Source organism: Agrobacterium sp. NPDC089420 (genome assembly GCF_044900305.1).
Lineage (GTDB): Bacteria > Pseudomonadota > Alphaproteobacteria > Rhizobiales > Rhizobiaceae > Agrobacterium.
In genome coordinates, this window is sequence record NZ_JBJDMY010000001.1 from 336,792 (window position 1) to 394,462 (window position 57,671).

Sequence of the window (57,671 nt, forward strand, 5' to 3'; positions counted from 1 at the left end):
CACTGCGTGATAAGAAAATAGTCTTTTATTTTCAGTTATTTAAAGAAAATGCTTTTTTAAGCCATCATAAAGCGTGCTGCACCGCATCACAGAAACCGCTTTTCAACCGCCACAAAACGGTCATATTATCGACCCTGTCAAGAACAGGAGGCACCCATGGGACTTACAAAATCTCTCAATGCCTTGGCAGTCGGTTTGGCGTTTTTGTTCGTAGCGATGATGCTGTTCATCTAACGAGACGTGAAGACCAAACGCAGTGAAGAACCGTAGATGACACGATTTTAAAAAGCGCAGGCCCTAAGGGACCTGCGCTTTTTTCATGTCGGCAATGACCTGCCTCGATCAGGCGGCGCTGCGGCGCAGACGCTCCAGCCCGAGATTTTCCAGCACGGCGTCAACCAGCGGTGCACGGTTCATGGTATAGAGGTGGAACTCGTTGAAACCACGCCGTTGCAGATCGGCGATCTGCTCGGCTGCAACGTCAGCGGCCACACGGGCGCGCCCTTCCAGATCCTCGTCATAACCTGCGAAACGCTCATCCAGAAAACCGGGAACGCTGGTGCCGCAGCGGCCGGCGAAACGCTTGAGCTGAGTGAGATTCTGGATCGGCATGATACCGGGAACCACCGGAATGGTAATGCCCGCCGCGATCACCCGCTCCATGTAACGCTCGAAAACGTCGTTATCGAAGAAGAACTGCGTCAGCGCCCGCGTCGCACCATTATCCGCCTTGCGTTTCAGCATGTCGATATCGACCGCCTCGCTTGCGCTTTCGGGATGCTTCTCAGGATAGGCCGATACGGAAATTTCGAAATCGCCGATTTCGCGCAGCCCCTTTACCAGTGCTGCGGCGTTTTCGTAACCTTCGGGATGCGGCTGATAGGCCGTGCCGATACCGGTGGAAGGATCGCCGCGCAGCGCCACGAAATGGCGAACGCCGGCATTGCGAAACTCTTCGATGACCTGATGCACGTCGTCACGGCTGGCATCCACGCAGGTCAGATGCGCGGCGGTCGGCAGATGACTGTCGCCGATCATGCGGCGCACCGCATCCAGCGTCGGCGCCTTGGTGGAGCCGCCCGCGCCATAGGTGACGGATACGAAATCCGGATCCCACTTCTTCAGCTCGGCCACCGTTTCCCAGAGCTGGTTTTCCATCTCGGGATTCTTGGGCGGGAAAAACTCGAAAGACAACCGGATATCGCCCCGGATATCGCCATTGTGGCGCGCGGTTTCCGACCTCAACATATCATGCCCTCCCGGCAGCAAATAAAACGGCCTCTTGCACCACATCGTCTGCCATCAGCAGCCGCTGGTCGCGGGCAACCCATATCGTCACGTCCAGAGCTTCGTCGGACGCTTTTTCGGAATGAAGATCGACGGCGCGCTCCGGAGACAGCCCGGCCTTTTTCAGCCATTCTTCCATCAGCGGATGCGAAAAGCCGAGCCGGACATGCGCATGCTCGTCGCGCAGATATTCGAAGGTATGCGGCGCGAGATCGATGACGATCAACCGCCCACCCGGGCGCAACATGCGCGCGGCCTCGGACAGCGCGATTTCCGGCTGGTCGAGGAAATGCAGTACCTGGTGGATGACGATCAGATCGAAATCCTGTCCCTCGAGCGGCAGGTTGAGAATATCGCCATGGCGAACCGAGGCATTGACCACGCCCGCCTTGTCGAGATTGGCGCGCGCCACCGACAGCATGTCGCGGCTGGCGTCGACACCGATCGCGCGGCGATAAATGCCGCTCAGAAGCTGCAGGATGCGGCCAGTGCCCGTGCCGAGATCGAGAAGAGAATCGATCGGAGTGGTCCCCACCAGCTTCAGCAACGCGCCTTCCACGGCCTCGTCGCTGACATGCAGGCGGCGCAGCTCGTCCCAGGCGGAAGCGTTGCGGCTGAAATAATCCTGCGCCCGCTCCGCCCGCACCCGCTTGACGGTGGCAAGCCGCTCGCTGTCGCGTAGGAGAACGGCATCGGAGGACGATGCGGCGGCCAGCAGCTGCCGGACAACGATGGCGGGCTCACCATCCTGCCGCAGGCGGAAATAGGCCCATGCACCTTCCTGATAACGCTCGATCAGCCCCTCTTCCGTCAAAAGCTTGAGGTGACGGGAGATGCGCGGCTGCGACTGGCCAAGGATTTCGGTAAGATCGGTAACCGTCAGATCGCCGGCCGAAAGAAGCGCCAGCAAACGAAAGCGCGTCGGCTCACCCGCCGCCTTCAGAAGATCCACCAATTTGTCCAGACCGAACGCCACTCTGCCGCGCCTCGCAAGCTAATCAAGATATAAAGATATCTTTATGTCGATGTGACGTTTGATGCAAGCGCAAAGTGTTCCGCACCACCGTGATGTCCGTTTCTTGCACAAGAAAAGGCCCGCTTTGCGGCGGGCCTTTCTGAAGCAATGCGGAAAAGGATCAGCGCGTCAGGCGCTTGTAGCTCACCCGGCCGGGCTTGATGCTTTCCGGGCCGAGGCGGCGGACCTTGTCCTTTTCGTAGTCTTCGAAGTTGCCTTCGAACCATTCCACATGGCTGTCACCCTCGAAAGCGAGGATGTGGGTGGCCAGGCGGTCAAGGAACATACGGTCGTGGCTGATGATAACGGCGCAGCCGGCGAAGGCTTCCAACGCTTCTTCGAGCGCTGCCAGCGTTTCCGTATCAAGGTCGTTGGTCGGTTCGTCGAGCAGCAGCACGTTGCCGCCGGCCTTCAGCATCTTGGCGAGGTGCACGCGGTTACGCTGACCACCCGAGAGGTTGCCGACCTTCTGCTGCTGATCGCCGCCCTTGAAGTTGAAGGCGCCGCAATAGGCGCGCGAGTTCACTTCGAACTTGCCGAGCTTGATGATGTCGTTGCCGCCGGAGATTTCCTCCCAGACGGTCTTGTCGCCCGCCAGCGTATCGCGGCTCTGATCGACATAACCGAGCTGAACCGTCTCGCCGACAGTCACCGAACCGCTATCCGGCTGTTCCTGACCGGTGATCATCTTGAATAGCGTCGACTTACCCGCACCGTTCGGACCGATGACGCCGACAATACCGCCGGGCGGCAGCTTGAAGGAGAGGTTTTCGATCAGCACGCGGTCGCCATAGGACTTCGTCAGATTGTCGGCTTCGATGACGACGCGGCCGAGACGCTCAGCAACCGGAATGACGATCTGCGCATCGCCGGGACGGCGGTTTTCCGCGGCTTCCACCAGCTCGTCATAGGCCTTGATACGCGCCTTGGACTTGGTCTGGCGTGCCTTGGGGCTGGAGGCGATCCACTCGCTTTCGCGGCTGATGGCCTTCTGGCGCGACGCATCTTCACGCGCTTCCTGCTGCATGCGCTTGGCTTTCGCCTGCAGGTAAGCGGAGTAATTGCCTTCGTAAGGAATGCCGCGGCCACGGTCGAGCTCGAGAATCCAGCCCGTCACGTTGTCGAGGAAGTAGCGATCGTGGGTGATCATCATCACGGCGCCAGGGTAATCGCGAAGGTGCTTTTCCAGCCAGGCAATGGTTTCGGCGTCAAGGTGGTTGGTCGGTTCGTCGAGCAGCAGCAGGTCCGGCTGCGAAAGCAGCAGACGGCAGAGCGCCACCCGGCGGCGCTCACCACCCGAAAGACCTGTCACGGCCGAGTCGCCGGGCGGGCAACGCAGGGCGTCCATGGCCATTTCGACCTGATTTTCCAGATCCCACAGGTTCTGGCTGTCGATCATGTCCTGAAGCTTTGCGCCCTCATCCGCCGTTTCGTCGGAATAGTTCATCATCAGTTCGTTATAGCGGTCGACGATGGCGGTCTTGTGCGCCACGCCTTCCATCACGTTTTCCATCACGGTCTTGTTTTCGTCGAGCTTCGGCTCCTGCTCGAGATAACCGAGCGTCGCGCCTTCGGCGAGCCAGGCTTCACCGGTATATTCCTTGTCGAGGCCGGCCATGATTTTCAGAACGGTCGACTTACCGGCGCCGTTCGGGCCGAGGATACCGATCTTGGCATCGGGGTAGAAGGAGAGATGGACGTTCTCCAGAACCTTCTTCGCGCCATAGGACTTGTTCAGCCCAGCCATGTGATAGATGAATTGACGTGCCATTGTAGCGAATGCTCCACATCGGATTTTTAAGAGTACGTATCGGGAAATTTGCCGCTATGTAGGGTAAATAGGACCTTGGGGCAACCTCTGGCACGATTATGACCCCATGATTATGACAAGCTGCGTGATGAGGCGATGGGCGCGATGATGAATGAGACGACCGATAACTTCGCCTTCAGCCAGATCCAGAGGCTGGAAGCCCCTTCCGGCGCATCCATCGCCTTCCGGCATCAGCCTTCCGCCCTTGTCCCCACCCGTGGCGTGTTGATGATCTGCCACGGCCTTGTCGAACATGCCGGCCGCTACCGCCGTTTTGCCGATGTCATGGCGAAACAGGGTTTCGAGGTCTATGCCCACGACCACCGCGGCCATGGCCGCACCAAAGCGGCGGATGCGCCGCTCGGCCGCTTCGCCTGGAAGGACGGCGCGGAAAAGGTCGTCGCCGATGTCATGGCGATGCGCGTGATGGTCGGAGAAAGACATCCCGGCCTTCCGGTCATCCTGTTCGGCCATTCCATGGGCGGCCTCGTGGCGCTGAATACCGCCGTCAGCCATCCGGATGCCTTCGACGGCCTGTCGATCTGGAATTCCAATCTCAATCCCGGCGTCATGGGCCGCATCGCCCAGGTGGTGTTGCGGCTTGAAAAAATGCTGAAGGGCTCGGACGTGCCGAGCGCCATCCTGCCGAAAGCGACCTTCCGCGCCTGGAACGCGAAAATGCCGGAAAAGCGCACCCATGCCGACTGGCTGAGCCACGACAGGGCGGCGGTGGACGCCTATGTGGAAGACCCGCTCTGCCAGTTCGAGGCCAGTGTTTCGCTCTGGCAGGATGTCTTCGAACTCTCCTATCGCGCGCCGAAACTCATCGAGCGCCTGCCGAAGACCTTGCCGCTTTTGCTGGTCAGCGGCGATCAGGACGCCGCCACCAATGATGGCAGGGAGATCGTCTGGCTGGCCGAGCGTTTCCGCCAGGCGGGCTTCAGCCATGTCGAACACACGATCTACAAGGGAATGCGGCACGAGACGCTGAACGAGATCGGCTGGCAGGCGGTAGCGGCGGATTTCGCTGCCTGGTGCGGCCGCGTCGTGGGTGGCAGCCAAACCCCCTCCCCGTCATTCCGGCCTTGAGCCGGAATCCAGCCGACGCGCGTCTGCGCGGCGAGAAGAGTCTTTTCAGCCCAATGACTTGGGCTGGCTGGATTCCGGCTCAAGGCCGGAATGACGGAATTAGGAAACACCAAGAACGCAACGAATGTCGAAGCTGCCGTGTCAGCCCCAATTCAGCGCCGTTCCAAAACGGAATAAGTCCATGAGATAAAATCACATGCGACGGGGCAAGCAGCGGTCTATAAACCGGCAAGGGAAAAACACCGGGGGACAGATGACTGACATGCCGAACAGGAAACCGCCGCTATCAGGCATTCGCGTCATCGAGCTGGCGCGTGTTCTGGCCGGCCCCTGGGCGGGGCAGATGCTGGCCGATATGGGCGCTGACGTCATCAAGGTGGAAAGTCCCGAAGGCGGCGACGACACCCGCACATGGGGGCCGCCCTTCGTCGAAGGTGCGGATGGAGAAAACCTCTCCGCCGCCTATTACCACGCCACCAATCGCGGCAAACGCTCCATCGTCGCCGATTTGAAGACGCCGGAAGGCTGCGAGCTGGTGCGCCGGCTGGTGCGCACCGCCGATGTCGTCATCGAGAACTTCAAGCGCGGCGGGCTTGCCAAATACGGCCTCGATTACGAGAGCCTGAGGGCGCTCAATCCGAAGCTGATCTATTGCTCGATCACCGGCTTCGGCCAGACCGGGCCTTATGCCGATTTCGCCGGTTACGATTACATCGTGCAGGGCATGTCCGGTTTCATGTCGATCACGGGCGAACCGGATGGCCAGCCGATGAAGGCCGGCGTGGCGGTGGCCGATATCTTCACCGGCATCTATTCCGTCAGCGCCATTCAGGCCGCGCTGATCCACGCCATCCGCACCGGTGAGGGCCAGCATATCGACATGGCGCTTCTCGATGTGCAATCGGCCGTGCTGGCCAACCAGAACATGAATTACCTGATTTCCGGCAGGCCGCCCGTCCGGCTCGGCAATGCCCATCCGAACATTTCCCCCTATGAGGTGGTGCCGACGGCCGATGGCTTCCTGATCCTCGCTGTCGGCAATGACGGCCAGTTCCGCCGCCTCTGCACGATCCTCGGCATTGGTGCGATTGCCGACGACGAACGTTACGCGACGAACAAGGCCCGCGTGGCCCACAAGGCGGACGTGCGGCGGATCGTCTCCACCGAAACGCTGAAATGGAACAAGCGCGATCTCCTGACAGCCTGCGAAAACAACGCCGTGCCGGCCGGGCCGATCAATTCCATCGAGGAAATGTTCGCCGATCCGCAGGTGAAGGCGCGCGGCCTCCGCGTCGATCTGGAGGCGGAAGACGGCACCGTCATCCCCGGTGTGCGGACACCCATTATCATGTCACAGACGCCGCTGCGTTATGAGCGCCCGAGCCCGAAGCTCGGCGAACATCAGGCGCAGGTGCTGGCCGAACTGGAAAACATCGAAAGGACCACCACGCCATGACTGCAGCCGGAATGAAAAGAACAGGCGGACAGTTGATCGTCGAAGCGCTGAAGGCCAATGGCGTCTCCCGCGTTTCCTGCGTTCCCGGCGAAAGCTATCTGGCCGTTTTGGATTCGCTATATGAAAGCGGCATCGAAACGGTCGTCTGCCGCCAGGAAGGCGGCGCCGCCATGATGGCCGATACCTGGGGCCGTCTGACGGGCGAACCCGGCATCTGCATGGTGACCCGTGGCCCGGGTGCCACCAATGCCTCGGCCGGCCTGCACATCGCAAGGCAGGATTCCATTCCGATGATCCTGTTCATCGGCCAGGTACAGCGCGAGGCCCGCGAGCGCGAGGCCTTTCAGGAGGTGGAATACCGCCGCGCCTTCACCGAATTCGCCAAATGGGTGGGCGAGATCGACGACGCACGCCGCATCCCCGAATTCGTCACCCGCGCCTTCGCTGTTGCCACCTCCGGCCGCCCCGGCCCGGTGGTGCTGACGCTGCCCGAAGACATGCTGGTGGAAGAGGTGGAAGCACCTGCGGCAAAGCCCTACACGCCCGTCGAAGCGCATCCCGGCCCGTCACAGGTCGCCGCCTTCGCCAAAATGCTGGGTGAAGCGAAACGGCCGATCTTCATTCTCGGCGGCACGCGCTGGTCCGGGACAAGCGTCGCGAGCTTCCGGGCATTTGCCGAAAACCACAAACTGCCTGTCGGCTGTTCCTTCCGCCGCCAGATGCTGTTCGATCACTTAAGCCCCTCCTATGCGGGCGATGTCGGCATCGGCATCAACCCGGCGCTGGCCAATGAGATCAAGGAAGCCGATCTCGTGGTGCTGCTCGGCGGTCGCCTTTCCGAAATGCCGTCTTCCGGTTATACGCTGCTCGACATCCCCTATCCGTCGCAGAAACTCGTCCATATCTATCCCGAAGCAGAAGAGCTTGGCCGCGTTTACCGTCCCGATCTGGCGATCTGCGCCGCCCCTGAGGATTTCGTCGCCGCCCTCTCCTCCATCTCGCTTCCGGCAAACGCCGCATGGGCGGAGCGCACCGCCGCCATGCATGCGGCTTACCTCACCTGGTCGACGCCGCCGCAGACCGGCCCCGGTGCGGTGCAGATGGGTCCGATCATGGACTGGATCGAGGCCAATGTGCCTGAGGATGCGATCTTCACCAATGGCGCGGGCAACTATGCCACCTGGCTGCACCGCTTCCACCGCTTCCGCCGTTACAACACGCAATCGGCCCCGACATCGGGCTCGATGGGTTACGGCCTGCCGGCGGCAGTTGCCGCCAAGCACCTTTTCCCGGAGCGCGAAGTGATCTGCTTTGCCGGCGACGGCTGTTTCATGATGCACGGACAGGAATTCATCACCGCGGTGCGTTACGGCTTGGCCGTCATCACGGTCCTGGTCAATAACGGCACCTATGGCACCATCCGCATGCATCAGGAACGGGAATATCCCGGCCGCGTCAGCGGCACCGACCTCGTCAATCCGGATTTCAACGCTTTTGCAAAGGCCTATGGCGGCCATGGCGAAACGGTGGAAAGAACGCAAGACTTCGCCGCCGCCTTCGAGCGGGCGCGTGCAAGCGGCAAGCCGGCCATCATCGAGGTGAAGCTGGATGCGGAAGCGATCACGCCAACGCGAACGCTGACGCAGATCAGGACCCGGGCCTGATATTGCCCGCCGATATTGGTGATGGACATGGCTCCGGCATGGTGTAAATCCTGACTGAAACTTACAGCTCAGGATGAGACATGCCGGACGTTGCCCCTCCCGTCATCACCCCACGCGGCGCAAAGATCGAGCCCTCGGCCGGCGCCCCTTTCGAGGCGGTGCGCGTGGCCCGCGACGTCCTGCACACATCACGCACCGCAGCGCTCGCCACGCTCGATCCGGTCAGCGGCTATCCCTATACGACCGCCACCAATATCGGCATCGAGCCGGACGGCACGCCGTTCTTCTTCGCGGCCGGGCTGACGCTGCATGCCCGCAACATGGAAGCCGACCCGCGCATCTCGCTGACGCTCGCACCCTTCGGCAAGGGCGATGCGCTGACATTGCCGCGGCTGACACTGGTGGGCAGGGCGGAACAGATCGGCGCGGATGAGACGCCACGCGCCATCGGGCGCTACATTGCCCGTTACCCCAAGGCCAAACTTTACCTCTCCCTTCCCGACACCAGGCTTTACCGCCTGCGGACGGAAGGCCTGCAGATCAATGGCGGCCCGGCCCGCAATGCCAGCAACATCACGCCCGCCGATCTGAGCACCGATCTGTCGGGCGCAGAGGAACTGATGGCGGCGGCGGAAAGCGAAGCGGCCCGCCTCAACGCCATCAGGGGCGAAGCGGCCCGGCTCGCCGTTCTGGCCGGCGCAAAGGCCGGCCGCTGGACGATCACCTCCATCGACCCGGATGGTATCGATCTCGCCTCGGCAAATGATCTGGCGCGGCTATGGTTTGCGGAGCGGGTGGAGACGTTGAAACAGTTCGAGAAGGCGCTTGCTCAAATTTCGAAATGAAGCTGGCAAGCAATTTGGGCAAGGCAATCCGACATACTGAACTCTCTTGCGTCGCCCTTACTGTCCATCTTTACCCTAGCACGCCTCCGTCATCCTTGCCCTTGAGGCGAGGATCCATCGCCGGGCCGTGTCGTGGATCCTCGCCTCAAGCCCGAAGAGGACGTCGGTTGAAACGAAAGCTCGAATTTACCAGCAGAATTTCCCATCAAAAAAGGCCGGGGCGCATTCCGCGACCCGGCCTTTCGCATAAATCAGTCCATTGCTCAGAGAGCAGCGGTCACGATGAATTCGACCTTGTAGTCCGGCGTTGCCAGCGCTGCTTCGCTGGTGGCGCGGGCCGGCGGGTTTGCCGGGTCGATCCAGCCTTCCCAGACGGCGTTCATTTCGCCGAAGGTGGACATGTCGGAAAGATAGATGATGGTCTGCAGGATCTTCGACTTGTCGGAACCGGCAGCGGCCAGCAGGCGGTCGACTTCAGCGAGAGCCGACTTGCTCTGTTCCGTCACGCTCGTGCCCTCGCCGACCTGGCCGGCCAGATAAACGGTGTTGCCGTGAACGACGGCGCCGCTCATGCGCTTGCCGGGCTCGATACGCTTGATGGTCATGGAAAACTCCTGTTGATTGGCATTAAAAATCGAAGATGCGCGGACAATCAGCCGCGCAGGTGATGGGTCTTTTCGTAGATCGCCGTGGAGCGCGCGCCGGAGCGGCAATAACCGAGCATCGGGCGCTGCAATTCGTCCAGCGCATCCACCATGCCGGCGACGGCGTCGGCATCGACGCCATAACGGCCGACCGGCACATGCATGATGGTGAGGCCAAGCTGCTCGGCACGCTCGGCAATATCGGCGAAAAGCGGCTGTCCCTCTTCTTCGCCGTCAGGCCGGTGGCAGACGATCGACTTGAAGCCGAGTGCCTTGACCTCATCCAGATCGGCGACGCTGATCTGTCCCGTCACCGAATATTCGTCGTCTATGCGCCTGATATCCATGTCATGCCTCCGCTGAAACCGGCGTCCGCGCCGCTGGCTGTCACCCTTGAAATCCGCATCCGATGTAAGCGGTCAAACCCCGCGCGTCAATGACGCTGCGCCGTCATTCGGTCCAGCTCAGAGGATGGAAAAGCGCAGGCCGAAGGAACGGCTTTCACCGGGCTGGAGAATATTGAACTCGCCGGCAGCCTCGAGTTCCCTGCGCCCCACCCAGCGATGCGAAACCGGCTCGATGCCGAGCACATTGGCCGGGTCCTGCTGGTTGCGCCACATCTGCAGATAAGGCAGCGTTTCCGTTCGAAAACGAACGCTCAGCGTCCTGCCGCCAATCGCGGCGATCGGGCCGAGCTTCAGCTCCGCCCATTCATCCTTGCCGGCGGGGACGCAAAAGACATTGCCCGGCTCCTCGCCGAAACGCCAGCCATGGCCGCCGCCATCCAGCATCGCGCCGTCCAGCCGTACCGCATCGTCAAACAGGCGGGCGCCGACATTCATGTGATACATCAGGAACACCGGGATCGGCCGCGCCGAGGTGTTGACGATCCGGTCATCGAGGCTGACTTCGCCGCTGTCGCCATCGATACGCCATGTCCGTTCCAGCAGCGCCGCGCCGCCATCGGCCAGCGTGACGGGAACCTCAACCCGCGCCAGCGCATTGGACTCCTGAACGTCGAACGCCACTATCTTGGCCGGATGCGCGGAGAAGGACCCATGCAACGGATATCGACGCCCCTCCGCGTCACCCTCGATCGGCTCGGGATGGCGGATATGATCGGGACCGCAGGTGAAGAGAAAACCTTCCAGCGAGTGGTCGATGCGCGCATCGCCATCATCGGGAATGGCGCGGCCGGGCGCGATATCGATGCCGTCGACGACGCAGGCGCCAATATCGAAGACGGAGGTTTCATCGAGGAAAATGCGTGGCGATTTGCCAGCCTGAAACGAACGCAAGACAACCTCCCTGTGGCGGTAAAAACGCATGAATCACGGAAACGCTACTAGTCGTGACGGAAATTAAGATTGCATTAACCGCGAATTCACCTTTTTCACAATAGGGTCAAGATTGCGGTGTGTTTATCGGTGAACGAAGCAAGGGATAGCAGAATCGTGAAACAGTTTCTTAACGCAGCTCTGGGTCTGACGGTCGCGCTGGCGACGGTTATCGCCCCGCTACAGGCTGGCGCACAGCAGCGTTATGGCGATCAGCAGACGATGCTGGTGACCCCGGATGGCCGTGTGCTCGACTTCATGCCGGAGCGCGGCGATATCGTCATCAGCCGCGATTCGATGGGACGCACGGTGTTTTACGACCGATACGGCAATCTGCTGGCCACCGAGATGCCCTCCGGCTACCAGCGGCAGCAGGCGCGTCAGCAGCGCGACACCACCTATTATCCGCCCGCCCCCGGCGGCCAGTACCGCGAACCACAGCGCGACTACGGCTATCAGGACAATGGCAGCGTGCGCGATTACCGCGAATATCGCGGCGACGGCTCGGACGACAATTTTTATACCGGCTCCGTTCCCGCCCCCGGCGCGGTGGAAAGCGGACCGCTCGGCCAGCCCATGCCCGGCGAAAGCACCACGGCCGCCGTTCCGCAGCCCGATCATCTGATTGAGCGCCACACGCCGGTGACCACACCGGTCAACCGCTCGCGGCAGGAGATCGTCGCGCTTCAGACCTTCCTCGACCGCGAAGGCATCTCGCCCGGCGTCATCGACGGCAAGATGGGCGACAACGTCAACAAGGCCATCGCCGCCTGGCAGGACATGACCGGCGAAAAGCTGGATCCGAACAATTCCGACGACATTCTGGAGCGCCTGCGCTCTTCCGGCGGCATGCCGATCGTCGACTACACCATCACCGCCGCCGATGCCGCCGGCCCCTATGTCGCCTCCATTCCGGACGACTATGCCGAAAAATCGCAGCTGCCCGCCCTCTCATTTACCTCCACCTCAGAGGCGCTCGCCGAACGCTTCCACATGGATGAGAACTATCTGAAGGAGTTGAACCCCGGCATCGATTTCTCGGTGCCCGGCACCATCATCAAGGTGGTCAATCCGGGCGAGACGAAAAAGGGGCAGGTGGCCCGTATCGTCGCGCATAAGGGCATCAAGCAGGTCTTCGCCTATGGTGAGGACGGCAATCTGATCGCCGCCTATCCCGCTACCATCGGTTCCACGGATACGCCCTCGCCGAGCGGCACGCATACGGTCGAGCGCATCGCGCTCAATCCCGGCTATACCTATAATCCGAAGATCAACTTCAAGCAGGGCCAGAACGACAAGATCCTGCAGATCCCGCCGGGTCCGAACGGCCCGGTCGGCACGGTCTGGATTGCCCTGTCGAAGCCGACCTACGGTATTCATGGCACACCGGAACCCTCCAAGATCGGCAAGACCAACAGCCACGGCTGTATCCGCCTAACCAACTGGGATGCAACCGAACTGGCAAAAATGGTCCGCCCCGGCGTCGTGGTCGAATTCGCGGAATAAAGCGACGACAATAAAAAAGATAAGCCCGGCGGATCATGATCCGCCGGGCTTTTTCGTTGATAGGGCTTTATCCGCGCTTTTCCGTAAGGAAGTACAGCAGTGCCGCCACCGGCAAGGCGAAACCGATCCAAGAGGCGGCTTGCCATTCGCCGACAGCATAAGCCCAGCCGCCCACGGCCGAACCGACGGCGCCGCCCATGAAAAACGTCGCCATGTAGATGCCGTTCAGGCGGCTGCGGAATTCAGCCCCGAGCGTGAAGATCGCCCGCTGGCCCAGCACCAGATTGGTGGTGACGCCGAAATCCAGAACGATAGCTGCGACCACTAGAACGGCAAGCGCGAGATGCGAGCCTTCGGGTGCAAGATGCGTTACGGCAAAGGAGAGCGCGACCGCCACCAATGCGAAGAAGGTAGCGGCGCGGGTCCAGCCGCGATCAGCCATCCGCCCGGCAATTGGCGCAGCCACGGTGCCGGCCGCGCCGGCAAGCGCAAACAACGCGATCTCACCCTGGCTCAGGTTGAAATGCGGCCCGCTCAGATAAAGCGGCGTCGTGGTCCAGAACAGGCTGAAGGCGGCAAACAGGAACGCGTGATAGATCGCCCGCCGCCGCAGGATCGGCGTGTGCAGCGCAAGCCTGCCCATCGAGGCCATCAACGCGCCATAGCTCAGCCGTGCTTCGGGCATACGGACCGGCAAAAGGCGGAAAAGCACCACGGCAAGAAGCGCCATGACCGCCGCCGACGTCAGAAAGACGCCGCGCCAGGACACCACTTCCGACAGCAGGCTGGAAACCGGCCGCGCCAGCATGATACCGGCCATCAGCCCGCTCATGACATTGCCGACCACCCGGCCGCGAAGGGCGTGCGGCGCCATGTGCGCGGCATAGGGAACGATGACCTGCACCGCCACCGAGCTGACGCCGACCAGGAAGGCGGCGACGAGAAACGGGGCCGCATGCGGCGCGAAGGCCGCAGCGACAAGCGACAGCACCGCCATCGAGACGGCACTGACAACCAGCTTGCGATTTTCGATGAGATCGCCGAGCGGCACGACGAACAGCAGGCCGACGCCGTAGCCGATCTGCGTCAGGGTCACGATCAGACCGGTGGCGCCGGCGGAAAGACCAAGCTCCGCCCCGATGATGCCGGCCAGCGGCTGGGCATAATAAAGATTGGCGGCAATCAACCCGCAGGCTGTCGCCAGCAGAAAAGTCAGAGCCGGGGAAAGGGATGTTGCATCACCATCCTCCCCCTCAATTACACGCGTCGTCATCATTCTCTCCAATACGGAAACGAGCGTTTCCTAAATAGGCATAAATTCAATCAGCAAGCTTCATGGCGACATCCACCACGACCACCATGTCCTTGAGGCTGCGCCCCGTCTTTCCCACCACGCGCATGCCGTACATCATGCACAGCATCGCCCGGGCGAGATCATCGGGATCGACCTTCGAATGCACCGAACCGTCCTTCTGCCCTTCGGCAACGAGGCGGGCGACAATCCGTTCCCTCGCCTTGACGGCCCGCTCGACCACAACGGCAATATCGTCGTCCAGCGCCGCCAGATCGGCAGCGGCACCGACAACCAGGCATCCATCAGAGCCGGCGCCGCCATGCGACCGTTCCGCATAAAACATCAGCCCTGCCCTCAGGCGCGCATAACCGGTGTCGTAACCGGCGACCGCCGCCTCGAAACGCTCGGTCTGTACGATCCTGTAGCGTTCCATCGTGGCGATGAAGACGGCTTTCTTGTCCTTGAAGGCCTTGTAAAGACTGCCCTGCGCCAGCTCCATCGCATCGGTAAGGTCACCGACGGAAGTGGCGTGATACCCGCGTCTGGAAAAAACCCGGATCGCACCATCGAGCGCGCGGTCGATGTCGAACTCGCGCGGCCTGCCGCGATGGCGCTGTTCCCGGGAATGGGTGTAGCTGGTCTTACTCATGGCCGGAATATAGGAAACGATCATTTCCGAATCAAGCACATAATGAAGCCGGCGCGAAAAAGCCGCGACCAACACCCCGTCAAGCCTGACGGCGGCCAATGGTCCGGGGCATCACCACGCGTCTGCGGTGATGAACGCCGCGGACGGATCGGACGTTGAAGGCAATATTTCAGGCAGCCTTGCGGGTGAAAAGGCGCGCAGGTTGCGTGCCAAGCCGGAGCGGGCGTCTTGGCAGGAGGCCAAGCACTTCACCCGCAAAGGTTTTGGCATTTTCCACCGCCTTGTCGATGTTGCTGACCTTGTCCTTGTCAAGACAGAGAAGCGTGCCGCCATAGTCGAAAATATCGCGATAGGCCGCTCTCTCGACAATGGGCGTGCTGAGAACCGAGACGTTCTTCTCCGCCAGCAGCATCTTGACCAGCAGCAGCGAACGCGTCGCCACCATGGCGTTCACCCGCGTCAGCACGATGGAATGGGCAATCGCCCTGCCCGTCTTGCGGTTCAGGAATTCGATATGATCGAGAACCTCCGCCGCACCCCGCGCATCCATGGCCGAGCCCTGAACCGGGATCAGCACATGATCGGAAATGCCGAGAGCCATGGTCAGAAGCGGGCTTTTCGCACCTGGCAGATCGATGATGAAACAGTCGGTATTGGCCTTGTTTTCGCGGATATGCACCTCGAGCGAGGCCGTCGTCACATGCGAAATCACCGAGAGGTTTTCGATATCGCCGGACAATTCGTGCCAGCGGGAAATCCACAATTGCGGATCGGCATCGAGAACCGTGACGCGGTGGCCGCTACGGGCCAGTTCGGTCGCCAGAAGCAGCACGGCCGTGGTTTTTCCGGCGCCGCCCTTGGTATTGGCAAAAGTGATGACTGACATGATACCCCCTGTTGGTCAGAGCCGTTTCATGCTCATTCACGCACCGACGTCCTCATGGTGCTTTCCACAATCTTAACGAACAGGGTTAACAAATGGCTAAGAACGGTTATGCCGTGCAACAAAAAGCCCGCGATTTGTAACGCGGGCTTTATGAATTATAGACCACATCTCAGCTCTGTCCTGACGCAGGACACGGACATTGCCCCTCATTTCTTCTCCCCGCCGGGGAGAAGAAACACGCTGCACCGCTCGATCCTTAAAAGCCCGACGAATGCCGCGTCTTATCAGAAGCAGTCCTCGAACAACTTCCTGGTATTTTCCAGCGTCATCGGCACCGGATTGCCGCCGCAGCTCGGATCCTTGATCGCTTCCGCAGCGAGCTCGTCGATACGATCCGGCTTGATGCCCATGGCGGTCAGGTTTTCCGGCACGCCGAGTTCCTTGCGAAGTTCCAGCACATAGTCATAAAAGCCGTCGAAACCGCCGGAAATGCCGAGATAGGCGGCCGCGCGAGCGATCTTGTCCTCGATGGCGGGGCGATTGAAACGCAGCACCGCCGGCATGACGACGGCATTGGTCATGCCGTGATGGGTGTTGTAGACCGCCCCGATCGGATGCGAGAGCGAGTGAATGGCGCCGAGGCCCTTCTGGAAGGCAACCGCCCCCATCGCCGCCGCCGCCATCATGTTGGTGCGCGCTTCGATGTCCGTGCCGTCCTTGTAAGCGCGCGGCAGGAATTCCTTGACCAGACGCAGGCCCTCCAGCGCCACGCCGGCGCTCATCGGGTGATAGAAGGGCGAGGAATAGGCCTCGAGGCAATGGGCGAAGGCATCCATGCCCGTTCCCGCCGTGATGACCTTCGGCATGCCGATCGTCAGCTCCGGATCGCAGATGACGACGCCAGGCAACAGCTTGGGATGGAAGATGATCTTCTTCACATGCGTCTTGGAATTGGTGATGACGCTGGCGCGGCCGACTTCCGAACCGGTGCCAGCCGTCGTCGGAACGGCGACGATGGGCGCGATCTTCGAGGCATCCGCCCGTGTCCACCAGTCGCCAATATCCTCGAAATCCCAGACCGGGCGGGTCTGCCCGGCCATGAAGGCGATGGTTTTGCCCAGATCGAGGCCGGAGCCGCCGCCGAAGGCCACGACACCGTCATGGCCGCCATCGCGATAGACCTTAACACCCGCTTCCATGTTGATCTCGTTGGGGTTCGGATCGACCTCGGCAAAGATCGCCCGGCCGAGCCCCGCCTCTTCCAGTACATCCAGCGCATGCGCGGTGATCGCCATGTTGGCGAGGCCGCGATCCGTCACGAGCAGCGGCTTCTTGATGCCGAGCGTCTTGCAGGCTTCCGCCAGTTCCTTGATCCGGCCGCGGCCAAGCTTGACGGCGGTGGGATAACTCCAGTTGGCGACGATATTCATTTCGTGACTTTCTTCAGATGGTAGGATTTAGGGCGGGTCAGGTTCTGGAAACCGAGAATGGAAAGCGAACCGCCACGGCCGGTTTCCTTCACGCCGGTCCAGCAAAGGGCGGGATCGAGATAATCGGCGCGGTTCATGAACACGGTGCCGGTTTCGATCTCGCGGCCGATGCGCCCGGCGCGAGCGGCATCCTGCGTCCACAGCGAAGCGGTCAGGCCGTATTTGCTGTCGTTCATCAGCGCGATGGCTTCGTCGTCATTCTTGACCTTCATGATGCCGACGGCGGGACCGAAGGTTTCTTCGGTCATGAATTCCATGGAATGATCGACATTGACGAGGACTTGCGGCGCGACATAGGCGCTTTCGCCGTCATCGGCCGGGAACAGCTTCGGATCGACCAGCGCCCTGGCGCCCTTGGCAACGGCGTCAGTGATCTGCGCGCGCACCACCTTGGCGAAACGCTTGTTGGCCATCGGCCCGAGCGTCGTTTCCTCAACCAGCGGATTACCGAGCTTGTAATTGGACACCCACGCCACCGACTTCTCGACGAATTCGTCATAGAGGTTTTCATTGACGTAGATGCGCTCGATACCGCAGCAGCATTGGCCGGAATTATAGGTCGCGCCGTCCATCAGCGTATCGACGGCGGCGTCGAGATCGGCATCCTCCATCACGTAACCGGGATCCTTGCCGCCGAGTTCAAGACCGAGGCCGGTGAAGGTGCCGGCAGCGGCGCGCTCGATGGCCCGGCCGCCTTCCACAGAACCGGTGAAATTGACGAAATTGAACAGGCCTTCGGAAATCAGCGCCGACGTCGTGCCATGGTCGAGGAAAACGTTGATGAAGACGTCTTCCGGCACGCCAGCCTCGACGAAGGCCCGCACCATCCGCTCGCCGACAAGAAGCGTCTGCGCCGCATGTTTGATGACCACGGTATTGCCGGCCATCAAGGCGGGCGCGACGGTGTTGATCGCCGTCATGTAAGGATAGTTCCACGGCGCGATGACGAAGACCACGCCATGCGCCTCGCGCTCGATGCGGCGTTCGAAATTGCCGCTTTCTTCGATGACGAGCGGCGCCAGCGCATCGGCGGCGATGGAAGCGACATAGTTTGAGCGTTCGTTGAAGCCCTTGAACTCGCCGCCATAACGCACCGGACGGCCCATCATATGCGCCAGTTCCGGCACCACCTCCGCCACCATTTCGTTGAGGCGCGCTACACCCTTCAGAACCAGCTGAACGCGGTCCTCAAGCGGACGCCGCGCCCAGTCCTTTTGCGCCTTGCGCGCCTTCGAAACGGCGGCCCGCGCCGCCTCCAGCGACATCGCCTCCCGCTCGGCGTAAACCGAGCCGTCGATGGGCGAGATATTCTGGATCATGGTCATGATGTTTTCCCGTAATGATTAGGCTCGTTCGAAACCGCGCGCCACTTCCCAGTCGGTGACGCGGCGGTCGTATTCTTCCTGTTCCCACCGTCCGGCATGGACGTAATGATCGATCACATCGTCGCCGAAGGCGTTGCGCAACATTGTCGATCCATCCAGAAACGCGGTGGCGTCACGCAGGGTCTTGGGTATCTCGCGCACGTCCTTGCCGCCATAGGCGTCACCGACAAAAGCGGGCTCAAGTTCGAGTTTATTTTCGATGCCGTCAATGCCTGCCGCGAGAAGAGCCGCCATGGCGAGATAGGGATTGAGATCGGAGCCGCCGACACGGCATTCGATGCGAATACCCTTCGTGCCCTCACCGCAGAGGCGATATCCGGCCGTGCGGTTGTCGAGGCTCCAGATCGCCTTGGTGGGCGCAAACGTGCCGGCCATGAAGCGCTTGTAGGAATTGATGTAGGGCGCCAGAAAATAGGTGATCTCGCTGGCATGGGCCAGAAGCCCGGCAACATAATGCCGCATCAGCTCCGACATGCCGTGCTTGGCGTCCTTGTCGAGGAAGGCCGGCGTCTTGCCGTCTGCGCTCCACAGCGACTGGTGAATATGCGAGGAACTGCCGGCGGCGTTGTAGTTCCACTTGGCGAGGAAGGTCACGGCCTTGCCCTTCGACCAGGCGATCTCCTTGGTGGCGTTCTTGATGATGGCGTGCCGGTCGGCCATGGTCAGCGCCTCGGCATAACGCACATTGATTTCCGCCTGGCCGGGAGACGCCTCGCCCTTGGAATTCTCGACCGGAATGCCAGCGCCCTGCAGACCCTTGCGCAGCGCCCGCATCACGTCCTCTTCCTTGGTGGTCTGGAAGATATGGTAATCCTCGTTGTAACCGCTGGCGAGGTTCAGCCCCTTGTAGCCGTTGGCGCGCGCCGCATCGAAGGTCTGGTCGAACAGGAAGAATTCCAGCTCGGTCGCCATATAGGCCTTCAGCCCCATGGCCTCCAGCCGCGCCACCTGCTTTTTCAGAAGCGCGCGCGGCGAATGCGGCACCTCTTCATGGGTGTGATGATCGAGCACGTCGCACAGAACCAGCGCCGTGCCTTCCAGCCATGGCACGCGCCGCAGCGTCGAAAGATCGGGTTTCAGCACGTAGTCGCCATAACCCTTTTCCCAGCTGGACGATTTGTAGCCGGGAACAGTTTCCATCTCCATGTCGGTGGCAAGCACGTAATTGCAGCTATGGGTTTCCTCATAGGCGCTTTCGACGAAGAACTCGGCCTGGAACCGCTTGCCCATCAGACGCCCCTGCATGTCGACAAGGCAGGCCAGAACCGTGTCGATGCGCCCCTCGGCGACATCCATCTTCAGCGCGTCGAATGTGTAGCTCGTCATTTTGTCCGTTCCCTTTTATTGTGGCGATCGGGCGGCCGGCAGACGGCCGCCCGTTTTTTCATCAGGCCTTTGCAGCCGCCGCTGCCACGGCAGCCTGCTTGTGCTCCAGCGCGAATTCCTCTTCCGGCGACAGGATGAGGCGGTGGCGTCCGACAAAGGCGAAATAGGCGATCGCCACGGCAAACCACACGGCGACCCACAGCACGCCCTTGGTGAAGTTCGGATCCTGGATCTGGTAAAGCAGCGTGACGATGGCGATGATGATCGTCAGCACCGCGCCGGGAATGCCGAAGGGCGAGCGGAACGGCCGTTCGATATGCGGCAGGTTCTTTCTGAGCAGGATGAAGGAAATCGCCTGCATGATGTAGGAGAACATGGCGCCGAACACGGCCATGTTCAAAAGCACGCTGCCGATAATGCTGCCGCCCTCTTCCGCACCCAGCGAGAACCAGATGACGAGCATGACCGCGAGGCCGACGAGAGCGCCGGCGATGTTGGCAACGAAGGGTGTGCGGTATTTCGAGTGCGTGATCGACAGCACGGTCGGGAAATAACCCGCACGCGAGAGCGAATAGATCTGCCGGCCCTGCGCATAAAGGATCGTATGGAAGCTGGCGATCAGACCGGTGAGCGCCACGAGGCCGAGCAGCACGACACCGCCATCGCCATAGATCGCCTTGAAACCATCCAGCAGCGGTTCAAGCGAAGAACCGAGATGGAAGGCGCCGACGCCCGGCAGCGACGGGTTGAGCAGCACGATCATGAAGGCGGAGACCATCAGCGTGATGACGCCGAGGATGATGCCCTTCGGCATGTCGCGTTTCGGATCGACCGATTCTTCGGCGGCCAGCGGCAATTGCTCGATGGCGAGGAACAGCCAGACCGCGAAAGGCAGCGTCGCAAGAACGCCCGAGAAACCGAAGGGGAAGAACGAACCGCCGCCGTCCGGCAGCTCCACCGCCTTGCCGTCCGGGCCGACGCCGATATTCAGCGCGTAACGCGAAAAATCGATATTCGGAATGGCGCTGATCCAGAAGAACACCAGAACGCCGAGCGAAATCAGCGTGATGATCAGCGTCACCTTGAAGGATAGCTCCAGCCCGAAGACGTTAAGCGCCAGGAAGATCGCATAGAAGGCTATCCACACAAAGGGTGAATAGGCGGGATCGAGCCCGAGGATGGAATTCACATAGGCGGTGATGAAGGTGACGACGACCGCCGGCGTCAGCACATATTCGACATTCTCGCAAAGTCCGGTGATGAAGCCGCCCCACGGACCCATGGCCGTGCGGGCGAAGGAATAGGCGGCACCGGTATGCGGAAGCGCCGGGCTCATTTCCGCGATCGAAAATGTCAGCCCGAGATACATGATGGCGATGATGATGCCCGCCACCAGCATGCCGCCCCAGCCGCCGGTGGAAAAGCCGAAATTCCATCCGGAAAAATGCCCGGAAATAACCGCACCGACGCCGAGCGACCAGAGCGACCATACCCCCGCATAACGGGATAGTCCGCGTTTTTCGAAATAGGATGCATCAGCCTTCTTGTAGCTGACGCCTGACGATGAACTGTCCATGCCCTTCTCTCCTGAATAAGAAAAAAACAAGCCAGTCAGCCGTTATTGGCCGATTGTGCCCCAGTTTTCAGCACCTGCGGAAGATTTCCCGCCTTGTGCCGCACGCACTTGCTGTTCCCTTGCCGCTTCATGCCTTTCCGGCTTGCTTGAATGTCGGCAGTCTCGTTGGTGGCCGGCCCCGGTGTTTTCACCATCGGCCAGCCCTTGCTCCCTCACTCATCGATTGATGAGAGCGCCTTCCCCATAAGTTCGTGGAGGAAACCGGCGATGGCCGCCTGCTCTCCTTCATTGGCGATCAGATCGTTGCGGATCTCGATCATGACGTTCAAAAGCCCATCGGGCAGCGCATGCAGCCGCAGCGTATGCGTCACGCCGTCTTCAGGACCGTAAGGATCGTTGCGCCTGACCGTCAGCGCCGATCCTTCGGCACTCGCCAGCATTGCATCGGCCAGGCGGCTGTCGCTGTCATGCAGGATACCTATCTGAACCTCGCGAAACTGCCCGTGATAGACCGGCGTGAAACTGTGAATGGTCACCACCACCACCCTTCGGCCCGCTGCCTGTCGTTCGGCGATGATGTCGCTCACCCGATCGTGAAACGGCACATAAAGCGCGGAGGTGCGGGCAAACCGCTCGGCGTCGGAAAGATCGAGATTGCCGGGAATATTATAGATCTCGCTTTTCACCGGCATGGCGGAAGGCGATTCGGGCGGCCGGTTGCAATCATAGACGAGCCGCGAGAACCGCTGATAAACCAGCGTGGCGTCAAGGCTTTGCGACAGCCGTCGTGCGACGGCAAGGGCGCCCGGATCCCAGGCCGCATGGCTGGAAAGCACATCGGGCGAAAGACCGAGCGTGCCGAATTTTTGCGGAATGGTGGCGGAGGCATGCTCACAGACGAGAAGGACGTCACCTTGCGCCGCGGCGTTCTCGACGCCGACCGCCTGTCCTTCCGCTTTCGTGAAAAAATCTGAACGCACCGTCATGAAAGCACCCCGCCGGGGAACCCCGCTCCCCGCCAACGCCGAAAAGAATTCTTCACATTATCGCGAGTGTCAAATGGAATTTTGAAATTTTCTCTTCATTTTTCCCATTGACTCGATAGCTGGCGCAGATGTTTATTTTAGCCGATTGACCGGCATAAAGACCGGAAGGGGAAAGATTTGCGCAGCACGACGGCGACCGTGTCGGATGTCATCCATGCCCATTACGACGCGTTGACCCGTTCGGAAAGACGGCTGGCGGAGAGCCTGCTCGGCAACTACCCGGTCTCCGGCCTCGGCAGCATCACCACCATTGCCGAAAATGCCGGCGTTTCGACGCCGACGGTGGCGCGCATGGTGCAGAAGCTCGGCTACAAGGGTTACCCGGAGTTCCAGGCGCATCTGCATCAGGAACTGGAAGCGACCATTTCCGGCCCGGTCGCCAAGCACGACCGCTGGGCCACCAATGCGCCGGGTCTGCATATTCTCAACCGCTTCGCCGATGCCATTACCGGCAATCTGCGCGATACGCTGAGCGATCTCGACACCGCCGTCTTCGACAATGCCGCAGCGCTGCTGTCCGACCGCAAGCGCAGCATCTATTTCGTCGGCGGACGCATCACCGGGGCGATCGCCGAATATTTCTTCACCCATATGCAGGTGATTCGTCCGAAAACGACGCTGATGTCGTCGAATTCCAGCGCCTGGCCGCAATATATGCTGAATATGAGCGCCGGCGACGTGCTGGTGATCTTCGACATTCGCCGTTACGAACACGACATGACGACACTTGCCGAAGTGGCCAGGGCAAACGGCGTCGAGATCATCCTCTTTACCGATCAATGGACGTCGCCGGTGGCGCGCCACGCGCGGCACACCTTCCGCGTCAGGATCGAGGCGCCCTCGGCATGGGATTCTTCGGTCGTCACATTGTTCGTGGTCGAAGCGCTGATCGAAGCGGTGCAGAGCGGCACCTGGGACGAAACCAAGGAGCGCATGAACGCGCTGGAAGGCCTGTTCGAACAGACACGTCTGTTCCGCCGTCCGGACAGAACATGAGGAATTGTATAGCCGGCAACTTGCTTGACGCGGTTGCCGCACGCTGATTGGATACCTGTAATCGCTACCAGCACGATAAAACAGGATAAGCAACCAAGCTGGGGAACGTATCTGGTCAACAAGGATGATGAGGGGATATCCCGCAATTGCAGGCACAAAAGCCTGATGATGGCGGAAAATGGGCGTAAAGTGGCGGAATCCGGATAAATAAATTGCAATTCAGCCGTCACATTAGCTTCATCTAGAATCCGTATCAGCGTCCGCAATATGAGAACACGAAGAGGAGAAAAAAGTGATCTCTCACTGCCGCCGACTGCTTGCTACGACCACCGCAATGGTCATTGCCTCCACCGCGATCGCTGCCGCTGAGCCGAGCGCCGAACTGATCGCCGCCGCCAAGAAGGAAGGCATGCTGACCACCATCGCGCTGCCGCACGACTGGTGCGGTTACGGCGACGTGATCGCCTCCTTCAAGGCGAAGTACCCGGAAATCACCGTCAACGAACTGAACCCCGACGCCGGCTCCGCCGACGAAGTCGAAGCGGTGAAGGCAAACAAGGACAACAAGGGTCCGCAGGCTCCTGACGTCATCGACGTCGGCCTCGCTTTCGGCCCGCAGATGAAGGCCGAAGGCCTGCTGCAGCCCTACAAGGTCTCCACCTGGGACGAAATTCCCGACAACGTCAAGGATTCCGAAGGTTACTGGTACGGCGACTATTACGGCGTGATGTCGCTCTTCGTGAACAAGGACCTCGTCAACAACGTGCCGAAGGACTGGGCCGACCTTCTGAAGCCGGAATATTCCGGCCAGGTAGCGCTCGCAGGCGATCCGCGCGCCTCCAACCAGGCGATCCTCGGCGTTCTCGCCGCCGGTCTCGCCACCGGTGCGAAATCCGGCAAGGAAGCCGGTGAAGCAGGCCTGAAGTACTTCGCCGACCTCAACAAGGCCGGCAACTTCCTGCCGGTCATCGGCAAGGCCGGCACGCTGGCGCAGGGCGCAACCCCGATCATCATCGCCTGGGACTACAACGCCCTGTCCTGGAAGAAGACCCTGAACGACAACCCGCCGACGGAAGTCGTGGTGCCTGAAAAGGGCGTTCTGGCGGGTGTTTACGTCCAGGGCATCTCCGCTTACGCCCCGCATCCGAACGCCGCCAAGCTGTGGATGGAGCATCTCTATTCCGACGACGGTCAGCTTGGCTGGCTGAAGGGCTATTGCCACCCGATCCGCTTCAACGCCATGGTCAAGGCCGGCAAGGTTCCGCAGGAGCTGATCGACAGCCTGCCGCCGGCAGCGGCCTATGAAAAGGCGATCTTCCCGACGCTCGAGGAAGTTGATGCCAACAAGGCCGCCGTTACGGCCGGCTGGGACAGCGTCGTCGGCGCGAACGTGAAGTAAACTGTTGAAAACTCAACCCCGGCCGATCAAAAGGCCGGGGTGCTTCTTTTGGAATTAAACCTTAATAGACAGACCGTTTTAAAAGCGGCGTTTGGGGACAAGGCATGCCATCAACCAACACCGGCGGACCATCCGACGCGGGCAGAAAGTTGCCGTTGCACTGGATAGGCGTCGTACCTTTCGCCGTCTTTGTTCTGCTGTTTCTGATCATGCCGACGATGAAGATCGTGATCGGCGCATTCCAGCATGCCGATGGCAGTTTCACGCTGGAGAACATCGCCGGGCTCTTCACCTCGTCGATCCTTGCCGCCTACTGGATTTCGATCAAGATCAGCCTCGCCTCGGCTGCCCTCGGCTGCCTGATCGGTTTTGCCGTGGCCGCCGCCGTGGTCCTTGGCGGCCTGCCGCAGCGCATCCGCGGACCGCTTCTGACCTTTTCGGGCGTCGCTTCGCAATTTGCCGGCGTGCCGCTCGCCTTCGCCTTCATCGCCACGCTCGGCCCGGTCGGCCTGCTCACCGTCTTCCTGAAGACGCAGATCGGCATCGATCTTCGGCTCCTCGGCTTCAACATCCTGTCCTTCTGGGGCCTGACGGTCACCTATCTGTTCTTCCAGATCCCGCTGATGATCCTCATCATCACGCCGGCGCTGGACGGGCTGAAGCGCGAATGGCGCGAGGCAGCGGAAATTCTCGGCGCCACCGGCCTGCAATATTGGCGCATGGTGGCCTTTCCCATCCTGTTGCCGTCGCTGCTCGGCACCATGTCGCTGCTCTTCGCCAACGCCTTCGGCGCCGTGGCCACTGCAATCGCGCTCACCGGTTCCTCGCTCAACATCGTGCCGATCCTGCTCTTCGCCCAGATCCGCGGCGACGTTCTCGGCAATCCGCATCTCGGCTACGCGCTCGCCTTCGGCATGATCGTCGTTACCGGCATTGCCAATGCGCTTTATATCTGGCTGCGCGCCCGCAGCGAAAGGTGGCTGAAATGAAGCGGTTCTTCGCCTGGGGCGCGCTGATCTTCGGCCTGCTCTATTTTGCCCTGCCGCTGATCGGCATGACCAACTTCTCGCTGAAGATGCGGCGCGGCGAATATTCCTTCGACGCCTATGCAAGGGTGCTCACCGATCCGCGTTTCCAGGAAACCTTCAGCTATTCGGTGGTGATGGCCCTGTTCACCATCGTCTTCGGGGTTCTGCTCGTCGTGCCCACCGCCTATTGGGTGAGGCTGAAGCTGCCCGGCCTCAGGCCCTATATCGAATTCATCACGCTGCTGCCGCTGGTCATCCCGGCCATCGTCATCGTCTTCGGTTATATCCGGCTCTACAATACCTCCAGCTGGCTGCCGCTGACCGGCACGAGCTTCGGCACCAACCTGCTTTTGATGTTCGGTTACGCCACGCTCGCCCTGCCCTATATGTACCGCGCCGTCGATACCGGTCTTAGAACCATCGACGTTTCGACGCTGACGGAAGCGGCACAGAGCCTCGGCGCGGGCTGGACGACCATCCTGTCACGGATCATCCTGCCCAATGTCCTGGTCGCCGTGCTGTCTGGCGCGTTCTTGACCTTCGCCATCGTCATCGGTGAATTCACCATGGCGGCCCTTTTGAACCGCCCGGCCTTCGGCCCCTACATGCAGCTGCTCGGCGCCAACCGCGCCTATGAACCGGCCGCACTTGCCGTGATTTCCTTCGGCATCACCTGGGGTTGCCTGGGTCTGATCCAACTCGTTTCACGCTACCAGAAGGGCGCGCCTCCCAAGGCCTGAGGACAATATTTTCATGAGCTTTTTGACACTTAGCAACATCAAGAAATCCTTCGGCTCCGTACAGGTCGTGCATGATTTCAACATGGCCATCGAAAAGGGCGAGTTCGTCTCCTTCCTCGGGCCATCGGGCTGCGGCAAGACCACCGTGCTGCGCATGATCGCCGGTTTCGAAACCCCGAGCGGCGGATCGATCGTCATCAACGGCAAGGATCAGACGGCGCTGCGTCCCAACCAGCGCAATATCGGCATGGTGTTCCAGGCCTATGCGTTGTTCCCGAACATGAATGTCTATGAAAACGTCGCCTTCGGCCTGAAAGTCGCCGGCAAGCCGAAAGCCGAGATCGATGCGCGTGTGAAGGAAATGCTCCAGCTCATCCATCTCGAACATCTGGCCGACCGCTATCCCTATCAGATGTCCGGAGGCCAGCAGCAGCGCGTGGCATTGGCCCGCGCGCTCGCCCCGAAGCCGGAAGTGCTGCTGCTGGACGAGCCGCTATCCGCGCTCGACGCCAAGATCCGCGTGTCGCTGCGCGAGGAAATCCGCCAGATCCAGCAGAAGCTCGGCATCACCACCATTTTCGTGACCCATGATCAGGAAGAGGCCCTGTCGATTTCCGACCGCATCGTGGTCATGAATGCCGGCCGCGCCGACCAGATCGGCACGCCCTTCGATATCTACAACAAGCCGGCGACCCGTTTCGTCGCCTCCTTCGTCGGCACGCTGAACCTTATCGACGCCACCGTCGTCGATTCCTCGACCAACACTATCCGTGTCGGCGAGCAGCAGATCACGCTGCAAAAACCTGTCGAGGCGGCTAACGGCGAAAAAATCACGCTCGCGCTGCGCCCCGAAGCGGGTTCGCTCGGCAGTGACGCGAAAGGCGATGTCGCCATTTCCGGCGCCGTCACCTCCAGCCAGTTCCTTGGGTCCGTCATCCGCACCCGTCTCGATCTCGGGGGCTCGACCTTGTCCTTCGACATGTTCAATGATCCCGGCACCGCGCCGCCTGCCCTTGGCGAACAGGTGACGCTCAAATTCGCAGCGGGCGATCTGATGGTGATCAAGGACTAAATCGCTTTTCTCCATTGGGGGAAGCGGCTAGAGCAGGTATTGAGACCGAACCTGCAAGCCAGCGATATGAGGCCATGATGCGCGCGCTTTTTTACGAACGATTCGGCGAGACCCCTGTTGTCGCATCCCTGCCCGATCCGGAACCGACCGATGGCGGCGTGGTCATCGCGGTGAAGGCGACCGGCCTCTGCCGCAGCGACTGGCACGGCTGGATGGGGCATGATCCGGATATCCGCCTGCCGCATGTTCCGGGCCACGAATTCGCCGGCGTCATCGCCGCGGTCGGCAAGAACGTCACCCGCTTCAGGACCGGCGATCGGGTCACCGTGCCTTTCGTTTCCGGCTGCGGCCATTGCCAGGAATGCCGCTCCGGCAACCAGCAGGTCTGCGAAGCGCAGTTCCAGCCGGGCTTCACCCATTGGGGTTCGTTTGCCGAATATGTCGCCATCGACTATGCCGACCAGAACCTCGTGCATCTGCCTGATACGATGAGTTACGCCACCGCCGCCGGTCTCGGCTGCCGTTTCGCCACCTCATTCCGCGCCGTGACCGATCAGGGACGCCTGAAGGGCGGCGAATGGCTGGCCGTTCACGGCTGCGGCGGCGTCGGCCTCTCCGCCATCATGATCGGCGCGGGCCTTGGCGCGCAGGTCGTCGCCATCGATATTGCCGAAGACAAGCTCGAACTCGCCCGGCAGCTGGGTGCGACCGCAACCATCAACAGCCGCATGGTCGCCGATGTTTCCGAAGCGGTGCGCGAGGTGACGGGCGGCGGGGCGCATGTCTCGGTCGACGCGCTTGGCCATCCGCAGACCTGCTGCAACTCCATCAGCAACCTGCGCCGTCGCGGGCGCCATGTGCAGGTGGGGCTGATGCTCGCCGATCACGCCATGCCGGCTATCCCCATGGCCCGGGTGATTGCGCATGAACTCGAGATTTACGGCAGCCACGGCATGCAGGCATGGCGTTATGAGGACATGCTGGCGATGATCGAAAGCGGCAGACTCGCGCCGGAAAAGCTGATCGGCCGCCACATCACCCTTTCGGAGGCCGCCACCGCCCTGCCCGCCATGGACAATTTCAGGGAAAGCGGGATCAGCATCATCGACCGGTTCGAATAACGCCGTTCCTGCGGGCATCGGGCTGGTGGAATTTTGCCTGGATCAGGCGCTTCTGCGTCCGAACGTCCGGACCGGAGCGCCTGCCCGAGGCGGCACATGCGCCGAGGTCGGTGCCGACGCCCCCGCGCCCCGGTCAGCTTGGCCATCGCTCGACGGACGGTTCATCAATTGTTTCTTCCGGATCTCCAGCGGATCGAAATCCGCGTCCGTGGAGCCGCTGTCGGGGACATAAGGCGTGGTCAACGATCGCGCGAACCACCGGGTGAAGTGCAGCCCCTTGTGTACAAACACAAAAAAGCCGCACACCAGCATGGCCACGACAATCACGAAGCCCCAGCGGTTGTTCTCCTCATCGCGGGCCGCCCGTTCCAGGCGATGCTTGGCCGTCGGGTCGAAACCGAGCGTCGCCCTCAACCGCACAATATCCGCGTCGCTGAGCTTGCTGTAGCGGTCGCCATTATAAAGAACATAACCGTCGCCGTTCTCGCTGTTCAGATAACCGAGGTCGAAAGCCTTTCCTTCCCGAAGGAAAGCAGTTGTGTTCGGCAGATCGTAGACGAGATCGATCGTCTCGCCGCCACCGAAACCGGGAATGGCAAATAACCTTGCCTTGCGGGCCTGCGCCTGCGTGGCCGATATCGAAGACACCAGAGCAACGGCTACAAATAACGTGATGGAATTCATCCATTCCTCGCGACAGCGATCACAATGCATGACGATTGCCACGACTGGATTAATGCGACGTTTATATTGTAATTATACTTCTACTCATCCCAATAAAAATCGAAACTATACGTGAATTTCTGATTTTATATCACATATATCATAATATATGAAATTACTATTCCGCTTAAAACGCAGACCGACGATAGCGGCGCGTATGCCATTGGCGATGCCTGCGCACGGCGTTAAACGTCATGGTCGGTGATCCACGGGTTTCATGGGCGAAGGTTCAGCCGAGGGAGTGACGGATCAGATGCAAGGACCGCAACATGCTGTTTCTCGATAGCGTAACCATGAAGGAAACCCCGGACGGACGGGAGGAATATCCGTTTTCGGTTCCCGCCTTGCGCCATCTGGAACGCCTTGAATTCAAGACGCCGATCACCTTTTTCGCCGGCAATAACGGTTCGGGAAAATCGACGCTGCTGGAAGGGCTGGCAGCGGGAATGACGGCCTATGCCATTGGCAATCATGGCCAGATTTCCGGCGATCTCTACCTTCAGCACGCCGAGACCGTGGCGAAAGCCTTCTATTTCGTCCGCAAGAAATATCCGAAGATCCGCATGTTCATGCGTGCGGAGGACGTGCTCGGTTATGTTCGCCGGCAGAACGAGGAAACACTGGACGATTTTCGCTGGGAGCGGGAAAAAGCGACGAAAAAAGGCGAGGACTTTCCCGAAGAAACGCCGGAGACGTTTCGCACCATCGTCAGAAACAATGCCATCGACCGCCGATCGCATGGTGAAGGGTTTCTCGATATCATGCGGCAGCGGCTGCACCGCGCCGGCCTCTATTTTCTCGACGAACCCGAAAGCCCGCTTTCACCGCAAAAACAGCTGGAACTGGCCGCAATCATCCGCAACGCCGCCGATGGCGGCGGGCAATTGATCATCGCCACCCATTCGCCGGTCCTCTTGGCCATTCCCGAAGCGACAATCTATGATTTCGATGAGCGCGGCATCACCGAACGCCTGTATGACGAGCTGGAGAATATTTCTTTCCTGCGGCGTTTTCTCGACCGTCCGTCGAAATACCTCGGCGATTGAGCAGCAATAAGGCTTGAAATCACGCCGCGCTTGGCCCATGGCCATAAGTAATATGTAATTAGAAAGAAGCAGGCTCATGTCTCCCACCACCACACCGGCGGCAGCCCGGCCCCTCAATGGTCAGGACTACAGAACTCTTGGTCTTTCGGCGCTCGGCGGCGCGCTCGAATTTTACGACTTCATCATTTTCGTATTTTTCGCCACCGTCATCGGCCATCTGTTCTTCCCGCCGGAAATGCCCGACTGGCTGGTGATGATCCAGACTTTCGGCATCTTCGCCGCCGGTTATCTGGTGCGGCCGCTGGGCGGCATCGTGCTTGCCCATTATGGCGACCGGTATGGCCGCAAGCGCGTCTTCGCCTTCTCCATCCTCCTGATGGCGCTCTCCACGCTGGGCATGGCGCTGATGCCGACCTATGCCACCATCGGTGTAGCAGCACCCATCCTGCTCATCATCCTGCGCATGTTGCAGGGTGCCGCCATCGGTGGTGAAGTGCCGGGGGCATGGACCTTCGTTGCCGAACACGTGCCTTTCCGCCGCGTCGGCCTCGCCTGCGGTTTTCTGACATCCGGCCTTTCCTTCGGCATCATGCTGGGATCGCTGATCGCCTTTGCCATCAACTCGCTGTTTTCCCCGGAAGATGTGGCAGCCTATGCTTGGCGTATTCCCTTCCTGCTCGGCGGCGTTTTCGGCCTGATCGCCGTTTATCTGCGCCGCTGGCTGGAAGAAACGCCGATCTTCACCGAAATGAAGAAGTCGAAATCGCTGACGGACAAGCTGCCTCTTGGCCTCGTGCTGAAGCACCATATGCGCGGCGTGATGATTTCCGCGCTGCTGACCTGGGTTCTGTCTGCGGCCATCGTCGTCACGACGCTGATGACGGCCACTTTCCTGCAGAAGCTTTATGGCTACACACCGACGCAGGCGCTGGCCGGCACCAGCTTCGGCACGCTGTTCCTGATCTTCGGCGTCATCATCGCCGGCGCGCTGATCGACCGCGTCGGCTCCGGCATCTTCTTCATGGGGGCGAGCATCTTCTTCGGCATCGCCACGTTCACCTTCTACAGCTATGCCGGCACCTCGCTCGAGACCATGTTCGTGCTTTATGGCGTCATGGGACTTTCGGTCGGTATGGCCGGCGCCGTGCCCTATGTCATGGTCCGCGCCTTCCCGGCATCGGTCCGCTTCTCCGGCCTCTCCTTCGCCTACAACGTCTCTTATGCCGTCTTCGGCGGGCTGACGCCGATCGGCGTGACGACCGCGCTTGCGGTCAATCCCATGGCGCATGCCTGGTATCTGGTCTTCATCGCCGTACTCGCCTTCGCGATCGGTCTTTACCTTTATCTGCGCGGCAGCGAGGTCGAGAGCGATGTCGGCATCGAGGAGCTGGCGGCGATAAGGTCATAAGTTCAACGGCCAACAAAAAAGCGCGGGCAGAACCCGCGCTTTTTTGTTGTAGCAACAGCGTCCGAAACATCAGGCCGCGCTGTCGATTTCCTCAACGCCATTTGTCGGCACGTAGTTGAGTACCGGTCCGAGCCAGCGCTCCACCTCTGTGACCGACATGTCCTTGCGGCGCGCATAATCGAGAACCTGATCGCGCTCCACCTTGGCGACACCGAAATAATAGCTCTCGGGGTGGCCGATATAGATGCCGGAGACGGAGGAGCCCGGCCACATGGCGTAGCTTTCCGTCAATTCCACACCCGCCGCATTGGTGGCGTCGAGCAGGGCGAACAGCGTCTTCTTTTCGGTATGGTCGGGTTGGGCCGGATAGCCGGGTGCCGGGCGAATGCCGGCATAGGCTTCCGAAATCAACTCCTCGCCATTGAAGTTTTCCTGCGGCGCATAACCCCAGAACTCGGTGCGCACCCGCTCATGCATGCGCTCGGCAAAGGCTTCGGCAAAACGGTCGGCCAGCGCCTTGACGAGAATGGACGAATAATCGTCATTGGCACGCTCGAAACGTTCGGCAATCGCCACCTCCTCGATACCCGCCGTCACCACGAAGCCGCCGACATAATCGGCAACACCGCTATCGACGGGCGCGACAAAGTCGGACAGCGCCACATTGGGGCGGCCATCGCGCTTGGAAAGCTGCTGGCGCAGCGTGAAGAAGGTGGCCAGTTCCTCGCCTCGGCCTTCATCGGTGAACAGCCTGATATCGTCGCCCACGGCATTGGCCGGCCAGAAGCCGATCACCGCCCGTGGCCTGAACCACTTTTCCTCGATGATCTTCTTCAGCATCGCCTGCGCGTCGCTGTAAAGCTGCCGCGCCGCCTCGCCCTGCTTCTCGTCATCGAGGATCGCCGGGAAACGGCCCTTCAATTCCCAGGTCTGGAAGAAGGGCGTCCAGTCGATATAACGCGACAGCTCTTCCAGATCATAGGTCTCGAACACCCTGGTGCCGAAGAATTGCGGCTTGACGGGCTGATAGGCCGACCAGTCGATCTTCTGCGCATTCTCACGGGCGCGGGAAAGCGGCAGGCGCTGCTTTTCGCGCTCGTTGCGGGCATGGGCCTCCGCTACCTTCTTATATTCCGTGCGGATATTGTCGATATAAGCGGGCTTCTGCTCTTCGGACAGAAGCGCGGAGACGACACCGACCGCACGCGAGGCGTCGGTGACATAGATCGCCTGTCCCTGCTCGTAACGCGGATGGATTTTCACCGCCGTATGCACGCGGCTGGTCGTCGCCCCACCGATCAGGAGCGGGATGTCGAAACCCTGGCGCTCCATCTCCGCCGCCACATGCACCATTTCGTCCAGCGACGGGGTGATAAGGCCGGAAAGGCCGATCACATCCACCTTCTCCGCAATGGCCGTTTCGAGGATTTTCGTCGTCGGCACCATCACGCCGAGATCGATGATCTCGTAATTGTTGCAGGCAAGCACGACGCCGACGATGTTCTTGCCGATATCGTGCACGTCGCCCTTGACGGTCGCCATCAGCACCTTGCCGGCCGCCTTCTTCTCTTCGCCGCCATTCAGGCGCTTTTCCTCTTCCATGTAAGGAAGCAGCACGGCCACCGCCTGCTTCATCACGCGGGCGGATTTCACCACCTGCGGCAGGAACATCTTGCCGGAACCGAACAGATCGCCGACGACGTTCATGCCGGCCATCAGCGGCCCTTCGATGACGTGCAGAGGACGCTCCGCCTTCTGGCGCGCCTCTTCCGTATCGGCCTCGATATATTCGGTGATACCGTTGACCAGCGCATGTTCCAGACGCTTCTCGACCGGCAGTTCGCGCCAGGAGAGATCCTGCACCTTGGTATCCTTGGCGCCCGTGCCGCGGAAACGCTCCGCAACCTCCAGCAGCCGCTCCGTCGCGTCGTCGCGGCGGTTCAGAACCACGTCCTCGCAGGCCTCGCGCAGCTCGGGATCGATATTGTCGTAAACCGCAAGCTGACCAGCATTGACGATGCCCATGTCCATGCCGACCTGAATGGCGTGGTAAAGGAACACGGCATGCATCGCCTCGCGCACCGGCTCGTTGCCGCGGAAGGAGAAGGACAGGTTGGAGACACCGCCGGAAATATGCGTCAGCGGCATGGTTTCACGGATCGTCTTGGTGGCCTGGATGAAATCTACGCCGTAATTATTGTGCTCTTCGATACCCGTCGCCACGGCGAAGACATTGGGGTCGAAGATGATATCCTCAGGCGCTAGCCCGGCCTTTTCGGTCAGGATCTTGTAGGCGCGTGCGCAGATTTCCACCTTGCGCTGATAGGTATCGGCCTGGCCCACTTCATCGAAGGCCATGACGACGACCGCCGCGCCATAATGATGGATGAGCCGCGCCTGCTGGAGAAATTTTTCCTCGCCTTCCTTAAGCGAAATCGAATTGACGATCGGCTTGCCCTGAACGCATTTCAGACCGGCCTCGATGATCTCGAATTTCGACGAGTCGATCATGACCGGCACGCGGGCGATATCCGGCTCGGCGGCGATGAGGTTCAGGAACTCAACCATCGCCTTTTCGGAATCGATCAGGCCTTCATCCATGTTGATGTCGATGATCTGCGCGCCGTTTTCCACCTGATCGCGGGCAACCGCCAGCGCCGCCGTATAGTCGCCGGCGGTGATGAGCTTGCGGAACTTGGCCGAACCCGTGACGTTGGTGCGTTCTCCGACATTGACGAAGGGGATGTCCTTGGTCAGCACGAAAGGCTCAAGGCCGGAGAGCGACATCAAGGGCTTGTGTTCGGGGATCGGACGCGGCTTGTAGCCTTTGACGGCTTCGGCGATCGCCCGGATATGCTCCGGCGTCGAACCGCAGCATCCGCCGACGATGTTGACGAGACCATCACGAACGAAGCCCTCCACCTGCCGCGCCATCATCTCGGGCGTTTCGTCGTACTGGCCGAATTCATTCGGCAGGCCGGCATTCGGATAGGCGCAGACGAATGTATCGGCCACATCCGACAGTTCCTGCAGATGCGGACGCATGGCATCCGCGCCCAGCGCGCAGTTGAGGCCGATGGTGAACGGGTTGGCGTGGCGAACCGAATTCCAGAAGGCCGACGGCGTCTGGCCGGACAGGGTGCGGCCGGAAAGGTCTGTGATCGTGCCCGAGATCATGACAGGCAGGCGGATGCCCTTGGCCTCGAAACGCTCCTCGCAGGCGAAGATAGCCGCCTTGGCATTCAGCGTATCGAAGATCGTCTCGATCAGGATGATGTCGGCACCGCCGTCGATCAGACCGTCTATCTGCTCGCCATAAGCGATGCGGAGATCGTCGAAACTGACGGCGCGGTATCCCGGATTGTTGACATCCGGCGATATCGAAGCGGTGCGGTTGGTCGGCCCGATGGCGCCAGCCACGAAACGGCGGCGGCCATCCTCCCGCTCGGCGCGCCGGGCGGCACGGCGGACCACCTGCGCCCCTTCGCGGTTGAGGTCGTAGACCGCGTTCTCCATCTCGTAATCGGCCTGCGCGATGCGCGTCGACGAAAATGTGTTGGTTTCAAGAATATCCGCGCCCGCCATGGCGTAGCGATAATGGATTTCCTCGATAGCGTCGGGCTGGGTCAGGATCAGAAGGTCGTTATTGCCCTTCTGGTGACAGGCGCAGCCGATGAAACGCTCACCGCGAAAATGATCCTCGTCAAAACCGAGCCCCTGGATCTGCGTGCCCATGGCGCCGTCGAGGATGAGGATACGCTCCTTGGCGGCATCGCGCAGCGCCTTGAAAATTTCCGCGCCGTCGCGCTTTGCCCCTTCGGGGCCAAACAGGTCGTCAAACACGGGCATACTCCTCATTTCGATTTGCAAATCGCAAGCCGTCAAGTCACATAAAGATATGTTTATGTCAATATATCTTCAAGGGACAGGCATGGCTTTGCGCCTTTGCGGCAAGTTACGAAATTTCACGGGCAGATGACAGGTTTATACAGCAAGGATATAAGCCGAAGCAGCAAACCGCATGGAGGACCAAATGGCCGACGACGATCACAACAGCCGCAACTGGAACACCCTGCCCTGGCACCGCCAGTGGCTGGTGAAACAGGCCGAAGGACTTTTCGACTTCTTCCAGTATCGTGCCCTCAACCCGGCCGGCGGCTTCTTCGATCTCGACGCCAAGGGTGCGCCGCTGCAGGCGAACGATCCCGTGCGCGGCATCCATGCGTCGGCCCGCATGGTGCATTGCTTCTCCATCGGCCATCTGCTCGGCCGCCCGGGCTGCGGCGATATCGTCGACCACGGCATGACCTATCTCTGGAACCGTCATCGCGATGGTGAACATGGCGGTTATTTCTGGCAGGTGAACGATGCCGGCCCGGTGGACGCCAACAAGCAGGGTTACGGCCATGCCTTCGTGCTTCTGGCCGCCTCTTCCGCCAAGACCGTGGGCCATCCGCTCGCCGACCGGATGCTGGCGGACATTACCGAGGTGCTTCAAACCCGCTTCTGGGAAGAAAAACACGGCGCCATCGCCGAGGAATTTCATCGCGACTGGTCGCCGATCGAGAATTACCGCGGCCAGAACTCCAACATGCACCTGACCGAAGCGCTGATGGCGGCCTATGAGGTGACGGGCGAGAGCGATTATCTCAACAAGGCCGAACGCATCGCCGACCTCGTCATCCGCCGCCGCGCCGGCGAGCTGGACTTCCGCGTGCCGGAACATTTCGACGAGAACTGGACGCTCGACAAGGATTATCGCGGCAACGAAATGTTCCGCCCCTCCGGCTCCACCCCCGGCCACTGGCTGGAATGGGCGCGCCTCATCCTGCAATTATGGGTGCTGGGCGAGCGTCGCCACGACTGGATGCCGGTCGCCGCCAAATCGCTGTTCGTGCAATCCATGGCGCTCGGCTGGGACCGGGAAAAGGGCGGCTTCTTTTATACGCTCGACTGGAACGACAATCCCGACAAGCGGGCAAAACTCTGGTGGCCCATGTGCGAGGCGGCGGGCGCTGCCCACTTCCTCAACGAAAACCTGCCGGCGGACCCGTTCTACGAAGACAGCTACCGCCGCATCTGGAGCACCATCGCCAACAACTTCATCGATCACGGCAATGGCGGCTGGCATGAGGAACTGACGGAAAATCTGGTTCCCGCCCATACGCTGTTCCCCGGCAAGGGCGATATCTACCACGCACTTCAGGCCTGCCTCATCCCGCTTTTCCCGGCCGCGGGAAGCCTGACGAAGGTGATCGCGGAAAGCGGCGGGGATTATTGAGGCGCATTGCGCAACCGTCCGTCATGCCGGCCTTGAGCCGGCATCCATTCACGGTGCGTCTGCACCGTGAAACGGCCTTTTATGATCAATGACTTGATTGCGCCGAACTCCGGATCGAGTGGCGGACGATCTCAAAACCCGATGGTTTCCTCGAAGTCGTCCCAGGACTGGTACATTTCATACCGTCCGATGCCGGGGATCGGCACGTGCCCGTAATAGGGCGAAAGCTGGAATTCGGCCGCCGCCTCGCTCTTGCCGGCCACGGCGCCGACATAGATCGCGGAGGCAAGGCCGGTGCGGTTGGCGCCGTGTTCGCAATGGATGAGGATCGGCTTTTCCGCGTTGCGCAGCACCGCGACAAGCGTTTCCGCATCGTCCGGCGAGAGTTTCTCACTTGAGCTCATCGGATAATCGACAAGCCGGATGCCATTGTTTTTCGCCGCCCGGCTTTCCGCGTCATACCACCCCTCGCGCTTTTCATCGCGCAGATTGATGATCGTCTTGATGCCGTAGGTCCGGGCATAGGCAGTGATGTCCTTGCCGCTCGGCTGCGCCGAACGATAAAGTTCGCCGGGGATGACCTCGTGAAAATTGCCGGTCAGCTGACCGATACCCATATGTGCGCCCGCCAGGACCGGCAGGGCGACAAGGCCGATGGCCGTGATTTTCAGAAACTTCAGAACAATACGCAAACCGTCAACCCGCGACATTCATCGGACGGATGCGGAGATGGCATCGCAAACGGGCGAAAACAAGTCACGCCATGCCCGAACCGGTATCCGCGCCACCGGCACCGGCGCGGCGCATCCATCAATCCTTTGCGATAAAAGGCGTTTCGCAACGGCGCTGAAATCTTCAAAATGCCGTGATGGCCGCCAACTGACCGACCGCTCAGTCGAATTCCGCGGAAATGACGGTGACCCGCCATTCCAGCCTCTGCGGCTCCACCTTTTCATTGTTGCGCAGCCGGAACGCACGGCATGCGGCAAACGTCTGCCCGGCCTCGATCCGCCTTTCGCTGACCTGATAGGGATCGAAGGCGACGGAAGCGCGGAAAGCCGGCTCGAAGCCTTCCAGCGTATAGGTCAGGCGCTGCACCGCGACATCGTTGTCGTTGCGGAAGCTGACCCGAATGGGCAAGGCGGGGTCCGGGCAGGCCGTATCGAAACCTGCCGTCGCAACGACATGGCCGAGCCGCTGGCTGCCGCGCCGCCAGTCGTAAATGACGAAGGCCGCCGTAGTCGTCCAGATCAGCAGCAGGCAGATGACGACGGGTTTGAGATGCCGTGGAAAAGCGATGAGGGTAAGAAGAAGAATGGCACTGAGAACGGCTCCGACGATCACGTCGCTCCTCCCTCATAATAACGACCCCGCATGCGACACTGCCCTCCTTCACGCATTCCAACCAGCACTGCCTGCTTGCCACGCAGAGACGGCAGCGCTTCAGCAACCCGCCACATCCGCACGGACATGCAGCCGCTGAATGCCGAAGCAGCGAACTGCCCCGGGCAGGCACAACTCTATGGTCGTGCCCCCCGCTGTCAAGACAACCAAGCGTGACAGCCGATGACCAATCCCTCGGCCCTGTAAGCCGAATGCAAAGGGAACCAAACGCCGCCGCAGACGTTCGCCGCATCACAACAGCATGACGGGGCGATCGAAACGCCGCGACGAGGGCACGGCAGCCGTAAAGCCAGGAGGACGTATCGCCTCTTCAAACCGCCGCGCCCGAGACCATATTAAATGAGACTAATATATGCTATAGACGTCAGTAGCTCAGGGAGAATAACGATGAAAACGCTGATCGTAACGTCAATCCTGGCCCTTTCGGCCAGCACCGCAATGGCCGCGGATGCCGTCTACGAAAACCCGGCGCCTCCTGTCGCACAGGAAACCCTGCCGGTCTTTACCTGGTCGGGTCCCTATCTTGGTATTCAGGGCGGCGCCGGCTGGGCGAATGGCGATTTTTCCGCGGGCGGCCCCGTCGCCTCGGATAATTTCGACGGCGGCATTCTCGGCGCCTTCGCCGGTTACAATTACCAGTTCGACAATAATCTGGTTCTCGGCATCGAGGGCGATGTCGACTATAACTGGAATGACAATGATTATGCCGGCGTACAGATCGGCACCGACTGGCAGGGATCGGTTCGCGGCCGCGTCGGTTATGCCTTCGACCGCGCCCTGCTTTATGCGACGGCTGGCTGGACCGCCACGCGCGGCTTCATCGAAACACCGGCCGCCGGCAAGGACAGCACCACCTTCAACGGCTACACCGTCGGCGCCGGTCTCGATTACGCCTTCACGGACAATGTCTTCGGCAGGCTGGAATATCGGTACAACGACTACGGCGACAAGGACATTTTCGGCATCAACACCGATTTCGACCAGCACACCGTCAAGGTCGGCCTCGGCGTGAAATTCTGATCCCGTCCAGCCGGTTTCAGCGGAAAGGCCCGGCCAGAAGCCGGGCTTTTTCATGCTTGGAAACCCCGCCGCTGCAAAGCCGTCAAGATCGGCAGCCTGCGGACAATATGAACCGTTCGAAAATGCGACATTCACAAACCGTTCAGCCGGCCCGTGCCATCATGCGGGCATAATGAGCCTCTATCTCCCAAAGCAGGCTTATGGAGTAGCCCCGATGAAAAAGATCATTCTTTCCACCCTTGCCGCGCTGGTTGCCACCGGCAGCGTCTTCGCATCCTACGGCACTGCCGCCGCGCAGGATTATCCCTATCGTCCGCGCTACGACCGTGGTTATGACCGTGGCGGACCGCCCCCGCCGCCCTACCGCGAACACCGCCGCCACAATGACGGCGCAGCAATCGCCGGCGGCCTTGCCGCAGGTGTCATCGGCGGCCTGATTGGCGGCGCCATCGCCAACAATAACGGCCCCCGTTACTACGAACCGCCGCCGCCGCCCCCGCCGCGCTGCTGGTTCGAAGACCGCCGCGTTCCCAATTCCTATGATGGCGGCTGGCACACCGAAAGCATGCGGGTCTGCAACTGACCCTGAAAACTGCCGATCTGGCCTGCCATGGAAGCAGACCAGATCGCGCGCCGGCATTAAGACACCCGGCGCGCAGAAAAAATCAAGCGATTGATTTTAAAAGAAAATTGTACGTCGCCAGATAATCCCGAACTCGGCAACATTGTTTTCCTTAAACAATTCTCCATCGGCCACATTTCAAACCCGGACCCATCGCCACATGAAACGGGACTCGAACGACCGATCGCCATATAAGTCCGGATTCCTCTATTTACACCGTATAAACGCAACGCTGGTAGGTCCGAGACGAAACGGAGAACGCCATGCACATTGGATATTTTGAGTACGACAACAGGATTTTGTTCTTTGGCAGAGCATCGGACGGGAGCATCACGTCAGCATTCGATGACATTTCTGATGCTCGGAATGCGGTGGCCTATATCGAAGGTCAAATCCAAAACAGAGTAGTTGAAACGACGACGCTGAGGCCAACGCTGCAAGCGCACCGTGAGCGAAGCATCCACAAGATCGAATACGATTACGATTTACGGGACTGGGTCGAAGACTTCGTAATTATCAGCTTCAACGATCCCGAGACCGGCCTCGTCTATATCGCTCTGCGGCGAGCTGGAATGGCTTTCACGGCAAAGGGCAGTTCGTTGAGCGAAGTGAACAAAAAATGCATCCAAATTCCGTCAGGCCCGAAATTCAAGTAACTGGGGGGCGGTCATTGATTTGGGGCTTGCTCGATACGCATTCGCGTTTCGAACGTCTTCGCCGCTTATCACGCCGTCGGCGATCAACTGGGTGATTTCTTCATGATCGAGGTCCAGGATTGCACCTGGACCGAAGTCAGCCTCGATTGCTTCTGCCCTTTTCACAAAGGCAGAAAGTTGATCGAGGCGCTCCTGCACTTCATCGTCGATATAGTCGGGATCAAATGGCAGCGACGTAAAATAGCGCACAGAGCTCAGTTGTCCGAGGCGAGCCGCGATAAAAGCGGCACCGATATATGGGTCGAAAGTGACGATCACTCCAGTCATTTCATTTTTCCTCCAACGGATAGCCCAATCTTCACTTGGCTATCCGCCGGCTACAAGCACGCGAAAAGATATTCAATCAAGCGTCTCATTGATCCTCGAAAACAGCTTCTCGAAATTCGCCAACGTCGTTTCCGACAATTTGCCGAGAAGCTTGTCCTTGTTTCGCATGAGGTGATCCGCTGGTTTATTATGGTCGAACCGTTTTTCGCCAATGGCTCTCGCGACCTGAACAACGATCGGATCGGAGCCTTTCAACTCCGATTTTTTGAGCTTTTTCCCGAACGCACCATTGAAGAGGTCGATGTAGTCGTCCACATCGAACAGGTCTTCAATGTCGGCCATGCTGGAACCAGTTAATTCGCCGACGGTAATAATTCTCTTGTCCGCCAGGAAGCCTGCCTTCGCCAAGGATGTGAGTTTTTGATGCCCCTCTTTGCGGGAATCGACGAGGACGGTGACATCCAAATGGTTTCCGAGAAGCGCCACGAAGGCGGGAATTACGTCCGCGCCGCCGATCGGCATCATCGACCACCGTTCATGCAGGCCCGTCCGACCTGCAGATTTCAGATGCTGGGAGATCGTGTCCAGATAGATGAAGTCTGACGGCCCCTCCAGAACCAGATTGTCCTTCGCTATAAATAAGTGCTGGGCGATGTCGTATCCCAGCGCGCTTTGCAGCGGGAACAGGGTGTCCCTGTCGGTGGTCAGGACGTCTGCCGTGATAACGGCACCTTTCTCGATACCCTTATCTTCGATGAGACGGGTTCGCTCGATGTGGTTTGGCTGGATCATAAATGGCGAATGCGTGGTGTAGATGACTTGGCATCGCTTCGACAACCGTTCCTCGATAAACCGGAGGAAATCCTTCTGGGCCTTGGCGTGAAGGCTTAGTGCCGGCTCATCTAGCAATATGATGACGGGCGTGCTGTCGTATTCGTAGCGCGAGAACGCCGTAAGAAACGAAAAGAACCACCTAAAACCAGAGGAACGCTCGTCGAAGGGCAAGGACAGCATGTGCTTGTCATCGTACATGCGAACCTGCAATTCATCGACAACAGGGCTGTTGGAGTTCCCGTTGTTCTCTTTTTTCATCGTCAGGTCGATGAGGACACGCAGATTGGTGTTAGTCGACCAATAAGCCAACACCTCGCGCGTCAGCTCGTTTGCAGTATTTTCCAGTTCCCTCTTCCGTGTTTCGTAGTCGGTATCGAGGAGATGATCCTTTTCGAACTCAGCAAGCTGCAGCAACGCTAGGGCTGTCTGCTGGTTCTCGTCCAGGGTATCAGGATCGGCGTTCAGCAGTTCCCTGATAGGAACTCTACTCGGGAGGCTGCTGTAATCACTGTAGTAGAAGAATTTGGGAACCAATTCGGCAAGTTTTGCCGCGATCACGGATCGCATCTTTGCATTTTTCGGCAAAAGCTCGTCGATGGCTGTTTTCAAGACTTTGCGCTCGGCGGAGGTGTCGGTCTCTTCATCGTCCTCATAGGCTTCGAGCGCCGCACGCAAATCCTCGAAACTCTCAAACAAACCCAGCTTCGGGAGCACACGGGCCGAATCATGCTTGCCTAGAAAATTCGCTACCGCTGTCTTCTCGTCGGTGTTGAAGGTTCCGACACGTGTGTTGTCGTAGCGACGTTCATATGTGTACTGCTCAGACTTCAAGACTCCGGGGCCGAAGAACGCCTCAATTACCTTGTGGTCTTTCGGCTCAAGGTCGAAAGTCGCTGAGATAGGAATCGTATCGTCGAGGTCCTCACCGTTGGCCTTGGCCTCGCGGCGATGCTTCTTTTCAAGCCAAGCCGGATAGTGTTTCGCTGAATCGAACTGGACCGCCCCCTGGGCAGGTTTGAGACGGCGTAATGCCTCGAGAAATGCAGATTTGCCAGATTCGTTCTTGCCAACGAGGCAAGTAATCCTCTCGTCGATTTCGACTGAGGTGGAGTCAAGTATATGCTTGAAGTTATTGATTTGGACAGTCCGAAGGCGCATCTATTTCCCCCGCATTCATAGCTTGAAGAATGATGTATGCCGCTGTTCTTGGTTGCAATAGCCCGCAGACAAGCTCTCGGGTTTTCACCCGAAATGTTGATACGCGCGTGCGAAATTCATACTACTGATGCTTTTGTCCGATTGTGAGCAAGAACCCGGATCGCACGCAACCCAGGACGAGTATTATTCTCCCGGACGATCACCAGACAATCTTCGAGGATCATTGCGACGACATCTCCGATCGAGAGGGCGTGCCTACGCGCATAAGTGCGGAGGGATACTGTCGTGCCCTGTGCCGTCTGGGACGCCATGGAGAGGACATTTCCGAGAAGGCGCTCGACATCCGTTCGAAGATACATGCGGCCAAGAGAGAAATGCGCGAAGACAGCAAGTCTCCCAGTGCCGACGAGACTTTGCCAAGCCCAGCTTTCTACGGCCAGGATACAAGATACTTCGGCCGTGGGCACAAGATCGGCGATGGCCGCCTTCAGGATGCCTTCATCCGTAGTCGACAGTTCCCATGGCTTGGCCAGGTTCCTGACTACGCCGACATGGCGCGCCAACGGAATCAGAGCATCCAATCTGACGTCGATGCTATCGGCGAACTTCGATAGCGCGCGCTCGGTATAGAAGTCTGCCGTCTCCCGAAATTTCCGCTTGCCCCTTCGTCCGATCGGTTCGAACGCCTCGTTGATCGCCTCTCGCAATTCTTTCCAGAGTGTCGAGCTTGGATATGTGTGCAAGTAGTTCACAATTGCGATGTGAGCCCATCCCATGCCGACGGTCTTTCCCTTCTTTCGAAGGGCAGGAGATACATGTTCGACAAACCACGACCGCAAGGTGACTACGAGGTCTTCACGGGTACCAGCCAAGGCGGCCATTCCAGCGGACTGATTGCTGCGCGTTTCGGAAGGCGGGTCCGTGCGATGTTCATTACCCAGCCACCTTCCGAGGAATTCCGATACTTCAATGATCTCGTAGAGACTGTATTGCTGGAGGATCGGCCATTCCGTGGCAGGCTTTACACCGAGGCGCTCAAGGATAAACGCCTCCAGTGTTCGGTCGTGCTGGTCTGCTTGCGACGGTGCCCATTCGGCAAGTGGGTTGCCATTGGTGTCGCAGGCAACATCGGCCCACCACCAGCCGACTGGTTGTCCTGCGGCATCAGTATCCTCGATAGGCGTGCCGTGTTCGGGACAGGCCCTGAAGGCGCAAATATCCCACCAAACCCGATGATGCGGCGAATCCGCCAGGCATGCCCGACAGAACCTGCGGGTGCTGAACGTCATCTGCCTCTTCCTGAGACGCTGGCCGCCGAGGTCGTAGTAAGCTCCATCGGCCTGAGGGCTATAAAAGCGGACGGCGGCCTTGTGCTCGTCGCTGATCGGCAGCTTTAGAAGCGTGTCGAGGGTTTCTTCCGCAAGGAGGCAACGCCCGTTGATGCCGACCTCGTTTCCGTAGACGCTGGCGCTGTAGTGTCCCTCGTTGGCAACCAGCCGCAGAAAATACCCGCGCGCAGGTTCTCCGAGTTTCGGTTTCAGGCTCCAGTTGGAGAACGGCAGGTACATCGACGGGGAAACATTCATGTGCTCAGGCCCTCCGGAAATAGTTGCGGGTATCGCCGAGACGCACCAGCGTTTCGGAGGAGCGGCGCAGGTGGTCGAGCATGATGCAGCTCGCGCCATCGTTCATTGCGATCGCCGCGGCATCACGGACAAGGTTCATGACCCGACCGATCGAACCGCCCGTGAAAGCGTGGACGTCGGCGGCCACGGCCGAACTTCCATGCAGAATGGACGCCTCCTTGAACGGCAGCCTCGCATCGATCTTGCTAAGCAAGAGCCTGAAGTCGTCGAATTCCTGACCCGCGTCGCCCAGCGGCTTCAGAACCTCGCGCTTGAATCCGCCGCGGCCCTCAAGGTAGTCCACGCCGGCGATGACGTCGTGAACGCTCTCCTCCCCGACCAATAGGACATTGAGGGTGCCAAGGTCCGCGAGCTGCTTGAGAAAACTCTGGAAACCGGACAGATAAGACCTGGTGCGCCCGAGGAACAGGAACTGCGCATCGTCGAGGATGACGAGTTCGGTGCGCATCTGGCGGAGGCGGTCGAGAACCATGTTCATGCGCGCCTGCGTCTTGATCTTGGCAGGCAATGATCGCATGCCGGTCGCGCTGGCGATGGTGTCTGCCAAGCTCGATGGTGTGGTCTGGTCCGTGGCCGTAACATGCAACACGGGATAGCGTTCGCCGTCTTCGTCGGGGCCGGGTTTGTCGACACCCGCCGCATAGTAGGCGCAGATCGTGGATTTCCCGGCGCGGGACGATCCGAGGAGGCCGCCGATCTTGCCCGTCCCGTGTGAGCCGCCCTCGAACGGGAAATGGAAGCCGCGGATAAACTTCTCGCCCTTCTTGAAGACGGGGTACTTGTAGAGAAGGCGCTCGATCATCGCCTGTCTTTCCGGCACCGTCATTGCCGCCGCGGCAAGGCGTTCTTCGGGGGTCCTCAAAGGATTTTCGTGGAACTTGGTCATGTCAGTCCTCCCATTCTTCGTTGCGGGCGGCGATGTCGTCGATGGAGTTTAGAGGGAGCGAAACTGGTCCCGACGTCGGGATTACGGGCGTTTCGTCCACAATGGCATTGACGGTTTCGGGGGCGATGTCCGTGACCTCTTGATCGCCGTACTCGGCGTCGGGGATTCGCGGCGTCGGCATACGGGGTGAGGCGAGCGGGGATCGCGGGGTCAGCCGATGTGCCCTTGCGGGTTTCGCAACGTCCAGACGGCGGGTGACGACGCCTTCCTCAACGACCACGGGTTTCGAGCGCTCGATACGGGTTGCTTGCCGTGCGACAAAGCGGGCGAGCTTCGTGGCGGTTCCATGCTTTCTACGACGTGCGTGCGTGTCGACGATCGTCTGCATCAGGTCGGCCTTGGCAGCCATCAATGCCGGGGCATTGGCCGCTTCGTTGGACTTCTTGCGGTGGTGCGCGACGATCAGGCGATGCTGATAGAGTTTCAGTCCGGTCGCATAGCGTGCATAGGCCCCGCTGATCGGCACCTCGATGTGGCGGCCAGGTTCCCACGGGACTTCGACCCAGATTTTCCCGAGGTCGGCCGGATCGCGTACCGCGCGGAACTTGGTGCCGTGATACTTGCCCTCGCCACGTTTACGGCGGGCCGACAGCTTGAGCGCATTGGCTCCGGCCGACTGGTATTCGAGGTTCCCCCAACGGATCAGACCATGGTCGGTGATGCCGACCTCGCGCGTATCGCCTGCGAGACGGACCAGAATGGAGCTGTCCTGCAGCGGCCGCGGCGGAACGTTCGCGATGCTTTCCGACCAGAGCTCCGTAGGCGCTTTTGACAGGCTCGGGATGACGCCGAGGCCCTGATGCGGATCGGGGTGATACACGTTGGCGAAATAGTAGGCGAGGAAGCCGTTCAGCTCCGCAATGTCGATATGAGGGAGTGCTTTCATACGATCGTCGTCGAATTTCAGACGCTCTTCGGGAGACATCGCGGTGCTGCCGGGAAGCCGCTCGACGAGACTGACGTCGAGGACGCGGAACAGATGTTCCAAAGCTCCCTTTTCCCACGGATGGCCGGGGCGATAGGCAACAGTTTGCATTAAGAGTTGGGCCGCCGCCTCCTTGATATTGAGGCCCACGAGATGCTTGGCGTTGTCCACGCCGAGCCGGAACGGCCGACCGTACCAACGATAGACTACACCCTCCGGGAGGGTATCCGCTTCCTTTGGCGACATGGCGTGAAGAAGACCTTCGAGGAACGTCTCGTAGGACGGCGGTCCAAAGGTGATGGCCCAGCCGAGGATGATGCCCGAGTATCGGTCGCGGAAGAGCACAAGGTCAGGTCGACCGAAAGCGGCACCCTCGCCGAACACGACGATATTCAGCGTCGTGTGGTCGACGTCAACGATATCGAGGACATGTTCCGGCCTGATCTGGGTGATGCGGTCGGCGTACTTCTTCTCCGCGAACTCGTCCCCGTAGACGAGACTGTCGCGCGTGAAATGGTCCACGGCCGCCAGACGGCGCTGGATCGTGCGGTCCGGCATGAGAGGCTCAACCTCGCCGATCTTCTCGACGAGGTTCGGCAGGTCGGCATATTTCTCTCCGGGCCTGGTCCACTTGTAGAGGAGCGCTTTCACGCCGTTCCAGTCGCCCTTGACGAACAGTGTCTCCTCAACGGCCTCGTGCACGGCCTCTTCGGCGCGGTTCGGCTTTCGGCGGTTGCAATTGCCCCGACGCGGACGGTCGGCGACGGCGGCAAGCCTGTCGAAGTCGCGCTGATGCCTGATCCGGGCGAGCTTCTCGTACAGCGCCGTCATCGACGGCGGCTTCTCGCCCCGGCGTTCGGCCAGATCACGGACTGCCCGCTCCATGACCTTGCGGGAATGGCCGCCCTTACAATACCTCCCGTGAGCCTTGAGGACCTCGTCGATATACAAGAGATACCATTCGGCCTTCACCTTGCGGTTGCCGGTGATCGACAGCGCGTAGCCGGGAATGACACCGCCGTCGGCGGCGGTCGGTACCGTGGTGGCGGGAACAATACGCTTGTCGGCCTCGAGCTTTGCGATCTGCCAGTTCGACAGGTGCATCACCAGGGCGTTGAGAGGGGACCTCAACCGGATAACCCTGTCGTTTTCCGACGTGCCAAGCCTCACCCACTCCTCGACCTGGTAGGCGGTGTAGAGGGTTCGGGCTTCGTCGAAGATGTGATAGACCGCCTTTTCCCGCATCTCATAGCATTGAGACGAAACGGCATAGAGCGGGGTTGGCGGGATATCCTCCTGCGTCACGACCCCCTGCAAGGGACGGGTAAAGTCGAACCTGTCCATACCCATGATCAGGCACCCCTCAGGTTGAGGGCAAAGACACCCGTCGTAGGCGAGAACGGTTTCGACAAGTCGATGTCGAGTTCGCCGAGGAAACACATCTGCATCACGGCGGTGAATGCCAGGTCCACGCCATCAACGTCGATCCGACGGAAGACGGACCTCAGATCGGGATCAGCGTGCAGCGCGCGTTTCAAGGTGCCGAGCATCGACGGAAAGCGATGACGGCGGACGGCCCTGATAATGAGTTGCGCCTCAGGCAGATCGAGGGGACCCGGTTTGTGCGCCCACATGGTCTTCAAATTCGGGAAGAGCGGCTTGGCGAGGAGACAGAGTTCGTCATGAACGGCGTAGGAGCATCCGTGGTGCGCCTCGATATGCGCTCGCAGCACCTGCGTGCGCTTGGCAACCCATGCCTTTTCGGCCTGCTCGTTAACTGGCACGTAATCGATGAAGACGACGCTCCCGTCAGCCCTGAGGACGGCGACATCGGGGACGTGTTCGCGCTTCACGGAGGCGTTGTTCCGTCTGGGAGAGAAATACTCGATAGTCATAGGGTAAGCGGCGATGGCCTTGATGGCTGGATCGGTGTCGAGGTGGACGAGGCCGTCTGCCATCAGAGGAAGACGGGCGACGATCTGCCCTCCTGCGGCCTTGTCGGTGGGGAACGTTACCGGGAGCGTCCGGTACATCGTTCCCCATTCGGGTTCCCACAAGGGGACATGCGCATGAGCGAAGAGCGCGGGCGGCAGGTGCCGCGGACCGAAATCCATCAGTTCCATGTTCTGTCTCCTTAAATGGGCGAGCTGGTCACGTAACATCCGCCTGGGGCCGGGCAGCCCCAGGCGGTGGCGATCAGAGGCCTTCGCGGTTGGGGCGGCCGGACACGGAGCAGATGAGGCGCTGAAGCTCCTCCTCGAGTTCGATCCGGCTAATGTCGTCGAAACCGTCGAGATCGAACTCGATGGAGCCGAGGAAGACCCGTTTGGTGATGGCGTGCTTTACGAGAAACATGGACGCACTCTCCTATTGCCGTCCGCTGCCAGCGGCGACCTGCGAGGGAACTTTCGGGCCTTGTCCGCTTTCGCGGGGTCAGCCGTGGATATCATTGAAGCTTCGACCGTCGCCGCCGGTGGCGGGGTCAGGGCGGAGCGGAAGCGAGCGGCCAGTGCCGCCCGCCTATTCGTTCCGTTGCCCGGACGTCCGCCCTGCGATCCATTTCCGCGACAGGTACCCCGGAAACCGACAGGCGGTCCGTTGGAAGACATGGCTCCGCCGGTGCCGTTAACGCTTTACGCGTCATCAGCCCAGGTAGCCGGTTTTCCTGTTGAATTGCCCGATTAGCCGGGGTAACTGTTCGCCATGGCTTTTTTCCTTTCAGTTGGAGCCATCGGGCTGACACCTGCGCTAACAGGTCCAGCCGCCTTAAAATGGGTCGCCTTGCCGGGCGGCCCATTTCCGTTTCCGACCCCGCGGGCACCTCGCTTTTCGAGATCGCTGCGGCGTCGATGAAAGTGATATAGGCCGCAGGGCTGGGTTCACACAAGATCGCCGGAACGCGCCTGATCCTCCGTTTTCCGCTTACGGCGGCTAGGCACTCAACCTTTACGCGTTCGCCGGGGGTGAGTGGGTGATTTCGGTCGTGAGCGACGACCAGCGGAAATTCAAGAACTCGTTGATTGCATTGTTTTTCATAAGAAATCCTAGAACTCGCCGTTGAATCCTTGGTCGTCCAACGGCCGTGTTTTGCTGCAACCGCGCCGAAGGATTCGCCGCTCCGACTGGCGGTATCCGAGGCCGCCATCGAGGCCCCCATCATGTCATCGGCTACCCGGCAGTGGTAGCCGCGCGGGGCTGTCAAAGCCCTCTCCTGCAGGGCTCTTGCCTTGCAAGGAGCGAGCCGACGAAATCGAGGCTCGCTTTCGCGGGGCGCAAAACGGTTTAGGGAAATCCTGTCCGTCGAGGGCATGTCAAATCCTCCATTTCGTTTCGATAGGCATCGCCTGCTGGTCCGCGACAAGGAATTCCGCTGAAATTCCCGACCGCGATTATTCAGGAACTCGTCGCAACCGAGTTCTTGAATTAAATCCTTGTGGTCTCCCGTCGCGGCAAAGGCGCGGCAACCGCCTCCCTGCAACCTATGCCGGTAGAGGGTCCGCGTAGGCGACTTGTTAACCAATTCGCCAAGTCTTCCTATTTTTTCTCCTTCGGGACCGCGCCGCGTTGCGAATTCGCCGATTCCAGCCACGGGAGACCTATTTCCCGACTTCAAAATCGGTGTCCCGGCCCGTGGCCAGAGGGCCGGGACACCCGCCGTTAGCCGTCACGTCCTGACGGATGCGGCATTCCTGACCGGTTCTTCGAGGAGGCCGAGAACCTGCGCGCCCGGCACGGTACCGTTCGAAAGGAGCAATTCGACCAGACGATCGAGTTGGGGTCGATACCCGGAGAGCAAAACAACTGCCCGGTCGAACTGAGCTTTCAAACGCGCCTCCACAAGGCCGCGCAGTTCGGGGTCGCTGGCCCGAAGGTGCTCGAGCGGGCGATCGCCCGTACCGAGGTCGGCGGAAAGGTTTTCACCGAGTCCGAGCTGCCGCTCAACGCGGGTCGCGGCATCGGTTGCCAGTACAAGATCGGAGGACGGCGCGCCGCCGGCACCGTCGGCTCTGTCGCCGAGCACGACCATCTCTGCGGCCGTCCCGGCCAGAAGCATCGCGATCCAGTCATCGTAGTAGGAAGCGTTTCTGACCACGCCCAGGTACGGAACGAAGGAGGTCGTGCCCACCCTACCGATCCCGCCGGAGACGGGAACCTCGCGCGCGATGCCCACAGAGATCAGGGTTTCGGAGCCAAGCACGGAACCGACAATGGCGTGGCCCGCCTCATGAACGGCGATGCGGAGCAATTCCACATCGCTCAGGAGATAGCGCGCAGGCATTGCTTGCATGAGGACACGCTCGTCGAGAGACATACCGCTGCGTCGGGCAAGTCGGCGTGCATCCCGGGCGAGCTTTTCGATATCAGCCCCGGACCAGCCGACCGTTCCGGAAACGAAACCGGAGAGATCGCCGTTAATCCGGTCCTCGCGAAGGTGGTAACGAAGGATCGCCAGCCTTGCCTGCGCGTCAGGCAAGGGGATTTCAATTTCGGTTTCAAGCCTTCCCGGGCGAAGGAGAGCGCGATCGATGGCGCGGGGATTGTTGGTGGCGGCAACCACAACGACACCTTCTCGCCCCTCCACAGGGTCGAGGCATTCGAGGAGGCCGTTGATTACCTGGCGGCGGTAGTCGCGATTGTCGCTGTCGCCGCCCGCCTCGCGATCGCCGAAGCTATCCGCCTCGTCGATGAACAGGATGCAAGGCGCGGACTTCGCGGCATCGGAGAAGGCAGCACGCATCGCCCTCAGGTAATCGCCGAGATGGCCATTGGCTTGCCATCTCGCGGCCGAAGCGCTGATGAGCTTCACGTCGCAGGACTTGGCAAGCGCCTCGGCGTAGCGTGTTTTACCAGAGCCGGGTGGGCCGAAGAGCAAGGCTCCGCGATCGACATCATCCCAACCGATCCTGCCGGCGCGCCACGCCCGTAGGTCTTCCGCAAGCTGAATGCCCCAATCCTTGGCCTTTCCATAACCATGCATGTCTTCGAGCCCAGCCGCGGACGATACCTTCGGCGTCGGTTCGACGGGTTTAGCCTCCATTCGTTTCATCTGGCGCACCGAACTCATAAGCGGTCGCGTGGGTCTGATCGACACCAGGATCGCGTCAAACGATTTCGTCGATAGGAATTCAGCATGCGCCTCGGTCATGCCGGGGACCTTCGCCTTCCGGGCCGCAGCGATGAAATGTTCGGTCGTCGGGCTGGCAATGTCGGCGACCAGATCGGCTCCCGCGAGGAAATCCGCAGGCGGGTATTCTCGCTTCTCGGTAATGATTACCACCTGGCGCGCGTACTTGATCCGGCCATAAAACGAGCGCGCGTCAATGGTGGACTCGCCGACAGTGAATGCTACGGCAGGATCGTTGCCATATTCATCCGCATTCGCGGGGTCCTCGATGAGGCTCGACACCGCCCGGCGATAATAGTCAGCCGTGTTCTCGGGGGCGATGAGAACAGCGATAAAAGCCAGGTTTTTACGGCGTAGGAAAGGCCGAAGGGCACGACGGACACCGCATTTTGCAACTTCGATAGCAAGATGCGGCGGCGAATTCGGCCGATTGATTGATCTGTAGGACATTGAGAGGTTCTCCATAGACGACGGGACGATTGCGATGTTGCCTCACCGCGGTATCCGCCTCACAGCCGTCTCGGGGCCGAGGGGTGCGTCGTCGAGATCGACCTCGACGTAGCCATGGAGAATGAGGGACGCGATTCCGGGGACGGGTTTGGTTTCCTGAAAAGCCTTGAGGCATTCCGCTAGCGGCAGGGAACCGTGTTCGTCGAGTGCCGCCAGCAGTCGAAGCCGATCGCCGAGGGGCGTGACATGAGCGGCATAGCGCAGCAGGTCTTTGGCGTTCCGCAACCTGAAGCCGTCGTAGATTTCGGCACGATCGAGCAGTTTGTAGCGGGCGTCGATGCGCCTGGCTTCCGACGCGATGACAGCGATCTCGACTGAAACAACCCGATCTGGTGCGTCCACATAGAGGGTGGCACCGTCTTCGTCGAAAACCTGAAAATCGGGAACATGGGGGACCCCGCCAGCGTCGAATGGGGTCGGCATGCATCGCCACGCGGTGACCGAAGGGTTAACATCGAGAATGCACCCGACATCGCGTGCGGCCTGAGAACGGAACAGGCCTACGCCCTCGCACTTCACGGTACCCGCAGGGTGATAGCTTCTGATCGACGCGGAGTTTCTGGCCGCGCGCAGCGTGGCGGCCTGCTTGGCAATTCCCATGACATCCTCCAAAAACGGTTGGTCGTCGCCGCGGTCATCGCGGCAGCGAGGGTCAACCTATTCGTATGAGGTAGTTCTGGAGTTTGCTCATAACGGGAATAAATAGCGAACAAAAAGCGAAAATCAACCGGGCGCTGTAAAAAAACTTTCGTCAACTTTTTCAGGATAACCCGGTTGACACGCTGAAATTTCGGATTACTTGTCGACGGCCTGAGCGACGACCATTCCGCTCAAAGGACAGCATCGATGACCCAGGTTCCGAGGAATAGCGCGCGAATATGACCGTGTAGGCTCACGCCGCAACGGCGTGTTCCTCGTTCGTCATTTAACCCAGGGTATCCACTATGTCCTCAACCCGTCTCCCGTTTCGAATAGGTCGCTGATCCCCAAAAGGGATCGCCGCCTTGCTCATATTCGAATTTGAACCACACCCGCCGCCATCGGTGCGCGGAACAGGAGACGCTTGCCATGTTCAATGCCAACCGCATCATGTCCGACTATATCGTCAATCTTGCCGACGTCAGCTCCTACGGGTGCCATCCGATGTCGTTCGAAGAACTCAGGGATGAGTTCGAGGTCTTGCCCATGCACGACGACGAACTAGAGGCGCTTGTCGGCATCTGAATACCCTACCCGGAGGGCGACCGAGGTTAGATCAGAGGATTTGCTGGGCAAGACCACGCAATCTCCTAAATCACCGTCGTTGGCTATGGTCGGACATCCGACGCCGCCACAAATGTTTGCGCCGACAAAGAGTTGAGACCACCATTGGCTATGGAGGTAGCCAATGGTCGAAAAATACGAACCGTCGCGTTTGATCGCGAACTGCTTGAAGTGCATCAGGCTAGGCTCTGAAATACGAGACCTAGAGTTTATGAAGGCTTGGATGAACCCGGCTCGAAAGTTGGCTGCGACACAAGGGTCGGAAGAACAACACGATCAGTTGCGTAACCACGAAGAAGAGATACGTCTTCTGGAAGAGATGGAAGCAGTCGGTGGCGCAGGAAGTGCGCTTCTGAAAGATCACCCACTCGTTATAGGCCGAGAGAAAATTCGCCGCCGACGCGCGGAACGTATCAGGGCTTCGGCAACTTGCCCGCTACCTTCACCTGATCCAGGCTGATCCACTCGAGTTCCTCTTCGTCTGGGAGCGGATCATGGTACACATCGAGCTCGGCCATCTCGAGACCGTGTTCGCTGTATCGCGCAGCATAAGTTGCGGCTTGTTCTGCTAGTATCCAGGTTTCAATTTGTTCCAAGAGCGCTTCCAGAGCTTCTTGTTCTTCAATTACACGCAGCTCACCCAAAGCCTTTTTCAGACTAACCGTTGACCTGCCCGATCCTACCGGCCGACCATATAAGTCCGGACTCCCACATTTCAGCGATTTCTCTTTGTAGGCTGGGCCGTCGAAACGGTCCCTTGACGAAGTCCAATTAGAAGGTCCCTCGATCGCGAGGGAGCCTTCATGAAGTTTATTATCCAGAATCTATTTCCATTTCGAGTTAAAGCGGTTGAGGTTCCAGTTCTGCCGGAGGAATTGGAAAAGCCCAGTTCGAAGGCGGCTCTGCTTTCGAAGGCCGAGTCAGTCAGACATCATCTGGTCGAGAACTTTGAGGGGATCACCGTCAATATTGGTGGCGAGAGAGGGAGACATCAACTTGCGGTCCGTGGCTTAGTAAACGCAAACATCGACCTCATATTTCAAATCAAAACTGCCGACATTGGCCACGTAGATGTCGAATTAGCTATGAGGGAGCAGGGATGTTGTCGTCGGTTCACACAGAACCTTCACAACGCAATTCAAGCGATCGGCTTTGAAAAAATGTCTCTCAAAGCGGTGAGAGAAGGACGTGTTGCATGGGCGGCACTTGGTTTCAGACCGACTCCAACAGCTTGGAAACTACGGAAATCAAGCTTTGCCAACGGATTTCGCAGCGTGCGAGATCGCTATCCGGCAGATATAGCTGACCTTATCGATCGGATGATCCTAGAAAATGACTTCGACGCATTCCCTGTTCTTGCAAACGTAAATTACAGCGGCAACAATAGAAATGAATATAGAATGATGTCTGCGAGTGTTATGAGTAATCTTACAGACTGGGAAGGGGAATTTTTAGTCGGTGAAGGAGAGTATACACAGTATTTATTCAGATGATCCGCACATCGTTCCAGATGGATACATCGATGGTGCCATCGACATTTTGGAGGAGCTCGATACCAATCCTCGAGATTTCGACTTCCCGGCCTTGAGAGCGGCGTATCTGGCGGGCGGACGCCCGAAGGACCTGGTCGATCAAATCCTCCGGGCGCTGGGTGAGCCGCAAACCTGATGCAGGTGATCGATGCCGGACTGGTACCAAACGCCGCAATTCTGTACTTGCTCGACGGCGTGTTTGGCGTCTGACGAGGTGTTTGTCGAACCCGATCTACGCAGACAAAGCCGAATCTGGCGTTTCACGCAGGAACTCTGTCGCTCACCAGGTCAGTGTTTTCCCGCCAATGGCCAACATCGAAGTCGACAATCAGTTGTTGCCGCAAGAACTGTCGACCAGAATTCTTGGTAGTTTAATAGGGTGGCATGGAGAATTCGATGTCGGAAGTGAGCGACGACATCTGCTGCGATGCGCTGGAGAGCTGTGCGCCGATCCTGCGGAGCGTACTCAACGCCGTCATCGCCGAACCGTTCGTCAGGATACTGGTCATTCAAAATCCGATGTCCGCAATCTGTAGCAACGAAGCCATATTCAGCTTCACCGACAGATTTCGGATATCGGCGTTAAAACCGCGGCAAATTGAGAGGGTGAAAATACCCTGTCTCAACGATTCTCGGCCGACGGCTTCTATTTCGATAGGGCAAAATGCGCCCTGCGTTTCCGACCCTTAAAGTTTACCGTTTTATGTCGAGATTCAGTCTGGTTCCAGACGGAAAACGTTTACCTCACGACGCTTTAAAAAACGCACGGAGTTAGCGAGGAAACGGTCTATTTTCGAAAGGCCGATGTACTGACGAGCGCGATCACGCACTCTTTTTCGGCTTTGAAGGAAGAAGGCCTTCACGTTGCATCTGCTTGCGGGCGAGCTTCCTCTGACGGCCGACTGCTTCAGCCTTTTCCCGCGCTTTTTTAATGGATGGCTTCTCGAAAGCTTCACGCAGGCGCATCTCGCGGAAAATGCCCTCGCGCTGAAGCTTTTTCTTGAGAATGCGTAACGCTTGGTCGACGTTGTTATCGCGGACTTCAACCTGCATGGGTCCCTCTCGAGGTCAAAAAACGGTGCGCCACCATACGCAATCTGACGTCGAATCCAAGGTCAACGATCTATCAGTAATGGCCTTTCTCGACCCGCACTTTCTGATCTTCAACCCTGTTTTTTCCGATTGTGGGAGCGAAGAACGTATTCTTGCCGAGCGCACAAGCGGAAGTGAGTCGTACACGCATGCCTTACCTCGCCGGACCGATTTTCCTGCGTGGAGTGACTGCGCCCAAGCTGCGGTCCCCGTCGCTTGGCGGTGAATAATCATAAAGCATGGGCGAATCGAGTGATGCCAGCAAAAGCAAATGTTCCACTACTTTCACCTTTTGCAGATGTTCGACATTATTCCGGCCACCAAGACTAAGTGCAGGGGCGAAACCATAAATCTCACCGGGTTCAAGTTGCCCAATCTTTTCAAGAGCCAAGGGCATCATGTTTTGGTATTTTTCGTCTTCCCATGGAGCCACATATGGAGAGACGTTGAATGACAATTTAAGACCAATCATCACTTCGTCGGTCCATTGGCGCTTTTGATCTTCGTCATATCCGCGGGGCTCCACCCGGACCATGCCATTTGGCAGATTTAACCGTATCGTCGCATCGCCGTACCAAATGTCGACGTTACCGAACGCATTGTATCCGAAGGCAATCATGCGCGTTGGATCAAGCTCGGGATCACCGAGAAACACATAGTCGATAATCGGCTGAAATATAGAGGGATCGCATATCCAATACTGGCCTTTTGACCAACTGCACCAACCTTTTTCGATCCAGAATTTTACCAGAATTTCAGGCAAACGATCCTTGTAGCGCTCTACTATCTGCGCACTAGGCTTCACTACGTGATCGATTTCGTATGCATTCAGGAGTTCCTCAATCCATTTAGTTTCAAACACATTGTAGTTCGGCTGCTCTACCATTGTCATGTTCCTGTTAATGGCTCACCGGGGCGACTGGGGTTGCTGGGGCAAAGTCGAAGATCAACTTGCACACTGGGGCAGTTGTTCGCCGCTTGTCTCTTCGCATGCTCTGCTAGTCGGCTGGCGCGAGTATGTCCATTTCGATTTGGATTGATCCATTGGCTTCCCATAGAACTGTTTTCGGAAAGGCCACCTATCCGATTTTCAATTGGCAAGGTCTGATCGACTACAGAATTATATTTCCCACCCGCTATCATGTCTGGATTATGCAATGCCGCCGCCGAATCCAGATATTCTCCCAATTTTATCGGACCCTGTATTGGACCGTACTGATCAACGTACATTTTCTGGATACGCGGGTCGTTTCTATATTCTTGGCGCGCTTTCGCCTGAAGTGGTTCCGACAAAGCCCGCATGCCCGCCGGATTTGCTAGATATTTTGCTTGATTGGCCAGCATCTGCTGTGGACTCATATTGTTGAGCCCTTGTTCCTGCAATTCCATTTGTCGCTTGAACTCATCAATATCGATCGTACTTTTGGTGGGCATAAAGCATATTATCAATAACCGACATCTACGGTTCTCATCTTCGTCTATACGAACATTT

General features: G+C 59.4%; 53 protein-coding genes (1 of these 53 only partly in view). 20 read left to right on the plus strand and 33 right to left on the minus strand.

All coding sequences use genetic code 11. From position 1 onward, the window contains the following. Nucleotides 1–342 precede the first annotated feature (342 nt). The 3 genes from metF to ettA all read right to left on the minus strand — a co-directional run bounded on the left by metF (nt 343) and on the right by ettA (nt 4,073). Entirely contained in the window at nt 343–1,248 is a 906-nt protein-coding gene (gene metF / locus ACI2KA_RS01695; protein ID WP_404498621.1) for a methylenetetrahydrofolate reductase [NAD(P)H], read from the minus strand. A 1-nt stretch (nt 1,249) separates the two neighbouring features. Further along, nucleotides 1,250–2,263, minus strand: a complete 1,014-nt coding sequence (locus ACI2KA_RS01700) for an ArsR/SmtB family transcription factor (RefSeq protein ID WP_404498623.1) — start codon at nt 2,261–2,263, stop codon at nt 1,250–1,252. A 160-nt stretch (nt 2,264–2,423) separates the two neighbouring features. Continuing rightward, a complete protein-coding gene (ettA, locus tag ACI2KA_RS01705) occupies nt 2,424–4,073 on the minus strand; it encodes an energy-dependent translational throttle protein EttA (RefSeq protein WP_400813283.1) in 1,650 nt (549 codons plus the stop codon). A gap of 147 nt (nt 4,074–4,220) precedes the next feature. Between ettA and ACI2KA_RS01710 the strand changes: the two genes are divergently transcribed. The 4 genes from ACI2KA_RS01710 (at nt 4,221) to ACI2KA_RS01725 (ending at nt 9,166) form a co-directional block, all read left to right on the plus strand. Beyond that, nucleotides 4,221–5,201, plus strand: coding sequence for an alpha/beta fold hydrolase (locus tag ACI2KA_RS01710; protein WP_404498928.1), 981 nt, complete (start codon nt 4,221–4,223; stop codon nt 5,199–5,201). Nucleotides 5,202–5,454: 253 nt separating this feature from the next. Then, on the plus strand, nt 5,455–6,657 hold the full coding sequence (locus ACI2KA_RS01715; RefSeq protein WP_404498626.1) for a CaiB/BaiF CoA transferase family protein: 1,203 nt from the start codon (nt 5,455–5,457) through the stop codon (nt 6,655–6,657). Beyond that, nucleotides 6,654–8,321 carry a thiamine pyrophosphate-binding protein gene (locus ACI2KA_RS01720; RefSeq protein ID WP_404498628.1) on the plus strand — a complete coding sequence of 556 codons (1,668 nt, stop codon included), beginning with the start codon at nt 6,654–6,656 and terminating at the stop codon, nt 8,319–8,321. Before ACI2KA_RS01715 ends, ACI2KA_RS01720 begins: the two co-directional genes overlap by 4 nt. Before the next feature lie 80 nt (nt 8,322–8,401). Further along, nucleotides 8,402–9,166 carry a HugZ family protein gene (locus ACI2KA_RS01725; protein ID WP_404498630.1) on the plus strand — a complete coding sequence of 255 codons (765 nt, stop codon included), beginning with the start codon at nt 8,402–8,404 and terminating at the stop codon, nt 9,164–9,166. Between the two features lie 263 nt (nt 9,167–9,429). Here the strand turns inward: ACI2KA_RS01725 and ACI2KA_RS01730 are convergent, their stop codons facing one another. From ACI2KA_RS01730 to ACI2KA_RS01740, 3 genes are all read right to left on the minus strand, one after another. After that, entirely contained in the window at nt 9,430–9,771 is a 342-nt protein-coding gene (locus ACI2KA_RS01730) for a RidA family protein (RefSeq protein WP_004442838.1), read from the minus strand. A gap of 47 nt (nt 9,772–9,818) precedes the next feature. After that, nucleotides 9,819–10,157, minus strand: coding sequence for a TIGR01244 family sulfur transferase (locus ACI2KA_RS01735; protein WP_404498632.1), 339 nt, complete (start codon nt 10,155–10,157; stop codon nt 9,819–9,821). A gap of 117 nt (nt 10,158–10,274) precedes the next feature. Then, on the minus strand, nt 10,275–11,108 hold the full coding sequence (locus tag ACI2KA_RS01740) for an aldose 1-epimerase family protein (protein ID WP_404498634.1): 834 nt from the start codon (nt 11,106–11,108) through the stop codon (nt 10,275–10,277). 156 nt (nt 11,109–11,264) lie between these two features. Between ACI2KA_RS01740 and ACI2KA_RS01745 the strand changes: the two genes are divergently transcribed. After that, on the plus strand, nt 11,265–12,653 hold the full coding sequence (locus tag ACI2KA_RS01745; protein ID WP_404498636.1) for a L,D-transpeptidase family protein: 1,389 nt from the start codon (nt 11,265–11,267) through the stop codon (nt 12,651–12,653). A 67-nt stretch (nt 12,654–12,720) separates the two neighbouring features. Here the strand turns inward: ACI2KA_RS01745 and ACI2KA_RS01750 are convergent, their stop codons facing one another. The 9 genes from ACI2KA_RS01750 to ACI2KA_RS01790 all read right to left on the minus strand — a co-directional run bounded on the left by ACI2KA_RS01750 (nt 12,721) and on the right by ACI2KA_RS01790 (nt 22,245). Continuing rightward, a complete protein-coding gene (locus tag ACI2KA_RS01750) occupies nt 12,721–13,926 on the minus strand; it encodes an MFS transporter (protein ID WP_404498638.1) in 1,206 nt (401 codons plus the stop codon). Between the two features lie 46 nt (nt 13,927–13,972). Continuing rightward, nucleotides 13,973–14,620, minus strand: coding sequence for a TetR/AcrR family transcriptional regulator (locus tag ACI2KA_RS01755; protein ID WP_404498640.1), 648 nt, complete (start codon nt 14,618–14,620; stop codon nt 13,973–13,975). A 145-nt stretch (nt 14,621–14,765) separates the two neighbouring features. Further along, nucleotides 14,766–15,482: a ParA family protein gene (locus ACI2KA_RS01760; RefSeq protein WP_404498642.1), complete on the minus strand. Its 717-nt coding sequence runs from the start codon at nt 15,480–15,482 to the stop codon at nt 14,766–14,768. Nucleotides 15,483–15,766: 284 nt separating this feature from the next. Next, a complete protein-coding gene (locus ACI2KA_RS01765; protein WP_404498644.1) occupies nt 15,767–16,912 on the minus strand; it encodes an iron-containing alcohol dehydrogenase in 1,146 nt (381 codons plus the stop codon). Continuing rightward, nucleotides 16,909–18,297: an aldehyde dehydrogenase family protein gene (locus ACI2KA_RS01770; RefSeq protein ID WP_404498646.1), complete on the minus strand. Its 1,389-nt coding sequence runs from the start codon at nt 18,295–18,297 to the stop codon at nt 16,909–16,911. Before ACI2KA_RS01770 ends, ACI2KA_RS01765 begins: the two co-directional genes overlap by 4 nt. An 18-nt stretch (nt 18,298–18,315) precedes the next feature. Further along, a complete protein-coding gene (locus tag ACI2KA_RS01775; protein WP_404498648.1) occupies nt 18,316–19,683 on the minus strand; it encodes a glutamine synthetase family protein in 1,368 nt (455 codons plus the stop codon). A 61-nt stretch (nt 19,684–19,744) separates the two neighbouring features. Further along, nucleotides 19,745–21,259, minus strand: coding sequence for an amino acid permease (locus ACI2KA_RS01780; RefSeq protein WP_404498650.1), 1,515 nt, complete (start codon nt 21,257–21,259; stop codon nt 19,745–19,747). Between the two features lie 35 nt (nt 21,260–21,294). Continuing rightward, entirely contained in the window at nt 21,295–21,453 is a 159-nt protein-coding gene (locus tag ACI2KA_RS01785; protein ID WP_404498652.1) for a hypothetical protein, read from the minus strand. Nucleotides 21,454–21,471: 18 nt separating this feature from the next. Continuing rightward, complete coding sequence (locus tag ACI2KA_RS01790) at nt 21,472–22,245, minus strand: N-formylglutamate amidohydrolase (RefSeq protein ID WP_404498654.1); 774 nt, start codon at nt 22,243–22,245, stop codon at nt 21,472–21,474. 177 nt (nt 22,246–22,422) lie between these two features. On the opposite strand from ACI2KA_RS01790, the gene ACI2KA_RS01795 reads away from it, so the two are divergent. The 6 genes from ACI2KA_RS01795 to ACI2KA_RS01820 all read left to right on the plus strand — a co-directional run bounded on the left by ACI2KA_RS01795 (nt 22,423) and on the right by ACI2KA_RS01820 (nt 28,661). Then, nucleotides 22,423–23,301, plus strand: coding sequence for a MurR/RpiR family transcriptional regulator (locus tag ACI2KA_RS01795; RefSeq protein WP_404498656.1), 879 nt, complete (start codon nt 22,423–22,425; stop codon nt 23,299–23,301). 292 nt (nt 23,302–23,593) lie between these two features. After that, nucleotides 23,594–24,700, plus strand: coding sequence for an ABC transporter substrate-binding protein (locus ACI2KA_RS01800; RefSeq protein WP_404498658.1), 1,107 nt, complete (start codon nt 23,594–23,596; stop codon nt 24,698–24,700). 104 nt (nt 24,701–24,804) lie between these two features. Next, nucleotides 24,805–25,689, plus strand: a complete 885-nt coding sequence (locus tag ACI2KA_RS01805) for an ABC transporter permease subunit (protein ID WP_020813650.1) — start codon at nt 24,805–24,807, stop codon at nt 25,687–25,689. Further along, nucleotides 25,686–26,468: an ABC transporter permease gene (locus ACI2KA_RS01810; RefSeq protein ID WP_404498660.1), complete on the plus strand. Its 783-nt coding sequence runs from the start codon at nt 25,686–25,688 to the stop codon at nt 26,466–26,468. The genes ACI2KA_RS01805 and ACI2KA_RS01810 overlap by 4 nt, the downstream gene beginning before the upstream one ends. Nucleotides 26,469–26,481: 13 nt before the next feature. Then, nucleotides 26,482–27,540 (plus strand): ABC transporter ATP-binding protein, encoded by a 1,059-nt coding sequence (locus ACI2KA_RS01815; protein WP_404498662.1) that lies wholly within the window; start codon nt 26,482–26,484, stop codon nt 27,538–27,540. A gap of 77 nt (nt 27,541–27,617) precedes the next feature. Further along, on the plus strand, nt 27,618–28,661 hold the full coding sequence (locus ACI2KA_RS01820) for a zinc-dependent alcohol dehydrogenase family protein (RefSeq protein WP_404498664.1): 1,044 nt from the start codon (nt 27,618–27,620) through the stop codon (nt 28,659–28,661). A 42-nt stretch (nt 28,662–28,703) separates the two neighbouring features. Here ACI2KA_RS01820 and ACI2KA_RS01825 read toward each other — a convergent pair whose 3' ends face one another. Beyond that, complete coding sequence (locus tag ACI2KA_RS01825; RefSeq protein ID WP_404498666.1) at nt 28,704–29,345, minus strand: hypothetical protein; 642 nt, start codon at nt 29,343–29,345, stop codon at nt 28,704–28,706. Between the two features lie 308 nt (nt 29,346–29,653). On the opposite strand from ACI2KA_RS01825, the gene ACI2KA_RS01830 reads away from it, so the two are divergent. Together ACI2KA_RS01830 and ACI2KA_RS01835 are read left to right on the plus strand one after the other, a co-directional pair. After that, nucleotides 29,654–30,430 carry an AAA family ATPase gene (locus ACI2KA_RS01830; protein WP_404498668.1) on the plus strand — a complete coding sequence of 259 codons (777 nt, stop codon included), beginning with the start codon at nt 29,654–29,656 and terminating at the stop codon, nt 30,428–30,430. Nucleotides 30,431–30,506: 76 nt separating this feature from the next. Continuing rightward, a complete protein-coding gene (locus ACI2KA_RS01835; protein WP_404498670.1) occupies nt 30,507–31,838 on the plus strand; it encodes an MFS transporter in 1,332 nt (443 codons plus the stop codon). Nucleotides 31,839–31,907: 69 nt separating this feature from the next. On the opposite strand, the gene metH is transcribed toward ACI2KA_RS01835, so the two are convergent. Further along, a complete protein-coding gene (gene metH / locus ACI2KA_RS01840; RefSeq protein WP_404498672.1) occupies nt 31,908–35,681 on the minus strand; it encodes a methionine synthase in 3,774 nt (1,257 codons plus the stop codon). 178 nt (nt 35,682–35,859) lie between these two features. On the opposite strand from metH, the gene ACI2KA_RS01845 reads away from it, so the two are divergent. Continuing rightward, on the plus strand, nt 35,860–37,119 hold the full coding sequence (locus ACI2KA_RS01845; protein WP_404498674.1) for an AGE family epimerase/isomerase: 1,260 nt from the start codon (nt 35,860–35,862) through the stop codon (nt 37,117–37,119). Nucleotides 37,120–37,250: 131 nt separating this feature from the next. Here the strand turns inward: ACI2KA_RS01845 and ACI2KA_RS01850 are convergent, their stop codons facing one another. Both ACI2KA_RS01850 and ACI2KA_RS01855 read right to left on the minus strand, forming a co-directional pair. Then, the gene (locus ACI2KA_RS01850; protein ID WP_404498676.1) at nt 37,251–37,811 is read right to left on the minus strand and encodes a dual specificity protein phosphatase family protein; all 561 of its coding nucleotides are present in this window, start codon (nt 37,809–37,811) and stop codon (nt 37,251–37,253) included. A gap of 199 nt (nt 37,812–38,010) precedes the next feature. Beyond that, nucleotides 38,011–38,463, minus strand: a complete 453-nt coding sequence (locus ACI2KA_RS01855; protein WP_404498678.1) for a hypothetical protein — start codon at nt 38,461–38,463, stop codon at nt 38,011–38,013. Between the two features lie 447 nt (nt 38,464–38,910). On the opposite strand from ACI2KA_RS01855, the gene ACI2KA_RS01860 reads away from it, so the two are divergent. The 3 genes from ACI2KA_RS01860 (at nt 38,911) to ACI2KA_RS01870 (ending at nt 40,821) form a co-directional block, all read left to right on the plus strand. Then, the gene (locus ACI2KA_RS01860) at nt 38,911–39,543 is read left to right on the plus strand and encodes an outer membrane protein (protein WP_404498680.1); all 633 of its coding nucleotides are present in this window, start codon (nt 38,911–38,913) and stop codon (nt 39,541–39,543) included. A 214-nt stretch (nt 39,544–39,757) separates the two neighbouring features. Then, nucleotides 39,758–40,126: a hypothetical protein gene (locus ACI2KA_RS01865; protein WP_404498682.1), complete on the plus strand. Its 369-nt coding sequence runs from the start codon at nt 39,758–39,760 to the stop codon at nt 40,124–40,126. Nucleotides 40,127–40,428: 302 nt separating this feature from the next. Then, nucleotides 40,429–40,821, plus strand: coding sequence for a hypothetical protein (locus tag ACI2KA_RS01870; protein ID WP_404498684.1), 393 nt, complete (start codon nt 40,429–40,431; stop codon nt 40,819–40,821). On the opposite strand, the gene ACI2KA_RS01875 is transcribed toward ACI2KA_RS01870, so the two are convergent. The 9 genes from ACI2KA_RS01875 to ACI2KA_RS01915 all read right to left on the minus strand — a co-directional run bounded on the left by ACI2KA_RS01875 (nt 40,801) and on the right by ACI2KA_RS01915 (nt 52,892). Further along, complete coding sequence (locus ACI2KA_RS01875) at nt 40,801–41,148, minus strand: hypothetical protein (RefSeq protein WP_404498686.1); 348 nt, start codon at nt 41,146–41,148, stop codon at nt 40,801–40,803. The two genes, ACI2KA_RS01870 and ACI2KA_RS01875, sit on opposite strands and share 21 nt — an antisense overlap. Before the next feature lie 72 nt (nt 41,149–41,220). Continuing rightward, nucleotides 41,221–43,140 carry an ATP-dependent nuclease gene (locus ACI2KA_RS01880; protein WP_404498688.1) on the minus strand — a complete coding sequence of 640 codons (1,920 nt, stop codon included), beginning with the start codon at nt 43,138–43,140 and terminating at the stop codon, nt 41,221–41,223. Between the two features lie 116 nt (nt 43,141–43,256). Next, nucleotides 43,257–44,726, minus strand: a complete 1,470-nt coding sequence (locus ACI2KA_RS01885; RefSeq protein WP_404498689.1) for a TniQ family protein — start codon at nt 44,724–44,726, stop codon at nt 43,257–43,259. A 4-nt stretch (nt 44,727–44,730) separates the two neighbouring features. Continuing rightward, a complete protein-coding gene (locus tag ACI2KA_RS01890; RefSeq protein ID WP_404498691.1) occupies nt 44,731–45,672 on the minus strand; it encodes an AAA family ATPase in 942 nt (313 codons plus the stop codon). Between the two features lies 1 nt (nt 45,673). After that, on the minus strand, nt 45,674–48,007 hold the full coding sequence (locus tag ACI2KA_RS01895) for a hypothetical protein (RefSeq protein ID WP_404498692.1): 2,334 nt from the start codon (nt 48,005–48,007) through the stop codon (nt 45,674–45,676). 2 nt (nt 48,008–48,009) lie between these two features. Next, the gene (locus tag ACI2KA_RS01900; RefSeq protein ID WP_404498694.1) at nt 48,010–48,780 is read right to left on the minus strand and encodes a hypothetical protein; all 771 of its coding nucleotides are present in this window, start codon (nt 48,778–48,780) and stop codon (nt 48,010–48,012) included. Nucleotides 48,781–48,853: 73 nt separating this feature from the next. Next, nucleotides 48,854–49,012 (minus strand): hypothetical protein, encoded by a 159-nt coding sequence (locus tag ACI2KA_RS01905; RefSeq protein ID WP_404498695.1) that lies wholly within the window; start codon nt 49,010–49,012, stop codon nt 48,854–48,856. A gap of 1,309 nt (nt 49,013–50,321) precedes the next feature. Beyond that, nucleotides 50,322–52,232: an AAA family ATPase gene (locus ACI2KA_RS01910; protein WP_404498697.1), complete on the minus strand. Its 1,911-nt coding sequence runs from the start codon at nt 52,230–52,232 to the stop codon at nt 50,322–50,324. A gap of 42 nt (nt 52,233–52,274) precedes the next feature. Further along, complete coding sequence (locus ACI2KA_RS01915) at nt 52,275–52,892, minus strand: hypothetical protein (protein WP_404498699.1); 618 nt, start codon at nt 52,890–52,892, stop codon at nt 52,275–52,277. A 468-nt stretch (nt 52,893–53,360) separates the two neighbouring features. Here ACI2KA_RS01915 and ACI2KA_RS01920 point away from each other — a divergent pair, with 468 nt between their 5' ends. Continuing rightward, nucleotides 53,361–53,516: a hypothetical protein gene (locus tag ACI2KA_RS01920; protein ID WP_404498700.1), complete on the plus strand. Its 156-nt coding sequence runs from the start codon at nt 53,361–53,363 to the stop codon at nt 53,514–53,516. Nucleotides 53,517–53,968: 452 nt separating this feature from the next. Here ACI2KA_RS01920 and ACI2KA_RS01925 read toward each other — a convergent pair whose 3' ends face one another. Continuing rightward, a complete protein-coding gene (locus ACI2KA_RS01925; RefSeq protein ID WP_404498702.1) occupies nt 53,969–54,199 on the minus strand; it encodes a hypothetical protein in 231 nt (76 codons plus the stop codon). A gap of 159 nt (nt 54,200–54,358) precedes the next feature. Here ACI2KA_RS01925 and ACI2KA_RS01930 point away from each other — a divergent pair, with 159 nt between their 5' ends. Then, on the plus strand, nt 54,359–55,048 hold the full coding sequence (locus tag ACI2KA_RS01930) for a hypothetical protein (protein ID WP_404498704.1): 690 nt from the start codon (nt 54,359–54,361) through the stop codon (nt 55,046–55,048). Then, the gene (locus ACI2KA_RS01935; RefSeq protein ID WP_404498705.1) at nt 55,014–55,223 is read left to right on the plus strand and encodes a hypothetical protein; all 210 of its coding nucleotides are present in this window, start codon (nt 55,014–55,016) and stop codon (nt 55,221–55,223) included. The genes ACI2KA_RS01930 and ACI2KA_RS01935 overlap by 35 nt, the downstream gene beginning before the upstream one ends. Before the next feature lie 235 nt (nt 55,224–55,458). On the opposite strand, the gene ACI2KA_RS01940 is transcribed toward ACI2KA_RS01935, so the two are convergent. The 4 genes from ACI2KA_RS01940 to ACI2KA_RS01955 form a co-directional block, all read right to left on the minus strand. Then, complete coding sequence (locus tag ACI2KA_RS01940) at nt 55,459–55,596, minus strand: hypothetical protein (protein ID WP_404498707.1); 138 nt, start codon at nt 55,594–55,596, stop codon at nt 55,459–55,461. Between the two features lie 313 nt (nt 55,597–55,909). Further along, on the minus strand, nt 55,910–56,140 hold the full coding sequence (gene rpsU, locus ACI2KA_RS01945) for a 30S ribosomal protein S21 (protein ID WP_174020583.1): 231 nt from the start codon (nt 56,138–56,140) through the stop codon (nt 55,910–55,912). A 193-nt stretch (nt 56,141–56,333) separates the two neighbouring features. Beyond that, nucleotides 56,334–57,065, minus strand: coding sequence for a GAD-like domain-containing protein (locus ACI2KA_RS01950; protein ID WP_404498709.1), 732 nt, complete (start codon nt 57,063–57,065; stop codon nt 56,334–56,336). Between the two features lie 2 nt (nt 57,066–57,067). Beyond that, nucleotides 57,068–57,671: the final stretch of a polymorphic toxin type 15 domain-containing protein gene (locus ACI2KA_RS01955; RefSeq protein ID WP_404498711.1), read on the minus strand. Its footprint extends 977 nt past the window's final position; 604 of the gene's 1,581 nt are visible here — the last part of the coding sequence; its start codon lies beyond the right edge, outside the window; it ends in the stop codon at nt 57,068–57,070.

Excerpts from the sequence above, each read along its gene's own strand:
- metF (WP_404498621.1), bottom strand. The coding sequence starts at position 1,248 with ATGTTGAGGTCGGAAACCGCGCGCCACAATGGCGATATCCGGGGCGAT.
- ettA (WP_400813283.1), bottom strand. The coding sequence starts at position 4,073 with ATGGCACGTCAATTCATCTATCACATGGCTGGGCTGAACAAGTCCTAT.
- ACI2KA_RS01710 (WP_404498928.1), top strand. The coding sequence starts at position 4,221 with ATGAATGAGACGACCGATAACTTCGCCTTCAGCCAGATCCAGAGGCTG.
- ACI2KA_RS01715 (WP_404498626.1), top strand. The coding sequence starts at position 5,455 with ATGACTGACATGCCGAACAGGAAACCGCCGCTATCAGGCATTCGCGTC.
- ACI2KA_RS01720 (WP_404498628.1), top strand. The coding sequence starts at position 6,654 with ATGACTGCAGCCGGAATGAAAAGAACAGGCGGACAGTTGATCGTCGAA.
- ACI2KA_RS01725 (WP_404498630.1), top strand. The coding sequence starts at position 8,402 with ATGCCGGACGTTGCCCCTCCCGTCATCACCCCACGCGGCGCAAAGATC.
- ACI2KA_RS01730 (WP_004442838.1), bottom strand. The coding sequence starts at position 9,771 with ATGACCATCAAGCGTATCGAGCCCGGCAAGCGCATGAGCGGCGCCGTC.
- ACI2KA_RS01735 (WP_404498632.1), bottom strand. The coding sequence starts at position 10,157 with ATGGATATCAGGCGCATAGACGACGAATATTCGGTGACGGGACAGATC.
- ACI2KA_RS01750 (WP_404498638.1), bottom strand. The coding sequence starts at position 13,926 with ATGACGACGCGTGTAATTGAGGGGGAGGATGGTGATGCAACATCCCTT.
- ACI2KA_RS01755 (WP_404498640.1), bottom strand. The coding sequence starts at position 14,620 with ATGATCGTTTCCTATATTCCGGCCATGAGTAAGACCAGCTACACCCAT.
- ACI2KA_RS01760 (WP_404498642.1), bottom strand. The coding sequence starts at position 15,482 with ATGTCAGTCATCACTTTTGCCAATACCAAGGGCGGCGCCGGAAAAACC.
- ACI2KA_RS01765 (WP_404498644.1), bottom strand. The coding sequence starts at position 16,912 with ATGAATATCGTCGCCAACTGGAGTTATCCCACCGCCGTCAAGCTTGGC.
- ACI2KA_RS01770 (WP_404498646.1), bottom strand. The coding sequence starts at position 18,297 with ATGACCATGATCCAGAATATCTCGCCCATCGACGGCTCGGTTTACGCC.
- ACI2KA_RS01775 (WP_404498648.1), bottom strand. The coding sequence starts at position 19,683 with ATGACGAGCTACACATTCGACGCGCTGAAGATGGATGTCGCCGAGGGG.
- ACI2KA_RS01780 (WP_404498650.1), bottom strand. The coding sequence starts at position 21,259 with ATGGACAGTTCATCGTCAGGCGTCAGCTACAAGAAGGCTGATGCATCC.
- ACI2KA_RS01785 (WP_404498652.1), bottom strand. The coding sequence starts at position 21,453 with ATGGTGAAAACACCGGGGCCGGCCACCAACGAGACTGCCGACATTCAA.
- ACI2KA_RS01790 (WP_404498654.1), bottom strand. The coding sequence starts at position 22,245 with ATGACGGTGCGTTCAGATTTTTTCACGAAAGCGGAAGGACAGGCGGTC.
- ACI2KA_RS01805 (WP_020813650.1), top strand. The coding sequence starts at position 24,805 with ATGCCATCAACCAACACCGGCGGACCATCCGACGCGGGCAGAAAGTTG.
- ACI2KA_RS01810 (WP_404498660.1), top strand. The coding sequence starts at position 25,686 with ATGAAGCGGTTCTTCGCCTGGGGCGCGCTGATCTTCGGCCTGCTCTAT.
- ACI2KA_RS01815 (WP_404498662.1), top strand. The coding sequence starts at position 26,482 with ATGAGCTTTTTGACACTTAGCAACATCAAGAAATCCTTCGGCTCCGTA.
- ACI2KA_RS01820 (WP_404498664.1), top strand. The coding sequence starts at position 27,618 with ATGCGCGCGCTTTTTTACGAACGATTCGGCGAGACCCCTGTTGTCGCA.
- ACI2KA_RS01825 (WP_404498666.1), bottom strand. The coding sequence starts at position 29,345 with ATGAATTCCATCACGTTATTTGTAGCCGTTGCTCTGGTGTCTTCGATA.
- ACI2KA_RS01830 (WP_404498668.1), top strand. The coding sequence starts at position 29,654 with ATGCTGTTTCTCGATAGCGTAACCATGAAGGAAACCCCGGACGGACGG.
- ACI2KA_RS01835 (WP_404498670.1), top strand. The coding sequence starts at position 30,507 with ATGTCTCCCACCACCACACCGGCGGCAGCCCGGCCCCTCAATGGTCAG.
- ACI2KA_RS01845 (WP_404498674.1), top strand. The coding sequence starts at position 35,860 with ATGGAGGACCAAATGGCCGACGACGATCACAACAGCCGCAACTGGAAC.
- ACI2KA_RS01860 (WP_404498680.1), top strand. The coding sequence starts at position 38,911 with ATGAAAACGCTGATCGTAACGTCAATCCTGGCCCTTTCGGCCAGCACC.
- ACI2KA_RS01865 (WP_404498682.1), top strand. The coding sequence starts at position 39,758 with ATGAAAAAGATCATTCTTTCCACCCTTGCCGCGCTGGTTGCCACCGGC.
- ACI2KA_RS01870 (WP_404498684.1), top strand. The coding sequence starts at position 40,429 with ATGCACATTGGATATTTTGAGTACGACAACAGGATTTTGTTCTTTGGC.
- ACI2KA_RS01875 (WP_404498686.1), bottom strand. The coding sequence starts at position 41,148 with ATGACTGGAGTGATCGTCACTTTCGACCCATATATCGGTGCCGCTTTT.
- ACI2KA_RS01880 (WP_404498688.1), bottom strand. The coding sequence starts at position 43,140 with ATGCGCCTTCGGACTGTCCAAATCAATAACTTCAAGCATATACTTGAC.
- ACI2KA_RS01885 (WP_404498689.1), bottom strand. The coding sequence starts at position 44,726 with ATGAATGTTTCCCCGTCGATGTACCTGCCGTTCTCCAACTGGAGCCTG.
- ACI2KA_RS01890 (WP_404498691.1), bottom strand. The coding sequence starts at position 45,672 with ATGACCAAGTTCCACGAAAATCCTTTGAGGACCCCCGAAGAACGCCTT.
- ACI2KA_RS01895 (WP_404498692.1), bottom strand. The coding sequence starts at position 48,007 with ATGGGTATGGACAGGTTCGACTTTACCCGTCCCTTGCAGGGGGTCGTG.
- ACI2KA_RS01900 (WP_404498694.1), bottom strand. The coding sequence starts at position 48,780 with ATGGAACTGATGGATTTCGGTCCGCGGCACCTGCCGCCCGCGCTCTTC.
- ACI2KA_RS01905 (WP_404498695.1), bottom strand. The coding sequence starts at position 49,012 with ATGTTTCTCGTAAAGCACGCCATCACCAAACGGGTCTTCCTCGGCTCC.
- ACI2KA_RS01910 (WP_404498697.1), bottom strand. The coding sequence starts at position 52,232 with ATGTCCTACAGATCAATCAATCGGCCGAATTCGCCGCCGCATCTTGCT.
- ACI2KA_RS01915 (WP_404498699.1), bottom strand. The coding sequence starts at position 52,892 with ATGGGAATTGCCAAGCAGGCCGCCACGCTGCGCGCGGCCAGAAACTCC.
- ACI2KA_RS01920 (WP_404498700.1), top strand. The coding sequence starts at position 53,361 with ATGTTCAATGCCAACCGCATCATGTCCGACTATATCGTCAATCTTGCC.
- ACI2KA_RS01930 (WP_404498704.1), top strand. The coding sequence starts at position 54,359 with ATGAAGTTTATTATCCAGAATCTATTTCCATTTCGAGTTAAAGCGGTT.
- ACI2KA_RS01940 (WP_404498707.1), bottom strand. The coding sequence starts at position 55,596 with ATGACCAGTATCCTGACGAACGGTTCGGCGATGACGGCGTTGAGTACG.
- rpsU (WP_174020583.1), bottom strand. The coding sequence starts at position 56,140 with ATGCAGGTTGAAGTCCGCGATAACAACGTCGACCAAGCGTTACGCATT.
- ACI2KA_RS01950 (WP_404498709.1), bottom strand. The coding sequence starts at position 57,065 with ATGGTAGAGCAGCCGAACTACAATGTGTTTGAAACTAAATGGATTGAG.